The following is a 57,671-nucleotide window of genomic DNA, read 5'->3' on the forward strand; positions in this document are numbered from 1 at the left end:
CACTGTTGCTTGGCCAGATTACTGGCTCTTACAGTTTGCAAGTGATTACTAACTCAGCCGATTTGATTCAGGCGCACCCGCTTTACCCCATCGCCCTGATCCTGATTTTGATTGGCGCCTTTACCAAATCCGCGCAGTTTCCTTTTCACTTTTGGCTGCCCCACGCCATGGCGGCGCCCACGCCGGTATCGGCCTATTTGCATTCGGCGACTATGGTGAAGGCCGGTGTGTTTTTGCTGGCGCGGCTCTACCCGGCGCTGTCCGGTTCGGATTTGTGGTTTTATCTGGTCACTTTTACCGGTTTGGCGACGCTGGTGTTTGGCGCCTACAACGCCCTGTTTAAACATGACCTCAAAGGGCTGCTGGCCTATTCCACTATCAGCCACCTCGGCCTGATCACTATGTTGCTCGGCTTTAGCAGTGAACTGGCGGCGGTGGCGGCGCTGTTCCACATAGTCAATCACGCGACCTTTAAAGCCTCGCTGTTTATGGCGGCGGGCATCATCGACCACGAAACTGGCACCCGCGATATGCGCCGCATCAACGGTATGTGGCAGTACATGCCGATCACCGCGACTGTGGCCATGGTGTCGGCTTCGGCCATGGCCGGGGTGCCGCTGCTCAATGGCTTCCTGAGCAAGGAGATGTTTTTTACCGAGACCCTGCAGGTGGAGCTGATGTGGGGCTTTGATTGGTTGATCCCGCTGCTGGCGACGCTGGCGGGAATTTTTGCGGTGGCCTATTCCTACCGGTTTATCCACGATGTGTTTTTTAACGGCCAGCCCATCGACCTGCCCAAGTTCCCGCCCCACGAGCCGCCGCGCTACATGATTCTGCCCATGGCACTTTTGGGTGTGCTCTGCCTGTTGGTGGGCATAGTGCCCAACTACACCGTTGCGCCCTTTTTGGATGCCGCCAGCTACGCGGTGTTGGGCGGTGGTATTCCGCAGTATCACATTGCCATTTGGCACGGTATTAACCTGCCGCTGGCGATGAGTGTGGCGGCGCTGTTGGGTGGCCTGCTGCTTTACTACCAGCGCAAAGGGCTGTTTGCCTTTTATGAACGCAAATATCGGGTGGATGAAAAAGAGGAATTTGAAAAACGTATCCAGGGGGTAGTGCGTTTTGCCCAGCGCGTTACCGATGCCATTGAAAACGGTTCGCTGCAGCGCTCGGCGGCGCTGTTTATCGCCACTGCACTGCTGCTGGCCACGGTGGAGTTTTGGCCGCTTGGCCAACTTCTGGGCAATGTCGCCCTGACGCCGCTGGACTGGGTGAGTCTACTGCTGGCCGCAGTGCTGATGATTGCTGCGCTGGTGACTGTGTTTATCCACCACAACCGGGTGGCGGCGCTGTTGGTGCTGGGTGTGGTGGGCTTGATTTTGTCCCTCGCTTTTGTGCGTTTTTCCGCGCCGGATCTGGCACTGACACAAATCTCGGTGGAGGTAGTGACCATTATCCTGCTGATGCTGGCGCTCTACTTTTTGCCGCAAATCACCCCCCATGATTCCGACCGCAGCCGGGTAGTGCGCGATGTTCTGCTCGCCGGTGGCGCCGGTTTGGGCGTGGGCTTGTTGTGTCTGGCGATACTCACGCGCCCCTACGATACCAGCCTCGCCGACTTCTTCCTCGCTAACAGCGTCAGCGGTGGCGGTGGCACCAATGTGGTGAATGTGATTCTGGTGGACTTCCGCGGTTTTGATACGCTCGGTGAAATCACCGTGCTGGCGATTGCCGGCCTGGGCGTGTACCTGATGCTGGACGGCCTGCGTCTGCCATTGCCGGGTATGGATGGCGAGGGCCGTCGCTGGGCGCGCGATCCTTACCCACCCATACTCACGGTGCTGTCGCGCATCCTGTTGCCGCTGGCGCTGATGGTCTCGGTGTACATCTTCCTACGCGGCCACAACCAGCCGGGCGGCGGGTTTATCGCCGGGTTGATCACCAGCATCGCGCTGATTCTGCAATACGTGTGCAGTGGCTCGGCCTGGGTACAACAGCGTTTGCCGGTGGATTATGGCCGGGTAGCGGTGTTTGGGGTGTTGATTGCCACCCTCACCGGCATCGGCAGTTGGCTGTTTGGCTACCCCTTCCTCACCACCAGTTTCACCTACGTGGACTGGCCGCTGGTGGGCAAATTTGAACTGGCGACAGCGATGATTTTTGACACCGGCGTCTATGTCACCGTGGTGGGGGCGACCCTGCTAATGCTCGCGCAGCTGGGCAATTTGGCGCAAACCACCTACACCGATACTCATCAGGAGGCTAAATAATGGAAGCACTGATTGCATTGGTCATTGGCGTACTGGTGAGCTGCGGTGTCTACCTGCTGCTGCGCGCCCGTACCTTCCCGGTCATTCTCGGCCTCACCCTGCTGTCCTACGGGGTCAACCTGTTTATTTTTGTGATGGGGCGGCTGCGCACCGGTGCACCGGCGGTTGTCAGTAAAAGCGACAGCCTCAGTTCAACCCTCAGTTACGCCGACCCGCTGCCCCAGGCACTGGTGCTCACCGCCATAGTGATAGGTTTTGCGATGACCGCCTTCCTGTTGGTACTGGCCCTGCGCGCCCGCGCCGAATTGGGTAACGACCATGTGGATGGCACCGCCGGCCTGGGTGAAAAACCGGTCAAACCGGTGCGCCCACTAGAGGAGGACGAGGTGTGAGTCATTTGCTGATTGCCCCCCTGTTGCTGCCGCTGTGCAGCGCGATACTGCTGATTTTCCTCTCCGGCCGCTCGCTGCTATTGATCCGCAGTGTCAGCCTGATCTCTGCCGCACTGCTGGTCGCTGTATCGATTGCGCTGTTGCGAATCGCCAACGACGGCCAGATCCACCTTTACGCCCTGGGCAATTGGCTGCCGCCGTTTGGCATCCTGTTGGTGTTGGATCGCCTAAGTGCACTTATGTTAGTGCTCACCTCGGTGCTGGCGCTGTTCAGCCTCAGCTATGCCGCGCGCGGTAGCGATGGCCCCGGCGACAAGCTGCACGCCATGGTGCAGTTCCTGTTGCTGGGTGTAAACGGCGCCTTCCTGACTGGCGATTTGTTTAACCTGTTTGTGTTTTTTGAGGTGTTGCTGATTGCCTCCTACGCGCTGCTGCTGCACGGGCGCGGTGCCGAGCGCGCACGCGCCGGCTTGCACTACGTGGTGATCAACCTCGCCGGGTCGGCGCTATTTCTGATTGCGGTGTCGGCCCTCTACGGCTTGACCGGCAACCTGAATATGGCGGCACTGGCAGCCGCTATCGCCCAGCTCGACCCCGCCGATGCTCCTATCGCCGCTACCGCCGGTGTACTTTTGCTGGTGGTGTTTGGCCTTAAGGCTGCCATAGCGCCACTCTACTTTTGGCTGCCGCGCGCCTATGCCTCGGCCAGTGCGCCGGTGGCCGCGTTGTTTGCGATCATGACCAAAGTGGGTGTTTACACCATAGTGCGCACTTACACCCTGATTTTTGGCGACAGTGCCGGCGCAGTTGCCAACCTGGCGCTGCCCTGGCTCTGGCCGCTGGCGCTGATTACCCTGGCGCTGGGTTTATTGGGGGCGCTGGCCGCGCGCGAGTTGCGGGTGCAAATCGCCTATTTGGTGGTGGTGTCGGTGGGTACGCTGCTGGCCGGTGTTGCGCTCAATACCCAGGCGGCGCTGGCGGCGAGTTTTTACTATCTGGTTCACTCCACCCTGATTTGCGGTGCGCTGTTTTTACTCGCTGACCTGATTCGCCGCCAGCGCGGTGAGCTGGGTGATCGCATTGCCAAAGGCCCGCGTCTGGCGCAATCGGCGCTGTTGGGTGCGCTGTTTTTTATCGCCGCGGTGAGTGTGATTGGCCTGCCGCCGCTGAGTGGTTTTATCGGCAAATTACTGCTGCTGAGCGCTGCTGTTGATCAACCCAACGCGGTCTGGCTGTGGGTGTTGTTGCTGGCCGGCAGCCTTGCCACCCTCATGGCGCTGAGCCGCAGTGGTTCGACTTTTTTCTGGCGCACCAGCGAGGCCTTGCCCCAGGTTGCGCCAGCAGGTAAAGGCGAACTGCTGGCGATAATCGGGCTGCTCGCCTGCGTAGTGGCAATCACCTTGGGGGCTTCAGTCCTGCTGGATTACACCCAGGCGCTGGCGCAACAGTTACTCGCACCCGAGGCCTATATCCAATCCATGCAAGCCTTCACTGCTGTTGAGGGGAGTTAACCATGAACCCACCGTCATCCACAGTGCCCAAAACACGGCGCTGGTTTCCACACAAGGCGCTCAGCGTTTTTATGTTGCTGCTCTGGCTGCTGCTGGCCAATGAAATCAGCGCCGGTCAGCTGGTCTTGGGCGCCATACTCGCCTGGTTGATTCCCTGGCTGGCACAGGGTTTCTGGCCGGAATCCCTGCAGCTGCACAAACCCTGGTTACTGGTGAAGTTTGTGCTGCTGGTGCTCTGGGACATAGTCATCGCCAACCTGGTGTTGGCGCTGCGTATCCTCGGCCCCATGGGCAAACTGCAGCCGGCGTTTATGCAGGTGCCGCTCGACATAGAACAGGAGTTCACCATCACCCTGTTTGCCAGCACCATCTCACTCACCCCCGGCACAGTCTCGGCGGATTTAAGTTTGGATCGCCGCTACCTACTGGTTCACAGCCTGCATGTCACCGACCCGGAGGCAGCCATCGCCGAGATGAAACAGCGCTACGAAGCCCCTCTCAAGGAGGTATTTGAATGCTCACCACAGCCATAAACATCGCGCTCTTTATGCTGGGCCTCGCCATCGCCCTCAACCTGTGGCGCCTCATCATCGGCCCCTCGCTGCCCGACCGCATACTCGCGCTGGATACCATGTACATCAACACCATCGCCATGTTGGTGTTGTTTGGTATCTACGAGGGCAGCATGTTGTACTTTGAAGCGGCGCTGCTCATTGCCGTCATGGGTTTTGTCGGCACAGTGGCGCTCAGCAAATACCTGCTGCGCGGCGACATTATTGAATAGGGGGAATCTATGTCAGTCCTGACCGAATACCTGATCAGCTTTTTCTTGCTCGCCGGCGCCACCTTCGCCCTGATTGGCTCCATCGGCCTGATGCGCCTGCCGGACTTTTATCTGCGCCTGCACGGCCCCGCCAAAGCCACCACCCTGGGGGTGGGCGGCATCATCCTCGGCTCGGTGATTTTCTTTTCGACCCAAGGCGATGGCTTGAGCCTGCACGAATTATTAATCGCCCTGTTCCTCTTCATCACCGCTCCGGTCAGCTGCCACATAGTCGCCAAAGCCGCGCTGCATTTAAAACTCCCCGCTATTGAACGCACACGCGGCAAGCCCTGGGAAGATGACCTGATCAAGGCAGAACAGGAAGCCAAGGCTGCAATAGCGGAAGGACGTTTTGTCACTGAATCTGTTAATGATCATATTCGAAGAATCACCGACTTATAAAATTCGCGTCACAAATAAAGTGGTCAGCGGAAAATAATCATGAATTCTTTTTGGGGCGAGATTGTGTAATGGCATTAATAAATAAAATTTTAGGAAAACGAACTGCGAATCAATTCCTAATAGGAGTTTCAATTATTACCTTCGGTATTATCGGATTATGTGGAATTGTGTCATTTATTCTAAGTGTTTGTCTTGGAGAAGAAATTGAAACTAAATTCATTAGTTGGGTTTCTACGTTGGCTTCGATTATTGGTTCATGTGCAGCCCTAATGGCTTCAATTGTGGCATTTCTTGGCCTAAGTGCTTGGAAGGAAAATATTTATGTAAATAGATACTTAGAAATGATATGGAAGGCGCAGGAGCAAATAAGATTCCTTAAAAATGTCTTCTACAAACATTACAGTGATTCCATTTTATCCATCGTGAATGATTCGTCCAATCAGGAAGAAGTCAGAAGAAAATTTTATCAAGAAATAGATAAATCCAGAGCATATTTGAATGCAGTTGATGCAGTTGATGCAGTTGATGCATTTGAAAGTTATGAATATTCTGGATTTTTGGAATTAATCAATCAAATAGAAAAGCATGTGAAAGATTTTGAGGCTTATGACATAGAAGAAAGAAGTAGAGGAGCAGAACTTCATTCTGATTTTTTAGAGAAACAAATAACTAGAATTCAGGAATTACTTCATGAACAAGAAAGTAAGGCAGTAAACTATAAACAATGACTACAACTCTCTACGGATTCTCCGACACCTCTTTTAAAACCGCCGGCGGCGAAGCCGGTATTCGTCAACTGGTGGATGATTTTTATCGCTTTATGGATGAATTGCCTGAAGCCGCAATTATCCGTGCGATGCACAAAACAGATTTAACCGAATCGCGCGATAAACTCACGCGCTTTTTATGTGGTTGGATGGGCGGGCCATCGCTCTACGCGGAAAAATACGGCAGCATTAATATCCCGCGCGATCACTCACACTTGCCGATTGGTGCGCACGAACGCGATGCCTGGTTGTTATGTATGGAGCGGGCGATTGCGCTACAGAATTATCCGCAGGATTTTGCGACTTACCTGCTTGCACAATTGCGCGTTCCTGCGGAGCGTATTGTGATGGCGAGCAAACATGTTGCGACACAGCATTCAACTTGATTATTAGCCACAAGATCTGGTGATGATTAGTCTGTTTTTTTGCGCTTGACGCGCCCTTTTTAAGCGCGCAGTATGAGCGCCTCCTAGGGGCAAACAACCATAACAATGCTCCGCTAGTGTTAGTTTTTTCCAATCTGTTTTTCATAAGTGCTGCGTGCTGTTGTCTATCAACATTTCAGCAGCCACTGCGCCTTGGCGTATATCGGCGTTTTTCGGTCTGTATCCCTGCTGCCTGTCAGCCGGTGTTGTTTTATCCAAACATTTCCGAATAACAACGATATAGTTTTCAAGGTAATCCAATGAACATCAAAAAATTTTCCCGTGGCCTTGGCCACTTTTTCGCGTTGGGTGCGGCTGGCGGCCTGTTGGTCTGTGCGGCACAGGCGCAAACTCTTGGCTCCAATCTCTCGCTCACTGGCCCCAGTGCCGGTGCCGATGGTTCGGGTTTTAATGACACTAAACTGGTGCGCGATGGCAGCACGGCGACCTATACCCAAGCCAGTGGTACGTCCAATCAGCGTGTGTCGGTGAAGTGGGGCAGTGCAATTAATTTCAACACGGTGATCCTGCGTGAATCCGGCAGTACCATAACTAATTGGCAGTTGGTGAATAACGATACCGGCGCAGTATTGGCAACCGGCACTGGCATTGGTGCGGCGCGAACGGTGAACCTGGGCAATGTGTCCATGAAAAAACTGAACTTGGTGGTCAGTGGTAGCTCGCCTTTGCGCATGGCGGAAATTGAAGTTTATAACGCAACCGGTGCGGCTTCCTCGGCGCCGTCATCAACTGCGCCCAGCTCCAGCAGTCGTTCATCGATTGCGCCTTCTTCTGCCGCGCTCTCTTCTGTAGCGCTTTCTTCCGCTGCACCTTCGTCAGTAGCTCGCTCTTCAGTAGCACCCAGTAGCATTCCCGCATCGAGTGTTCCGGCGTCCAGCCGTTCGAGCAGCAGTGTGTCGTCAGTAAATAGTTCCAGCGGCGCCATCAGCGCGGCCTGTATCCAATTGGCGACTAACCCTTCAGTAAACTGGCGCGATACAGCATTGCAAACCGATCAGGAAATTGTGGAGTGTTTGTCTAAAACCCTCGGCAAGCCGGTTGGTTATGGTGAAAATGCCAAGGGCGGTTTTGATCCCAACGGCAACAGCAAACTCACTGTGATTACCAAAAATGCCAGCAAATCAGTTGAGCAACAATTACTGGAAGCCATTAGCGGTGAAGCGCACAACTGGATTGTGTTCGACAAAATCCAATTTGCGCAGCCACACGAAATTGGTATGTACCGTTTAGGTTGCAGCAACCCAACAGTGCAATCGATTCTCGGTGCCACTGAAGCTGAGTGTGTGAACTACACGCAATGGTGTGCAAAAAATGGTGTGAGCAGTGCCAATTGTGTAACGCAATTTTTTAATTCAGCGATGAATAAATCCAACAACCCGATTCGCAATCCGGTGATTGGCTCCAACAAAACGATTGATGGTCGCGGCAGCGAAGCCTATTTTTTATTTAGCGGTTTTGCGATAGGTAAAGACTCCACCGGCACGCCAACACAAACGGCCAACAGTGTGATTCTTACGCATCTGAATTTTAAAGGCGCGGGGCACACCGAGGATCACTATTGCGACCCGGATATGATTCGCTCCACCGGCGCCTCCAAAGATATTTGGATTCACAAAAATACCTTTGATACCACTGGTGATTCTGCGTTTGACGTAAAAGTGGGCGCGCATAATGTGACTATGTCGTTTAACCGCGTAGTGAATGTAAAACGCGCAACCCTGCACGGCTCCAGCGACAGTCACACTATCGACAAACAAATCACCACCACCATGCACAACAACGCGTTTGTCACTACCGATGACAGCTATATGTTGCTCGGCAATACCCTGCGCCGTGTGCCTTTATTGCGTCACGGTAAAACCCATATGTTTAACAACGTGTTTGTGAATTATCGCAACCAGATTTTAAGTTTGCGGGTGGGCGCGAGTGCGTTTATGGAAGACAGCGTATTTGTAGTGAATGCAATTCATCAGGAAAAGAGCACCGCGCAATTATCGCTGGCCGAAATCAGTGCGAATCTGTTTAAAGATATTAGCGGCGGTTCGTTCCGCAATGATCGCAACCTGCTGTGGTTTGGCGATGCCGCGTGTAATTTAACCGCATCGACCCAAACGGCGTTGACGGCGACCAGCGGCACAGTTGCCGATCTCTCCGCCAATTACAGCAGCGCTTCGCGCGCTACCATTAACAGCTGGCGTTTTGCCGCTGGTCAGGAGCTGGTGGATTACGTGAGCGCCACGGCCGGCAAATACGGGCAGATTCCTTACAACTCACCACTCGCAGGTGACAAGTATTACGTGTTGGGCCTGGGCAAGGTGCCCTGCCAGATTCGTTAATATTTAACTAACGGCGTTAATAAAAAAGCCCCGGTGTTTTTGAACTGCACCGGGGCTTTTTTATGCCGGTTTTTTTGCGCTATGGAAAAAAATGACAAAAACGATCTAATTAAAACTGGCGCTAAAATTTCCTTTTGCGTAATCGCTGCCTAGACTAAAAGGACTTTTTTATAGGAGTTGAAAAATGGTTTTACGCATTCCAGCGTTCCTCACCAAATTGGCGGCAGCCGGTTTAGTCATGGCGACAAGTCTTTGTGCAATAGCGGGCAGCTTGACGAATGTATCGGTTGTACCGGCTGACAATACGCCGGGAGCGACGACTAGCTATACCTTTACCTATACAACCGAGTTGGATTTAAACGCTGATACAGCGCTTTTGTATGTGATATTTCCGCCAGAATTTACCGTTGCCGATGGTGCCTGTGATCGGATTGTTTCTTTTACCCTGAACCCTGATCCCGGCGGTGTTATTTGTCGAGACTCCTACGGCGGTTTTAATGAAGTGGGTTTTTCGGTCAATACCACCATTGGGGGCGGCGATAGCATCCTGGGTGGTACTCAGGTAACTGTAGTGGTCGGGGGCGTCACTAACCCTATTACTCCGGGTGACTACAATTTTGATCCTTTTGGTGGCATCGGTGTTGATTCAGGCATCTATACCGCTGATATGACCAGTCCTATGATGCCGACCCAAATCGATGTCGCCCCCACACAAACCGTCACCATCGGCACCCCAAGTAGTAGCAGCTCCAGCACCAGCAGTAACGCCTCCAGTAGTGCTGCTAGCAGCAGTGGTGCGCTTGTGGATGGTACCTGCGGTATCGCCCATACGGGCACCTTTGCGATAGATCCGCCACCAGAAACTCTGTGTGATACGGGTACTCCAGCTTCATACAGCGCTAATGCCACCGATTACACCTGGGATTGTGATGGCGAAAATGGTGGTAGCTCCGCCAACTGCTCCGCGAATCTGGGTTTTTTGATTACACCCGCAGTCACTGCAGAGGGCACCTTTGAGTGTGTCCCTGATCTGGTGGCCTATGGTACGGGTACAACCTGTACTGCAATGCCCAGTCCCGGTTATGACTTTGATGTATGGGGTATGGGAGATTGTGACACTGTGACAACGGCGGTTTGTCCCTTGAACAACGTTATTACTGACCCAGTGTTGAACGTAATATTTGTGGCGGGTTCTACTTACAACATTACTACAGCTGTTAGCCCGAACGATAATGCGGGTACAGCAAGCTGTAACCCTGCACAGGTGGCCAGTGGTAGTAATACAACTTGTACTGCCACAGCGGCAGTTGGCTATAACTTTAGCGGTTGGACAGGCGACTGCATGGGCAGCAGTTGTAACTTGACCAACATTACTGCCAACAAATCGGTCACGGCTAATTTTAGCCTCAAGAATTACACCATCAGCGGAAGTGCATCGCCAGAGAATGGTGGCAGCGTTATTTGTAGTGGCAGTGTGAGCCATGGTAGTTCGGGTAGCTGTACCGCAACAGCCGAAACCGGTTATAGCTTCACCAGCTGGAGCAACTGCCCCAGCGCCAGTGCGAATACCTGTAATTTCACTAGTGTGACATCCAACAGAAATGTTACAGCTAACTTCAGTGCGAACTCCAATACGGTCTATGGTTATACAGATACAGGACGCGGCGAAGTGAGCTGTACCAGTCCTGTCCTCACAGGCGGTACCACCACCTGTACGGCTACGCCTGAATTTGGCCACCACCTTGTGAAATGGACGGGTTGCACTTCTTCTGGTCCCAACACTTGTACAGCTATTGTGACCGGAGAAACCGAAATAATTGTCAGCTTTGCGGTCAACATCTACACGCTGACGGGAATCGCCATTCCGGCGGAAGGTGGCAAATTTGAGTGTGGCACTTGGATGCATGGGGACATGGGAATATGCCAAGGTAGCGCGAACCCCGGGTACCATCTGGAAAGTGTGAGTGGTTGTTCTGGTGATCTTGAATGGTGTGTAACCGTCCCGATGACCAGCAACATGGAAGCCACGGCGACGTTTAAACTCAATTCCTACACCCTAACCGGCAGTGCTAACCCTGTTGGCACTGGTAATGTCAGCTGCCCAGAAAAGGCTGAACACGGCTCTGCTGCCGGTTGTACTGCCGAGGCAGTGACGGGCTATCGCCTGAAAAATTGGAGCCTTGTGTGTGAGGATACTGACTGTAGCCTCGAGAATATTACCGCCGACGCAACAGTGACCGCCAATTTCGAAAAAATCCCTACCTATAACGTCAGCACCAGCGTGTCTCCTGTGGATAGCGGCAGAATCAGTTGCACCAAAGATATTCTGGAGGGTAGCTCCGCGACCTGTAGTGCTATCGCCAAAGACGGTTTTGAATTCACCGGCTGGGGTGGCGATTGTGCGGGAACTGAGCTGAGCTGCGTGATCGCCAATGTCACAGCTAACAAGTCGGTCAGCGCGACCTTTGCGCAAACTCAGGCGGCGGGCTTTAACATCACAGTCGGTTTCATCAACGCGGTAGGTAAGCCGGAAGCTACTGCTATTGCCGGCGATCAAATTTGTTCCGCACCCAATCCGGTGGCCGGTGGCACAACTGTGAGGTGCAATGTCGATAATTACCGGTTGCCGGGCGGGAACACATTCAGAGGCTGGGAAGGTGGCTGCACCAAGGTGGAAGGCCGTACCTGTATTATTGAAAATATGGCTAGCGACAAACGCCTCACTATCAAAATGGGCTCGTTAGCAACAGACTCATCTACCAGTCTCATCAAAGTCAAGCCTGCGGGGGCTGGCAGCGTGTGGTGTACTCAGTCCTGGGCAAACTTACCTTTGTTTAGTAATACGATTACCGATTATTGTCAGGCAGAAGCTAATCAGGGCTATGCGTTTGAGGCTTTCGTTAAAACCTGTTCTGCTGCTGGTATCTGTTATGCGACTGATTACTACTTGGAAGCCAGGTTTAAGTCAGTACCAAATATCCCCGTTGTGATCTGTGAGAGCTGTAATACCAGTACCACAGACACATTTACCAGCACCACAAACACCACCAGCACCACCAGTACGCCGGATGCCAATGGCACCAGCACTCAATCTACTGTGGCGACTACAACCAATACCCAAACCGGGCAAACTAATACGCAAATTAGTGTGGCTCTGCAAGACACAAATGGTGGTCTTGTAACGAAACCTACAACTACCAATATCACCGATCCCAATTTGCAAATACAAATAAGCCCTAACGGCCCCGTTAGTTTTACCAGCGACAATTTAAATACGGGTATGTCGACATCGGGATCTATTGCGGGTAGTGGTTTTTCCGCCACAACGGGTGTTGGAGGTGGATTAGGTGGTGGACTAGGCGGCGGCTTAGGTGGCAGTGGACTAGGTGGTGGCTTTAGCAGCACCGTGAATACTGGAAGCGGATCAAGTGTGATACTTGGGCAAAATACTCAAGGTACCAACGTGCAAGTAACCACGCCGGGTGGCCAGACGACCAGCGTGACTACAACCCCTAGCGGCACTACTATCACCACCGGGCAAAACCAGCAGCAGGTGACAGGTACCAGCACCACCACTAATGTCACTAATTCGGGCACCTCTACGACTGCGCCTATCAATAACAATGGGCAAAGCATTACTAGCAATGTGGTTGATGACAGTCCTCAATCGGGTAGTTTCGGTCCGTCAGGTATTACAACCACCGCACCTTTAGTTCCCGGTACGACTGTTACTGTATCGGCCTGCTGTTACAACCCCCCCACCACGGTGACCTTTACTCTGGCGTCAAGTGGTGTCACTGGTAGTAATATCTCCAAACCCGGTAGACACAGCAAAACAGCCAACGCCGAGGAGGAGCGGGTGATCAATATTGATATGGGCACGGGTGAATTGGTGAGTATTGGCCTGGGTTCCGCCAACCAGCCGTTTTTTACCGCCCAACCTAACGACCCATTGGCACCTGTGGCCACAGGTTATGAAACCGATGAGGAATCCTTTGACCTCACCCTGACTTTCCCGGCCGCTAACTAATTAGGAGCAGATGATGAAAATGTCTTTGATTACTAAATTCGTGCTCCTTGCGGCAGTGTCAGGTCTGGTTGCCTGTGGTGGCAGCGATAAAAAGGGTGGCAATAACACCAGTAGCGCGGCGGCGAGTAGCACCCCGGCCAGCAGTTCAGCGGCCAGTAGTTCGGTGATGAGTAATGTGATGGAGGTGGGTAAAGAATATCCCTATACCGCCAATACCAAAATCACCAACACTGGCACTACCGATTTGGTAGTCACCCAAAAATACTATTGGGAGACCCAAGAAACCAAAGTGGTGTTGGTGGAGGGTAGTGCGACTATTGATTGATGATGGATGGCGTTAAATAAAAAGCCCCGGTGTTTTTTGAACTGCACCGGGGCTTTTTATTTTCTGTGAAGCTGTCGGAAGGCGCTGCGCTTTTCCAACCTACGAATCTGCTTTTATTTCAGCGGCGGTACTCGCCACAATTCGTATGCCATCTTTTCTTGCGGGTGGCATTTTGGCAATTTCGCTTTCAATCCAGTTTTTTACATCTTCGGTTAATTGCTTGCGGTCTTTACCTTCAGTGGCAAAAGGTTCGCTGATCACCACGCGAATGGTGCCGGGGTATTTAATTAAATTTTTAGTGGGCCAGCATTCGCCGGCGTTGTGGGCGATGGCGACTATAGGCACACCAGCGCTGATGGCGATGTCGGCGCCGCTGCGCGCGTAGTTACCGACTTGGCCCACCGGGGTGCGAGTACCTTCGGGGAACACTAATAAATTATTGCCCTGCTGCAAACGGCGCAGGCCGATGCGTTTAATATCTTTTAAGGCCTGCATAGGGTTGCTGCGATCGATAGCGATAGGACGCAAACTCGCCAAACCCCAACCAAAAAATGGAATGCGGAATAATTCTTTTTTAAGGATGGTGCTGACCGGGCCAAAATAATATTGCAGGAACATGGTTTCCCAGGTGCTTTGGTGTTTGGCCATAACCACACAGGGAAATAAATCGCGGCGGCGCTCGCCGTGAATTTCAAAACGAATATTGCAGCAGACGCGCAACCAAAACATCACAAAACGGTTCCACAAAGTCACTATGCGCCAGCGCCAGGCGTAGGGAAATATTGGCCAAATAATCACGCCAATAAAACCAATCAATACGCTGCTAACGTTGTAACCAATAGTAAAAAGTAAACTGCGAAGTTTAAGCACGTTAATTCCTGTTAGGAGTTTTGGGTGAGGGCGTCGGCAAGAATAAAATCTGCTGCTGCACTCAGGTTATCAAATACCAATACTTGTTCTTGGGCGATTAGCGGGCTGTCAGTTTGCAAACTCGCATCGGCTAATTGCGCCAGGGTTGTTTCGCCCTTGCCGGTTTTTACCAGCACAGGTTTGCAGCCTTTTTGTACGCCCGCTTGTAAATCGCGCAGGCTGTCGCCAATAAAATAACTGGATTCCACCGAGGTGTTAAATTCGGCTTCAATGGCATCGAGCATGCCCGGTTTGGGTTTGCGGCATTTGCAGCTGTCATCCGGGTGATGGGGGCAATAAAAAATCCCGCCCAATTCGCCGCCTTGTTCTTCCACCAGTGCGGTTAATTTTTCGTGCATGGCTTCCAGGTCTTCCAGCTCAAATTTACCTTTGGCCAAACCCGCTTGGTTGGTGGCAACGACTACCGTAAAACCTGCTTTGCTTAAGCGCGCAATAGCCTCAATGCTGCCGCTAATGGGCAGATATTCGTCAGCCGATTTTACGTAGTCGTCGCGGTCGTGATTTATTACACCATCGCGGTCGAGAATAATTAGTTTCATGGTGTTCTCAGTGATAGAACCCCCTCCCAGCCTCCCCCTTTTCAAGGGGGAGGGGCTTTACTTCCCACTTAATGCGCCGTACCAGTTCCCTCCCTTTATGAAGGGGAGGGCCAGGGTGGGGTAGTAACTCCCTCCCTTTTTTAAGGGGAGGGTTGGGGTGGGGTTAGATTTAGTTTTTCGCCGGCACCAAATAGGAAATATCCGCGACTTCCAAAAACAAACCGCGCAGTTTGGATAACAACGCCAAACGGTTTTGTTGCAGCGCGGCGTCATCACACATCACCATCACGCTATCAAAAAATGCATCCACTGTTGGTTGCAAATCGGCGAGTGCAGCGAGGGCCTTGGTGTATTCACGCGCGGCAAACAAAGGTGCAACTACCGCTTCTTTGGCGCTGATGGCTTGCGCGAGATTTTTCTCTGCATCTTCCTGCAGCAAAGCCGAATTTACGTCGCTATTCACCGCCGCATTTTGCTTGGCGAGAATATTGGATACACGCTTATTTGCGGCAGCGAGTGCCTGCGCTTGCGGCAATTTGCTGAACTCGTTTACGGCGAGCACGCGCTGGTTAATATCCAGTGGTTGCGATAATTGTTTTGCGGTGACGGATTGGAATACTTCCGCTGGAATCTGCGCATCTTCAAACATCGCGCGGAAACGGTCGAGCATATAGCCGAGCACTTGCTCAACCAGCTCATCACCCACAGTCAGATTTTTGTGCTGCGCTTTGGCGAAGGTTAATAACTCGCGCAAATCCAGCGTCAGGTTTTTTTCCACCAATAAACGCAATACGGCGATGCTCGCACGGCGCAAAGCGAATGGATCTTTGGAGCCGGATGGTTGTTGGCCAATACCAAAAATACCGCTGATGGTATCCAAACGATCCGCCAGCGCGATAATGGTGCCGGTGATAGTTTGCGGCAATTGGTCGCCCGCAAAACGCGGCATATATTGTTCGTTCATCGCCGCCGCGACTTCGGCATTTTCGCCGTCGTTCAGCGCGTAGTAGTAACCGGCGATACCTTGCATATCGTCAAACTCGCCCACCATATTGGTGACCAGATCCGACTTACACAATTGCGCGGCGCGTTCTGCTGAAGCAGAGTCTGCATTTAATTTGCCAGCGATCAGCTTTGCCAAACCTGCTACGCGTTCAGTTTTATCGTAGATAGTTCCAAGCTGTGCCTGGAATACGATGGTTTTTAACCGTTCGCGCAGTGAAGCCAGAGTGGTTTTTTTATCGGTTTCAAAAAAGAAAGCCGCATCGGACAAGCGTGGGCGAATCACACGCTCGTTGCCATTGATAATTTGCGCGGCGTCTTTGCTTTCAATATTCGCTACGGTGATGAAATTATTTTTCAACTTGCCGTTGGCATCTACCACGTGGAAATATTTTTGGTGCTCTTTCATGGAAGCGATCAAGGCTTCTGCGGGAACAGCCAGGAAGCGTTCTTCAAATTTTCCGGTGAGTGCGACAGGCCATTCAACCAAAGCGGTTACTTCGTCCAGAAGATCAGCATCAATCACGGCAACGCCGCCAACTTTTTTCGCTTCAGCTTCGACTTGTTGTTGGATGGTTGCGCTGCGCTCAGCAAAATCCGCTACTACATAGCCGGTATTTTTTAAAACACTGGCGTAATCACTGGCGTTGGCTAATTCAATACTGTTGTTGTAGTGGAAGCGATGGCCGCGTGTGGTGCGACCAGCGCTTAAACCCAGCACCGACGCATTAACTACCTCGCTGCCAAACAGCATCACTAACCAGTGTACCGGGCGCACAAATTCTTCGCGGGTTGAACCCCACTTCATGCGTTTGGCGATAGGTAATTTTGCCAGCGCATCGCTTACGATTTTTTCCAACAGCGCGGTGGTTTTTTGGCCTTGTTGTGAAATACGTGCAACCAGTTTTTCCGCTTTGCCATCGCTTTCGGCTTTTAATTCAGAAGCAGCAATGCCATTTTTTTCGGCAAAGGCGAGTGCAGCTTTGGTGGGTTCGCCATCTTTAAAGGCAATCGCCGCTGGTGGCCCCCACACAACCAATTCTTTGGAGGGCGTTTCGCTCGCAAGATTTTCTACCAACACAGCCAAACGGCGCGGGGCGGCATAGGCTTTGACTGAGCTAAACGATAATTCCAGCGCGGTTAAATCCGCTTGAATGCTTTCCACGAAGGCATTCATCAAATTTTTTAAATTTTTTGGGGGCAGTTCTTCGGTGCCCAACTCAACCAGAAAATCAGCAGACATTATTTAATCTCCTCAGCAGAGCTAGCGGCAATCGCTGCAAGCATCTCTGCTCTTAAGGCTTCAGGTGCAAGTGGGAAGCCGAGGGCTTTGCGGCTATCGTAGTAGGCTTGGGCAACGGCGCGTGACAAGGTGCGCACACGCAAAATAAAACGCTGGCGCTCGGTTACGGAAATCGCGTGGCGCGCATCCAGCAAGTTAAACGCGTGGGAGGCTTTCATCACCATTTCATAGGCGGGCAGCGGCAGATTTTTTTCCATCAGGCGCTGGCTTTCTTTTTCGTAGAAATCGAAATTGCTGAATAAAAATGCAGTGTCGGCTTCTTCAAAGTTGTAGGTGGATTGCTCCACTTCGTTTTGATGGAACACATCGCCGTAGGTGACCTTGTCGCCGTTGGGGTTGATCGTCCAGACCAAATCAAAAATCGAATCCACGCCTTGCAGGTACATCGCAATACGCTCAATACCGTAGGTGATTTCGCCAGTGACCGGGAAACACTCCAAGCCGCCCACTTGTTGGAAGTAAGTAAATTGCGTTACTTCCATACCGTTTAACCAGACTTCCCAACCCAGACCCCAGGCGCCCAATGTGGGCGATTCCCAGTTGTCTTCCACAAAGCGGATGTCATGCACGTTGGTGTCGATACCCATTTCGCGCAGCGAGCCGAGATACAAATCCTGAATATTGGCGGGCGAGGGTTTCATCGCCACCTGGAATTGGTAGTAGTGCTGCAGGCGGTTGGGATTTTCGCCGTAGCGGCCGTCTTTGGGGCGACGGCAAGGCTGGACGTAGGCGGTGTTCCAGGTTTCCGGGCCGATAGCGCGCAGGAAGGTGGCGGGGTGGAAGGTGCCGGCGCCGACTTCGAGGTCGAGCGGTTGCAGAATTACGCAGCCTTGGCGCGCCCAATAATCTTGCAGGGCGAGGATCAGCCCCTGGAAAGTGCTTACGTCATAGCGTTTGTCAGACATGGCAGACTCAGTTAAGAAAAGTGATCGAAGAAATTGGAAAATGGCGGCGATTATAGCCATCAAACCTGCACAATGGCAGCGCTTGCCCCCGTTCTGTAAAAATACCGCCGGTCGCCGGCACCAGAGTCGTATCAAGCTTGTCACATCAGCCTTTAAAAGGAGCAACCATGGATACCCCACAAAAATTCAGCCCGCTTACCATCGCCCTGCATTGGCTGATTGCCTTTGCCATGATCGCCATGTTGGCGGTGGGTTTTTACATGTCTATATATGAGGTTTACCCGCTCTACGATTGGCATAAATCCTTCGGTGTGGCGATTTTTGCGGTGATATTGCTGCGCGTGTGGTGGCGGATTAAAAACGGTTGGCCTAAACCCCTGCGTGAATACCCGCAATTCCAACAGCGTTTGGCGCGGGTAACGCACTGGGTATTGATTATTGGCACGCTGCTGATGCCTATCTCCGGCATGCTGTATTCCGGTTTGGGCGGCTGGGGCATCAAGGTATTTGGTTGGGTTATGGTGCCCGGCAATAAAAACCCCGCTACCGGTCAGACTGAACCCATCCACGCCGGCCTTGCGCAGCTGGGCGCCTTTACCCATGAGTGGCTGGGTTATGTGCTGGTGGTGACTGTCTTGCTGCATATGGCGGGCGCGCTCAAACACCATCTGTTCGACAGGGATCGCACCCTGCTGCGCATGCTCGGGCGTTAAGCGGTAGCGCGGGGAACCAAGGCGAAAGGCCAGCAGAGTAAAGCCTGCGTAAACGCCGGGTAAAGCCAGCGTAAACAGAGTAAATAGCGCGTAAAGCGGGAGTAACAGGGGCGTAAAAGCCGGTTTACACGGGTTTAATTTGGCCGGGGAGAGGCCTATCTTGAATTTACGGCGCCAACAAACAGGCGCAGCTTGAACTCCCGGGCCTTTAGGCAGGCCCTTTTTAAGAGCAGGAATAAGCGATGAAAAATTTATCTGTGTTCGCCTTGGCCACTAACGATCACCTGGTTCAACCGGAAGAATTTGAAGATATCAAGGCTGCCACGCCGGCACTGGCGATACTGACCGATTTTCGCAGCCATAAGCCCCACATGGTGGATAGTCACCTGGAGGCGTCCGAGGCGCTGGAATTAATGCGCGGTGAAAATGTGACTATCAAACTGGTGGTGGATGCCCACAAAGAGTTTGTGGGGGTAATTAGCCTGGATGATCTGTCCCATCACCGTATGTTGTTGAAACAAGCGGAACTGCACCTGAAACACGACGAACTGCTGGTGCGCGACTTGATGCACTCACGCACTGAGATTCGCGCCATAGATTACGAGCAATTCAGAAAATGCACGGTGGGCGATATTGTTTCCACCCTGAAAAAATCCCACCGGGAATACCTGCTGGTGGTGGATAAAGAAGCACACCATATTCGCGGCATAGTATCGGCCAGCGAGATCGCCAGCCGTTTACATACGCCGGTGGAGATTGAAAAAGAACTGACCTTTATGGATATCTTCAGCGCCGTTGCCGTTAAGGTGCACTGAGTCAGGTCAAGCCTGGCCCCCCGTTTTTACCAACCCACTGTTTTACTCCTTGATGGGCGCCGAAAGGCGCTCTTTTTTTATCCCAAACCCGGTTCGGACTGTCCTAAAGGCTGCAAACAGCCCTGACGTGCGTTGAGACACGCGCCACAATGCTGGCTGTTGTTACCTGGGGTAACCATCCTATCTTTTTGATTTTTATAGAAATCTTGTGCTGTGGCGCAGGTTTTTATACCACCTTGCGGCAGAACTCAAAACTGGGACGATTCCGGTCGCCGACAGGAGGATTCTGATAGCACAGGGTTATTGAAAAGTGAGTCACTCTTTCTAATAACAACAGGCCGCCAGTTGCTCTTGGCAGCTAGCTCACAGGGCTCGGTAACCCCGGCATCATCCAGTTGAATAATTGATAACAACTCCCTGTCACTGATGAGGTGAACATGAAAGCAATCATTTCCGCTGCAGCGCTATTGCTGACAGCAACCCAGCTGGCGGCCCAGGTTCCCAATCCGCCACCGAGCACTACCCCGACCAACAACCCTATTCCGGTAGGTGCGGGCAGCTATTTGACCAATTGGGACGGCCGTATCGACCTGGCAATTCCCGACAACCGCGATGTGCAGACCACCAAACACATCACCAGCAATCTGGCTAACCAGCCGATGCCCACCAACTCCTGGTGGAGTTCGATCCTGTGGGAAGGCACTAACCAGCCTTGGCAGGACTGGGGCACCCGCGGTTCGCACAATGTGAGTTATGCGCACCCCTTTGCCATCAAACCGGAAATTAACGGTGTACGTTTGTATTCACCGCGCCTTGAGGATTTCTGGGCGATTGATTATGCGTTTGTGGGCACTATGCCGGCACCGGCCACCCAATGGGTGAATGGTATTGAGCAGCCCATGCACGAGACTGTGTACTTCAAAGAATTGGATTTTGTGTTGGGTAACTCGGCGGCCAGCGGCAATTTCACCGCCAAGGTGCACGATTACAGCGACTGGTACGTGACTACCCGTATGGAAGCCGGTGCAGCCGCTATGGATGTGACGTTTGGTCACGGTTCGCCCTATGTGTTTGCGAATTACACCAACGGCAACCCACGCATTATTTTCTCTACCCACTCCACCGCACCCGCAGCCGCTAAAACGCCAGAAATCTGGTCGGGTAACAGCAGTTCCGCGGTGATTGGCTTCTCGGTCCAAGGTCGCAACTATGCGGCGTTTGCCCCTGCCGGCACCACCTGGACAGGTTTGGGCACCTCAAGCATTACCGCTAACCTGCCGGCGGGTAAAAAATACTTCAGCGTAGCCGCACTGCCCAATCGCGCAGCGCTGCCGTTAATGACCAAATACGCCTACAACCACGTGACCGGTTCGCAAGTGAGCTGGAACTATCGCGCCAGTGACAGCAAGTTGCTGAGCACCTACGCGGTTACCACCAACAACTACGCCGAATCTACGGGTACTGGCACCCTGATGGGCCTGTATCCGCACCAGTGGCGCAAGCTGGCTGGCGGTGTGACCCTGACTGGCGATAGCTATTTCACCCCGCGCGGTAACATGAAGTTGGCCGAAGGCTCTTCTTTCACCACCGCCGTTGCCTTCCAGGGTGTGATTCCGGCTATGCCCGCCGTGACTGAGCAAGCGGATAAAACCCGCCTCTCCGGTTTGGTTAACAACGTTCGCTCGGAGGTGTTCAGCAACCGCGATACCTACTACACCGGCAAGCGCCTGGGCAAAATCGCCACCCTTATCCCGCTCGCGCAACAAACCGGCAATACCGCTGCCGAGACTCAATTTAAAGACGAGTTGAAATGGCGTTTGGAAGGCTGGTTAAAAGCCGACGTGATCGATGACCTGGAGCCATCGCCCTTTGCCAAAAACCTGTTCTACTACAACAGCAACTGGGGCACCATGCTGGGTATTGATGGCAGCTTTGGCAGCCTGAAAGAGCTTAATGACCACCACTTCCACTATGGCTATTTTGTGCGTGCGGCGGCTGAATTGGCGCGCAACGACAAAAACTGGGCCCAGCCCCAGCAGTTTGGCGGCATGATCGAGTTGTTGATGCGCGACTACGGCAACTGGGAGCGTCCACGCAACCCGGCCACCAGCACCACCGGCAAAATGTTCCCCTTCCTGCGCAACTTCGACATCTACGCCGGTCACTCCTGGGCGTCTGGCCATGCGCGTTTTGGTGCGGGCAATAACAATGAATCCTCCTCGGAAGCGATGAACGCTTGGACGGCGATGATCCTCTGGGGTGAAGAAACCGGCAATACCGCCGTGCGCGATGCGGGTATCTTCCTCTATACCACCGAGATGACCGCCATCCAGGAATACTGGAACAACGTGCATGAAGAGAACTATCACCCTGCCTACAAACGCCCCATGGCGTCGCTGGTATGGGGTGGCAAAACCGACTATGCCACCTGGTTCAGTGCGCTGCCGGAAGCTATGCACGGCATTATTCTGCTGCCGATCCAGTCAGGTTCGCTCTATTTGGGCCAATACCCTGAGTATGCGCGCAAGAACTTTGAGTACATGGCCAATGGCCGCACCATGTTTACTATGTGGGATGCGATCTTCTATGCCTATCAAGCGGTTTATGACCCGGTAGCTGCGCTGGCTAACTTTGATGCCAACGAAGGTCGTATGCGCAATTCGGTAGCTGGCCCGGCGTCTTTCACGGAAGAGGGTAACTCCCTTGCCAATACCTATGCCTGGATCAAAACCTTCCACCGCTATGGCCGTATTGATAATGAGGTAGTGGCTACCAATCACCCAACCTTCGCGGTCTTCCGCAAGGGTAATGAGCGCACCTACGTTGCCTACAACGCCAGTGCCGTTAACGCCAAAAATGTGACCTTTAACGATGGCACCACGCTGATGGTGAATCCGGGCGAACTCAAGGTGCAGACCGGTGTGGTAGTGCCTGTGTCATCCAGTTCGGTATCCAGCATCAGCAGCTCGGCTCCCAGCAGCTTGTCTTCATCCAGCCAAAGTACCCAGTCCTCTTGCAGTTCAGGCTTCTGTGGCCCGTCCTCTGTCAGCTCTTCATCGCAAAGTTCTTCGTCAGTAAGTTCTTCATCCCTGAGTTCATCGTCGGTATCCAGCTCTTCTTCCTCGGCTGTGACTACCGGTGTGGTGCAAATGGTGGCGGTAGCTAACGGTGGCATGCAGTTCAGTATTCGCCTGCCCGAGCGTAAACAGCAGGTGCACTTGTTTGCCCGTCGCAACGGCAATCAGGATTACGTGGTGATCGACCTGCAAGCACAAGCTGGCGGCGAGACTAACAATGGCGATGGCACCTATACCTACCGCGCAACCCGCTCAGGTATCTATGCCGCTGGCGACCTGGTGGAAGCTCGCTTCTATACCTTCAGCCCGGCGACTGGTCAGGTGTTCTACCCAGGCCCAGTGGAAAACAGCTGGACCTCAGTAACCTATGCCGGCGCTTCCTCTACTTCCAGCTTGTCCAGCAGCTCGGCGCCGTCCAGCGTCTCCAGCTCGTCTGTGCCATCGAGTGTGTCCAGCTCCTCGCTGTCATCCAGCAGCAGCTCCAGTTCGTCCTCAACCGGATCGGGCTACAGCGCTACCGCGGTAATGCCAAATGGTGCACCAGTGGCTTACACCACTACCGCTAGCTACAGCAACGGCGGGGTGAAAATCACCTTTACCACCAACGAAAACCTGAACTGGGCCTGGGTGTTTACCCCCGGCTGGAACAACATGACCCGCGTGGTAGGTAATAGCTTTGAGGTGACTATCCCCAATGTGTCACCGGGTACAGCCCTGAACTACTACTTCACCGTCAGCACCGCTACCCGTGGTGAAGCTAACAACAATAACCAGCAACACCAGTGGATAGTGCAATAACCCATTCCACAGTTTGTATTGATAACCCTCCCAACCTTTACCGGCGCCCAGTGCGCCGGTTTTTTTATGGGCGCTTATTCCGTGGCTACTGTGTCAGTGGCGGATTTCCGGTAAGCTGCGCGCACTTTGTGTGAAACGGGTGTTTACCCTATGAAAGATCATATAGCTCCGCTGCTGATCAAACTTATTGCGCGTTTACCCCTGGGCGTTTTGCGGTTTATGGGTAGCCTGATCGGACGCTGCCTGTGGTTGCTAAATAGCCGTGCGGCCAAAATCACCCGCGAAAATATCAGCCTGTGTTTTCCGGAATTATCGCCTGCACAGCAGCAGGCCCTGGCTAAACAGAGTCTGCAGGAGACGGGTAAAACCGCGATGGAAGCCGGTGCCATTTGGCGTCACTCCTGGCAGTGGTTGGATAACAAAATTGTCGCCAAAGAGGGCGATGATCTGCTGCGTGCCAAATTGGCGGAGGGCAAAGGGGTACTGGTACTCGCGCCCCACCACGGCAATTGGGAAGTTGTCGCCCCTTATTTAGCCAGCGTGGCGCGCCTGACTGCTATGTACCAGCCGGTAGAAAACCCCAAAATGGATGAGCTGGTGCTGGCCGGGCGCAGTAAATTGAATATCTCCATGGCGCCCACCAATCGCAAAGGCGTGATGATGTTATTCAAGGCGCTTCAAGCCGGAACGATTGTGGGCATATTGCCCGACCAGGTTCCGGCGCGTGATGCGGGCGGCGAAATCGCGCCATTTATGGGGCAGCCGGCGCTCACCATGACACTGGTACACGGTTTGATCCAGCGCACCGGTTGTGCCGTGTGCGCCTGTTATGCCGAGCGGGTGCCCGGCGGTTTCAAGATGGTAGTGATAGAGGCGGATAGCGCCATTTACAGCGAAGACCAACCCACTTCAGTGGCGGGTTTGAATGAGAGTGTCGCGGCCTGTGTGCGCCGCGCACCGGCGCAGTACCAGTGGGAATACAAACGTTTCCGCCGCCTGCCGCCGGAATACCAGCGGCGCTATCAACTAAAATGATGCACAACAGGGAAGCGTAAATTGCAAGGCAAGGATGTGTTAACAAATACCAGCGGCTACAATTAGCGCACAACTAATCCTTAATAATGTTTTTCTGAAACTTCCGGTTGTGGTGATGAATAAAAATACCTTGTTATTGGCAGGCCGCCCTGTGCGCAACCTGACCCTTGCGGTGATGGCAGTGATCTCCCTGAGCGCCTGTACCCAGCAAAAGTTAGCCCAAACCCAAACTGAATTAGCGGGTGCGCGCGAGTGTCTGGTTAAACAGCAAGAGCAAAACCAGGTGATTGCCCAACAACAGGCAAGCCTGATCGAGCAGCTGCAAAAGGTGCAAACCCAACTGAGCGTGCAGCAAACCCTGCTGGAAGAACAACCCAAGGTAATTCATGCACCGGCGCAGCCCAAAATGGACTGCCCGCCGCCCCCGCCGCCAGAAAAATTCCTCAGCAGCCAACCGCCGCTGAGCGACAAACAAATTGTTGGCCTGCGCGAACAGGCCTTGATTGCCGGTTTGAATTTTGTGATGCAGGCGCGTATCAGCACCAACGTCGCCAACTCGGTGATAGATGCGCGCAATATCCAGATGTTTGAACGCAACAGCGAAGAGTGGGTGCGTTTCACCATCTACAACCCCGAAACCAAAGAGCCGCATGTACTGGAGCGCAAGCGTTTGCGTTTCCAAACGGTGCAGACCGCCACCAGCACCAACCCCGACCGCCGCCCGGTAGTGGAAATTCGCTTCACCATTGGCAAGCTCAGCCAGCGCGGTGAGTTTGTATTGGCGGATCGCAGCGATTCGGAATTCCCCATGTTGATTGGTCGCAACCTGCTGCGCGATGTGATGTTGGTCGATGTGAGCGGCAATTACCTGGCTCCGCTGCAGCGCGCTGAAGACGCCGCGCCCAAAAACTAACTTTTTAATTCCTGGCCGGTGAACCACACCGGCCCTGCAAGCCCCGCCTGTTAAGGATGTCCCCATGCAAAAACCTTCCCGTGCCCCCTTTTATACCGTGATTGGCCTGCTGATGCTGGTCGGTTTGGTCACTGCCTGGATGCGCCATGTGCAAATGGAAATTCCCTTTGTGCCGGGTGTACAAAAACCAGTGTGGTTGATCGAAGCCCGGATCGACTTTGACGCCACCGGCGAACCGGTAACGGCGCGTTTGGGCTTGCCCGATAACCCACCCGGTTACCGCAGCTTTAGCGAGCAAGCTGCCGCGCCGGGCTATGGCTATTCGGTGGTGAGTGAAAATGGTGTGCGCCGCGGTGAATGGTCCAAACGCGAGGCAGTGGGTGCCCAGACTATTTACTACAAAACCCAGTTTATGGAGGCCGAGGACGCCCAGCCCGCGGAAGTAACGGAACAACCTCTGAGTCGCTTGGTCGACTGGGACGGTTCATCGCAGGAAACTGCGGCGCAGCAAGTACTGGATACCGCCTGGTCCAAATCCAGCAATGCGCGCAGCCTCGCGCGTGAGCTAATCAAATTGCTCAACACAGAAAACCTGGATCAAAACGCCGCCCTCTTGCTTGCCGGCCAGGGCGATAAATCTGTGCTGTTGGAGAAACTACTCAATCAAGCCGGTATTCCCGCGCGCCCGGCACTGGGTTTGTATTTGGAAGATGCCCGTCGCCACCAAAACCTGACCCGTCTGGTACAGGTCTACGACGACAAAGGCTGGGTATTGTTTAACCCCACTACCGGTGAGCAGGGTGTTCCGCAAAATCTGCTGCTCTGGCATACCGGCGGTGAATCCATTCTGGATGTTGCCGGCGGCAATCGCTCGCGGGTGAGCTTCTCCATGATCCACCAAACCGTACCGGCGCTGGATCTGCTCAAGGCGCAAAACAAGGACAGCGCCTTCAGTGTACTGAGCATCCAACACCTGCCGATTGAAGAGCAGAGCATGTTTAAACTGCTGTTACTGCTGCCGATGGGCGCCTTGGTGGTGGTGTTTATGCGCATTATTATCGGCCTGAAAACCTCCGGTACTTTTATGCCGATTTTGATCGCCATGGCGTTTTTGCAGACCTCGCTGGTACTGGGTCTGGTCAGTTTTATCACCGTGGTGGCTATGGGTCTGGTGCTGCGCACTTACCTGTCGCGGCTCAACCTCTTACTGATCTCGCGGATCGCCACGCTTGTGGTGCTGGTGATTTTTATTATCTCGGTGCTGAGCCTGGTGGGTTACCAAATGGGCTTGAATACCGGCATGACCATTACTTTCTTCCCGATGATTATCATCGCCTGGACGATTGAGCGTATGTCCATCCTCTGGGAGGAAGAAGGCCCTAAAGAGGTTATGGTGCAGGGCGGCGGCAGCCTGCTGGTTGCGGTATTGGCCTACGCCTTGATGCAGTTGTCGCTGGTCGGCCACCTTACCTTTAACTTCCCCGAGCTGAATTTGGTTGCGCTCGCGCTGATTATGCTGATGGGTCAATACACCGGTTACAAACTGTCTGAACTGCGCCGTTTCCGCGCCATGGTGGATAACGCCGAGCAGGGCAAATTTATCGACTCAGCCAAAACCAACGACAGCCCAAAAAATGACAGCCCCAAGAATGACAACAATAAAGGAGCCGATGCATGAGTCAGGCACCTGCTGCGCCTAACACGGGCAAGGGCATCAAACGCTGGTGGAATTCCTGGGTCAGCCCTTGGCGCTTAAAGCGCATGGGCATACTTGGCATGAACTGCCGCAACCACGACTTTATCGCCACCTACAACCCGCGCAGTTTGTTTCCTCTGGTGGATAACAAACTCAAAACCAAACTGCTCGCGGAAGAGTACGAAGTCGCCACACCCAAGCTGTTTTTTGTGGTCAATGCCCAGCACGAAATTGCCACCATTGAAAACAAACTCATGGCGCTGGAGGCCTTTGCGGTCAAACCGGCCAAGGGTTCGGGCGGCAAGGGGATTCTGGTGATCATCGGCCGCAAGGGCGATAAGTTCATCAAATCCTCCGGGGTGGAAATCACCATTGAAGATATCCGCCGCCACATGACCAACGCCCTCGCCGGGCTGTATTCCCTGGGTGGCAAGCCGGATGTGGTGATAGTCGAGGACTTGATCCAGTTCGATGACTACTTCAAGGATTACTCCTACGAAGGTGTGCCGGATATCCGCATCATCATCTTCAAAGGCTACCCGGTGATGGCCATGTTGCGCCTCGCGACCCACAAGTCCGATGGCAAAGCCAACCTGCACCAGGGCGCCGTGGGGGTGGGGCTGGATATAGCCACCGGCCGCGCACTCAAAGCCGTGCAGCACTCCAAACCGGTCACCCATCACCCGGATACCAAACGCGCGCTCGATGAAATCCAGATCGCCGACTGGCGCAACTGGCTCTTGCTCGCCTCCAAGTGCTATGAAATGACCGGCCTGGGTTACATAGGCACCGACCTGGTATTGGACAAGGTGCGCGGCGCGCAACTGCTGGAATTAAACGCCCGCCCCGGTCTGGCGATTCAAGTCGCCAATGGTCGCGGCCTGCTGCCACGCCTGCGCCATATCGAATCCCTCAAACCGCGCATGCACCGCACCGCCGAACAGCGGGTGGATTACGTGATGAAAACCTTCACGGCAGACGGTTTGTAAGGCCTGGCAAATTTCCCGGCAAGGATGCCGTCACTGAAAAATCCCATCTAATTGGCGCGCTGTTAAAAACGGCTTTCGGCCCAAGTTTGCGCCACATCAAACTCCGCAAAAAATCCCTTGATTCATATCAAAAACCATCCCCAGCCAAAGGCGCAATCTACTCCCGAGGGCACAGTGTTTAGGTGCATTAACCTGAGATGGAGTGAAAATTATGTTTGTATCTGGCGTAGTAGCAACAGCTTCTTTGGTGGTGGTATTGGTATTGTTGTTTGTGGGTGGATTGGCACTGGCAGCGGTGGATAAACACGTTGATGCAGGGCGCCAACACTAATTGCCAACTCGCCATACTGTGGTGAAAACAACAAAAACCTGATCCCGCCAGTGATAACCTGTGTAGCCACGTTTGGCGTAAACACAGCAGCCGGAGTTTGGCATGGCGGAGTATGTTTAGTTGCTTAAAAGCCTGGGTGCCACGGCTGGTGGCACTCACCGAGCGTTTTCCCTGGGTAATTCCCCTGTTTGGTTTTAGCTCGGGGTTGGCCAGTTTTTTTCTGGTAGAGCGCAAGGAGCAGCTGGCCCAGTTTATTGCGGTCTTTATGCTGGTGAGCTGGGCTTGGCTCACCCTGGAGAAAGTATTGCGCCGCTCGGTGGCGCAGTGGTTTGGTGTGCAATTGCCGGCGCCGCTGCTGGGTTATTTCACCCAGTTGGTACATCAGGAAAGCCTGTTTTTTATTATCCCCTTTTTCTTTATCAGCACCGCCTGGAATACCGGGCAGAGTGTATTTACCAGCCTCTTGTTTATTGCTGCGCTGGTGTCGATTATCGATCCAATTTATTTCCGCTGGTTGTCCCTGCGCCGCTGGTTTTATCTGTGTTTTCACGGCATCACCCTGTTTGCGGTTTTGCTCACCGCCCTGCCGATTATTTTCCAACTGCCCACTGCCAAAACCTATGTGTGGTCACTGGCTATAGCGCTGGCCATCACCCTGCCCAGTGTTGCCGTTGAATTGCCCTGGCGCTGGTGGCAGCGGCTAGTGATTATTGGTGTAGTGGCGCTAATAACCCTGGCCATCGCCCTCAAAGTGCGCCCCTGGATGCCCCCGGCGACCCTCTGGTTAACCCAGGCAGCGGTCAGTTCGCAGATTGATAGCAACACCCGCGCACCGTTAAACCAACTGAAAATAGTCGAGCAGCAACAGCTGCAACGGGGGTTGTATGCCTATACCTCAATCCGTGCCCCGCGCGGTTTAAACGAGCGGATTTATCACGAGTGGCGACTCAATGGCCAACTGGTCGATAAGGTGCCACTGGATATCAGTGGCGGGCGCGCCGCTGGCTATCGCGCCTGGTCGCACAAAATGAATTTTCCGCAACAGCCCCTTGGGCGCTGGCAAGTCAGGGTAGTGACCGAGACTGACCAATTAATCGGCATAGTGCGCTTCCGGGTGGTTGAACAGCGGGTGGGCGATACCGGCCAGCGCCGCGCTGCTAGCTCTGCCAGCTCCTCATTGCCCGCGCTGGCTCCCGATGCGGCGATGAAAGAAAAACTAAAAGCAATAACCGAGTAATTCTGCGGCCACAACTTGCGTGCAATTAGCGTTTGAGACTATGGCTAGAGCACAAGAGTTATTTGGAGCCGGGGGCCTTGCTGCGCCTATAATGCGCGCAACGTTTAAGGTAAACCTATCCATGTCCTATTTGCCGGTTACTCACCAGACTCGCGCTTGCGATCAGGCCCCTGATCACTCGCCTGCCGCCGCCTCAGCCGCGCCATCGCCCCTGCAGCGCAGCACCAGCTTGCGCATTGCCTTGCTGGGTTATCGCAGCCATCCGCATGTGGGCGGGCAGGGGATTTATCTCCAGTATTTGAGCAAAGCATTGGTGGATTTAGGGCATGAGGTGGATGTTATTTCCGGCCCGCCTTACCCCGAATTAGATTCGCGTGTCAGGCTCATCAAGCTGCCGAGTTTGGATTTATACGCGCATCCCAACCCCACGCGTGCACTCAAATTAAAACATTGTTTATCGCTCGCGGATTTTTACGAGTGGTGGAGTAAATTAAGTGGCGCCTTTGGTGAGCCTTATTGTTTTGGCCGTCGCTTGGTGAAATATTTCAAACAACACAATCCGCACTACGACATAGTGCATGACAACCAAAGCCTCTGTTACGGTTTGCTTGCGCTGCAAAAACGCGGCGTAAATATTATCGCCACCGTGCATCACCCCATCACCCAAGACCGCGATCTCGCCCTCGCTGCCGCCACTGAAAAAGGTCAGCGTTGGTTAATTAAACGCTGGTACAGTTTTTTGGGTATGCAAAAAACTGTGGTGCAAAAACTGCAGCATGTCATCACCGTGTCGCAACAATCCCGGCGCGATATTGCGCAGGCATTTGGTCGCCCAGCAGTAGAAATTCACGTGATTCCCAACGGTGTCGATACCAACATTTTTAAACCGCTTGCAGGGATTGCGCGTATTCCGCTTAGGTTAATTACCACCGCGTCTTCTGACCAACCGCTAAAAGGTTTAAGCGTATTGCTGCGCGCCATCGCCGCGCTGCGCAGTGAATTTCCTGAACTGCAATTAGTGGTGATCGGAAAATTAAAAGAAAACGGCGAGACCCAAAAAGAATTACAAGCGTTGAACTTGCAAGAGAGTGTGCAATTTAAATCCGGCATCAGTAACAGTGAATTGGTGGAGCAATATGCTCACGCCAGCATTGCCATAGTGCCATCACTCTATGAAGGTTTTGGTTTGCCTGCAGCAGAGGCAATGGCCTGCGGTGTGCCATTAATTTGTAGCGATGGCGGTGCCTTGCCGGAAGTGGTGGGCGATGCCGCGCGCTTGGTGCGCGCCGGTAATACAGATGATTTGCAACAGGCATTACGCGATTTGTTGCTTGATAATCAAGCGCGTGAGCAATTAAGCGCAAAAGGGCGTGAGCATATCCTGCAACAATTAAGTTGGGATTGCGTAGGGAAAAAAATGGAACGTTTTTATTTCCAAGTTTTGAATCAGCAACAAGACGATCCGATTAGCAATCGTGAACTATCGGGTGAGCAAGTACAAAATGCTTACGATTAATTTTCGCGATTTTCCCTTGGCAGCGGGCGACCGCGTACTGGATCTTGGTTGTGGCGAAGGCCGCCATGTGATTAATGCTTATCTGCATGGTGATGTAGTCGCCATCGGTGTGGATTTAAACCATCGCGATTTGCTTACATCGCGTGAACGATTTGTACCCTTTGATCAAGCATCTGCCAATAAACATTTTTATTTGCAACAGGCAGATGCCACCCGTTTGCCCTTTTCCGATCACAGTTTCGATAAAATTATTTGCAGCGAAGTGCTGGAACATATTCCGGCTTACCAAAGCGTATTAGCTGAAATTCAGCGCATACTCAAACCCGGTGGCTTGCTGGCTATTACCGTGCCGCGTGCATGGCCAGAAAAAATCTGCTGGTGGTTAAGTGAGGAATATCATCAGGTAGAAGGCGGCCATATTCGTATTTTTAACGGCGAGCATTTACGCCGCGAAATTGAACAGCAGTCCTTTCAATTTTATAAACGCCACTGGGCGCACGCACTGCATTCACCCTTTTGGTGGATGAAATGTTTGTGGTGGAAAACGCAGGACACCAATCCGCTGATTAAACTTTATCACCGTTTATTGGTGTGGGATTTAATGGAAAAACCCTGGCTCACCCAAACGCTGGAAAAATTGCTGAATCCAATAATGGGAAAAAGTGTGGTGATGTATTTTAAAAAAATTGACTCCACCCTAAGCCTCCCCTTGGCAGGGGAGGAAATTACTCCTCCTGATGAAGAGAGAGTCCGAGAGAAAATTACTCCTCCCCCTTATGAAGGGGGAGGCAGGGAGGGGGTTATACAGTCAAGGGGCGGTGAGGCATGAAAAATTTATTACTCACCAAAGGCTTTTTTCCCGCGCAGTTGTTGCGCCCGACCATCAATTATATTGTGCAAACCCAATTACCCAACGGCTGCATTCCCTGGTTTGTCAATGGCAAGGCTGATCCTTGGGATCATATTGAAGCGGCCATGGGTTTAACCATTGGCGGTGAATACGCCGCCGCACGGCGCGCTTACCAATGGCTCATGCAAGAACAATTGCCCGATGGCAGTTGGTGGGCAAATTATTTGGGTGATGAAGCGGTGGATAAAAATCATCGCGAAACCAATTTCATTGCTTATATTGCCACCGGCGTTTGGCATTATTTTTTAATCACGCAGGATGTAAAATTTTTGCGCGATTGTTTTCCTGCCGTGCAAAAAGCCATCGATTTTGTATTGCGCTACCAAGCGCCGACTGGCGAAATTTATTGGGCTGTGGCGCAAGATGGCAGCGCTAAAAAAGATGCATTAGTCACAGCCTCCAGCTCCATTTATAAAAGCCTTGAATGCGCTATTTTATGTGCTGAACAATTGGGTGAGCCTGCCGCGCAATGGCGTGCGGCGCACCAAAAACTCGGCAATACCTTACGCCATCATCCAGAATGTTTTGACCGCACCTGGGAACCCAAAACCCGTTTTTCCATGGATTGGTTTTATCCCATTCTTACCGGCGTGGTGGAAGGCAAAGCGGCGCAGCAGCGCATCGATGAAAAATGGAAAACTTTTGTCGAGCCGACTATTGGTTGCCGCTGTGTGAGCGATGAACCCTGGGTGACGGTTGCCGAATCCTGTGAACTCACGCTCGCATTATTAGCGGCTGGCGAACACGCGAAAGCCGTTAATTTATTTAGCTGGCTATTTCAATTTAAAGACGAAGATGGCGGTTATTGGACTGGCTATAATTTTCGCGACGATGTTATCTGGCCGCGCGAAAAAACCACCTGGACCGCCGGTGCGATTTTATTGGCAGCCGATGCCATCACCCAGCATACCGCTGCCGCCAATCTATTTTTGCAGTCGGCCTTATCACCCATCGCTTATGCGGAACCACTCACTACAGAACACTAGTTATGCGTATTCCCCGAATTTTTACTGAACAGAATTTATTAAGCGGCGAGCTCATCCAATTGGAGGAGGCTGCATCCCATCACCTGAGCAAAGTGCTGCGTATGCAACCGGGCCGCGAATTAATTTTATTTAATGGCGCCGGCGGAGAATTTGCAGCGACCATTCACGATGTTACTAAAAAACATGTCACCGTGAGTGTTGCCGAACACAGCGTGGAAAACCGTGAATCGCCGCTGGAGTTAGAATTGGCGATTGGTATTTCACGCGGTGAACGGTTTGAATGGGTACTACAAAAAGCCACCGAGCTGGGCGTGACCAAAATTACACCCCTTATTACCGAGCGCACCGAAGTAAAAATAGGCGGCGACCGCCAGGAAAAACTGCACGACCGCTGGCAGCAAATCCTTATCAGCGCCTGCGAACAGTGCCAGCGCAATTTATTACCCGTTTTACATTCGCCCGTACAAATTTCTGACTGGCTGCCACAAGTGAAATCCGATTTACGTTTTGTACTCCATCACCGCGACAGCAAAACCCTACCGGCAGAGCAACAACCCGAAAGCGTCACACTATTAATCGGCCCCGAAGGCGGCCTAAGCGAACGCGAAATCGCCCATGCACTGGAGCAGGACTTTAACGCGCTGACCTTAGGCCCAAGAGTATTACGCACTGAAACAGCACCAGTTGCTGCGATTAGTTTGGTGCAGTATTTGTGGGGGGATTTTTAATACTTAGAAAATGAAAATATTTTTACTCACCCATGAACGCGAACTATTACGCCCCACAAACACCGGTGTGTTGGCAAAAAATGCTGCGCCGGAGATTGTAGAGCGAATAGTATGGGCGAGAAACGAACCTAACCCATTTTTGTTAGATGCAATCAATCAAGGTAATACGGTATTGCTTTACCCGGTTGATGATGCCGATGTTGCACCGATAGAATCCTTTGAAAATATCATTGTGCTGGATGCCACTTGGCAAGAAGCACGCAAAATATTTAATCGCAGCCCCTATCTAAAAAGTTTGCCCAGAGCACAAATTAACCCGCAGCAAATTTCCCGGTATCAGCTCAGACGCAATCAACCCGAGGGTGGTTTGTGTACCGCTGAGTGCGTAATGGAAATACTCAAAGCAAAAAATCACACCGATATTGCCGCGTGTTTGAATGCAGCGTTCGCGATTTTCAATTCAAAAATCTGCAATTAATGTAGGTTGGGGTGAGGCACGAACCCCAACATAACAGGCTACAACACAAACCAAATATCCAATTTTTCAATCTCTACCCAATTATTTTTAATCGCAAGTCAGTGCCCTTCAAAAATCAACGATCGATGCGTTGCAAACCCTGCTTGTGCGCCATCGCCAATCGCGAAGGTGACGCTGCCCATGGGGCGGGCAAGGTCGCCGCAGGCGAATACGCCGGGGACGGAGGTTTGTTTGAGTTCATCGGTTTTGATGTAAAAACCAATTGGGCTTTCTGCAATTTCACAACCTAAATCCTGCGCGATGCGGTTTGAAGGTTGCGTGAGTGATGCGACAAATAATCCTGTTAATTCCACCAAGCGCCCATTGGCGAGTTTCACAATAATTGATTGCTCGCCCGCTACTTCTGTCACGGTTTCTGTTTGGATAGTCACACCGCGTGCGGCGAGTTGTGCGCATTGTTCTGCGTTGGGCGTGAAGCAATTGTTGGTGAATAAGGTGGTGGGGCCCCAATCGGGAATCAGCATGGCTTGATGGAAAGACGCTTCGCTGATGGCGAGCACGCCGAGTGCGCCCTCGTTTAATTCGTAGCCGTGGCAGTAGGGACAGTGGAATACGGTTTTGCCCCAGCGGTCTTGCAAACCGGTGATGGCGGGCAGGTGGTCGCTCACACCGGTGGCGAGGATCAACCGCTTGGCGGTGAAGGTGTTGTTGCCGATTTTGTTGTCAGCGATAGTGACAGTAAAACGCTCGCCGGTTTTTTCAGCGGAATCGACCAAGCCTTGTAACCATGTCAGGTTGGGGTACTCCAGCAACTGCGCTTTGGCTTCTTCGGCGATGGCGCTGGGCGATTTGCCATCTTGCCCGAGCAAGCCGTGCGAGTGGGATGCAAAACGGTTGCGGCGCACACCGCCATCAATCACCAACACACGGCGGCGGCCGCGCGCGAGTTGCAGTGCCGCGGCCATACCGGCGTAGCTACCGCCAATCACAATCACATCGTAAGTGGTTTGCATGCGGTTACCTCACTCTGCATCTGCCGCGTCATCAGCGGGAAAAAGGGAATGTTCATGGGTGCCGGAAAACCCGCGCGCTTGCATACGCTGGTGGAAATCGGCGCTGAGTTGGGCGAGGGTAACGGTGCGGAAGCGCGCCAGCAGCAGCGCTTCGGCCTCGGCAAAAGCGTTGTTGAGCGCGTTGTTGACGGCCTCTTCCACCAAGCATCCGGGCGATTCGGTGCGGTTGCCCATCGCCAGTAATGTCGGCTCGTCCAGCGCTTGGTAGATGTCGTGCAGGGTGATGGTGTCTAGCTCGCGGCAGAGTTTCCAACCGCCGCCGTGGCCTTTTTCCGAGCAGACCAGTTGATGCTCACGCAGCCCGGCGAGCACCCGGCGGATCACCACCGGGTTGGTCTTCATCATCTTCGCCAGCGCGTCCGAGGTCATGGGCGTACCCACCTCGGCCATATGCAGGAGGACGTGCAGCACGCCCGAGAGTCTGGAATCGCGTTTCATGTATCACCTCTTATTCGCCGGATGTTACGGCGGAATTTCACGTAACTAAATCAGTTACGTGAAAAGGTAATCCATAAAATCGACTTATGCAACTTTTATTGTTACGTGATTGGGGTGTGTGTTTGATGGGGATAGTTAAAGGCTGGTCTTGGTGGTAGTGTGATTTTTATTGTTCAGAACCCTTAGGTTCCCGTGCAACTGTTCCAATTAGGCATTGGGTGATCAAAAAGACCTTTTTTGGGTTCTATATCCCGCTGCATTTTTATCAGTTTTCCATTCTCATCAACTTTGACGCATGCATACAATATTTCTGAGCCATTTTCCTTGTAAGAAAAATACACAGTAGCAAATAAGTTTCCATTCACTTCACTAACCTGTAGTTGACGATAAGGTGAAAGCTCTAATTGACCTAAATCAGAATATTTTAGTTTGATGTGTTGCAGTGAACTAAAAATCACTGCAGTTTTATCAAACGAAAACAACTCACCAGCAAACAATGGTTGAGAGGCTGCAATGATTGCCACTGATAATAGTTTCTTCATATTTTTTCCTTAAAACTGAATTGTATGGTGCTAGCCTTAGTGGGTTTAGATTTTTTTGAGCTAAAAACGCTTAGTTTGTTTGCCAATATAGTAGGCAGCAACTATGCAGAGTACGCCGAGCAAAATTATCGGAAATCCCTCTGCCAGCCCAGCACGAAATAAGCCTTTAATGATAATCACTGTTCCGATTACATAAAGCCATAAAACAAATCCATTTATTTTATTCATAATTCAATTTTGTTGTTTATTTGCAGAAGTGGAAGTTAGTATTTAAGTGGGTTGGGAAGTAATGCAAATATTTTTTAATTGGATGAAATTATTTGGCATGGCCACCCAACCTAAGAGTTAGCCTTAATCAAATTACTTATATAAAGAAGTTCCTCTATTACCGCTCTGTAATCAAGTCTTACAACTCGAATATCATCTTTCCTGCAATTATATTTAACTCGATGAGCAGAAAGGTTGCCAAGCTCTCGAAATTTATCTATATCTTTTTTTACATCATTTGATATTTTTATTTCGACCCTTGATATAGCTGTGTTTATTAATGTCTTTAAATTTTTAAAGTTGCCATCATCATCTTTAACTGAGTCAGAAATTCCTGCTGATTCAAAGCAATGAATTAATAAAACCTCTAACAGTCTTCTCATCATCAATGAACAGGCATCAAATAAATTATTCTCGTAAGATGAATTTATTTGCTGCGCAAGTTTTATCAGGTAAGGCCTCTTAGTTTCTTTTAGGAGAATTTCAGGAAGAACTGAATCATCTGAAACAATTTCCTCTGATTCAGATATATCAGGAATTATAACTCTCAGTTCTGAAAGCTTTTTGGCGGATAGTTTAAAAAAACCTTGCTTGCTGCCCTTAATAAAAGATGATGATTTAGTAATATTGTTTTTTAAACGAGCTTGATTTGGCTTTGCAAAACCCAACGCAAACATAATCGAGGAAATATCACTTACAGTGAATTCCTGTTCGCCATTGTTTTGGTGTAGAAAATACGCAAGAAAAACAACCTTATCTATCTCTGTCTTTTCAACTAATTCATACTTTTGAGAAAAAAGTTCTAATTTCATGATCCGCTAACTGGAAGTTGGTCTGATACAAAAATTTCGCCTGATCTAGTTAAGTTCCACAGATTCTTATCTTCAGCATCCATCTCAAATAAATCACGCTCATTTTTTTCATTAATCATGATTTGTCTTAAGTGACCTGGCCTTTTTAGATTGAGCATCTTATATGCGTATTCTATCTGCCCTAGAGTGAAACCTTTATTGCCAAGAATTTCTGTTATGTAATAGCCAATGACAACAATTAAATTTCCATTTTTAGTGCCGGGCTTCTTTTCATCCATAAAAGCTTGTAGCGATATAGTTGTGTCATTACCATGCACGTCGAATCTCTCAGCAGGAACTTTAGGCGCTATCTTTTTACTGCTTGCTGTCTTTTTAGCAGGTGATTTCTTTTTGTTTTCTGTAGGCTGATGTTCTGATGTATTTTTCGAATCAATATTCATATCAGAATCGGTTGATTTTATATGTGCAGATGACAACAATATTTTAAACTCATCAAGATATTGTCCTACAAATTTCTCAGACCCTTCTAGTTCTATAAGCCCTTCTTTGAGGTTGATTTTTACTCTCGTGGACTCACTCATTTATTACTCCTTTATTTATTGCAAAGTGTACAGCTAACGTTAAGTTCGATGGCAGTTTGTAAACTGTGAGGTTGTGTATTACTTTCATCCTTTCGTTATTCATATGCATTTCATATCCCCACAATACACCAAGTTTCCACTATAGCTAAAGTTTTGCAAAATACATCACATTACAGCGCTACTTAAAGGGATTACTAATCGTGAGGTCGTTGATTGTTTGCGCGTGTTGCATATCTTCTGAAAGCAGCAGATTACAGCCGCTTTCACTCGCGGCGGCGATGATGAGGGAATCGTAAAAGCTGTAACCGTAATTTGCGGCAATTGTGAGTGCGCGGTTGTGTGTGGGTACATCTAATGGGACTATTTCGGCGAGGCTTTGGATGGCGTTGCTGAGTGCGTGAATTTCTTGCCAGTCGAGTTTGGCTTTTTTGCGGGCGACGTTGGTGAATTCGTTTAGCACTTGGGTGCTGATCACGCAGCCGGATTGCAGGAGTTTGAGGGCGGTTTGTTGTTTTTGGCTGTCGTCCAAGAGTGCGTACACCAGAATGTTGGTGTCTACAAAAATCCTATCTTTCATTCGCCTCATCCCGGTTGAATTTAAAATCCTTGTTTAAGCGGCCTTTGAAACTGGCGATGGTTTCCAAGGCTTTGGTTTTGCTGTCGTCTTTGGTTACGGCAAAGCCATCGCTGGAAGGCAGAATTTGTACCTCATCGCCTTCTTTCAGCGCGAGCGCTTTAGCGATGTTGGCGGGTATGCGGATGGCGAGGCTGTTGCCCCATTTGGCGATTTGCATGAGTTACCACCTTTAAACTTCATGTAGATACATTTTTTCAATGTATATCATTGATTGAAATTTGTGCAAGGGGTTTGTGGTGTAGAGGTGATGGATATGTTGGGGTTAGCAGGCTCAGCCTGCGCGACCCGCGCCAACCTAGGGTTAATCATCCCGCGTGAGGACTTCCAGTAATTCGATTTCAAAGATGAGATTGGAATTGGGTTTGATGTGTGCGCCGATCTGGCGGTCGCCGTAGGCGAGGTGGGCGGGGACGTGGAGTTTGCGTTTGCCGCCGACTTGCATGCCCATCAGGCCTTGATCCCAGCCTTTGATCACGCGGCCGGTGCCGATGACGCATTGGAAGGGTTTGCCTTTGCGGTGGGAGGAATCGAATTCGGTGCCGTCTTCTAGCCAGCCGGTGTAGTGGGTGGTGATGAGTGCGCCTTTGACGACGGTTTTGCCGTCGCCAAGATGCAGGTCTTCAATAATCAGGTCGTTCATAACGCGGAGCACCAATAACAAATAAGTGAGAGTGAAATAAGTAGAGAAGAAACATAAGTGGTGAAAGAAACCGGTTCAAATTGCCTTAAGTATTCGATTGCACTGGGTATAAATGACCTTCTGTATCCGTTCCAAAGCCTTGTATTCACCGTATTGGGCTTCGAAGGCTTCACGAACGGGTTGGTGGGAATCCAATAGCTTTGTGGCAGTCTGTTTGATCAAGCCATTTACATAGCGCTTGGCGAGACCACAATCGCTTGCCAAAGAGTCCCAATGCGCACCGGTAATCAGGCTTGGATTGCGCTCACCACCTACCGAAAAGGCAAGATTCTCGTCTATCCGCTCAATAGCGCGGGTGCAAATCAAATCGTAAAAGGGCGCTAGCCTGATCACTCCTCCTGGCAAGTACAACAGCGATAGGTTTTTGGCGTGACCATCAGAGTTCCCCGCCAAAACGTTGAATATCTGCCAGCGGATCAGCCGATCCCTATCTTCTGCAGGGGTCGTCGTTTTATCGGCCAACAACTTCATACACTCAGCAAAGGAGGCTCCTCCATCTTCTTGATATTTTTTTTGGTAGCCATAGCCCAACGCCTGACAGAAATCCTCTTGGTGGTAACGGGTAATTTGACCGCTTGGCTGCAGGGCGCGGTCGTAACGCACTATCTCTGCAAAAGTCGCTTTTTCCACGCGCCGCAAATGTATGTCGGCTACTTCCAAACCGATGGCTGCTGCTAATTGCATTGTGTAGGTTTCGTAGGCTGGCAAGTGCCGGTAATCAGTTACTTCAAACTTGAGTATGTGGCTTGAGGGCGATTCGCTTTTGGGTAGCCAGTAGGTATTGTCTTTGAGCAACACCGGGCATTTGTTTTGCGCGCCCGCTAATGACAAACGTGGGCGGTCGTGCCCTTTCCACGTGGCGGGTTGCCCTTTGCGCTTCACCAGATTGGCAAGTTCGGTAGCGTCTAAAGGAAGGTATTCGGCAGTGGATGAAGGTATATAGACATCGGGTAGTAGCGATAAAGCACCAGCACATTCCCCGCCTATCGCTTTCAGTAAATCAAAATCGTTATCGCCGATTTTCAGGTCACGGGCTAATTGATTGCGTGCGTTACCTTCGGGCAATAAGTTGGCAAAAAAGCGGTGTGCAATCCCGTCTTCCGGTGCATAGTCCTCAGATCTCAATGGCAGGCTTACCGATAGTGCAAAACTCTCCTTGGATGCTAACCATTCCGTATCGTAGTTAAACCCGATTTGCCCAATTGCATTGCGCCACAGGAATCCGACAAAGGCTTGTCCGCACCACACTTTCAGGCTATCAGGGTCGATCATCTTAGCTATCCTTTCTTTCTTGTTTCGGGGCATTCCCTTGTTTTACAGATGCCATGCCAAATGTATGAAGCGCAGTGTTTCGCGGCTGGATGATAACCTCTAAACCCAGCGTTCGCAGGGTTTGCAGCACTTTGCCCAATTCCGCCGTATCCTTGCCGCGCTCAAACTCTGACAGGAATTTAGTGCTCAAATTGCCCACACCTGATATCTGCTCAAGCGTAAGGTCTCTATCTTTCCGATGAGCGCGCACCAGCGCACCAATGTCTGTCGCTGTGCGAACTACGCCATATTGAATTACGTTGTACATTTAGGAATGCCTATTTTTTACCGTTCGGTAAAAAATACGCCGAATATCGATTGTGAGCAATGCTTTTTTACCGAACGGTAAAAAAGAGTGTTTTTTGAGAGTTTTGAAGGTAAATTTTTACCGAGCGGTAAAATTTTTAGGAGCGCCCGCGAGATTTATCGGCTCGCGGGTTGTTTAAAAAAAGCTTAATTATCCAAATGCAAATATTCCAAAAAGGCGCGCTCCATGGCTTCCACATTGGGGATTACCGCTTCTTCGCCGGCCCAGCTGACGTGCATTAGCTCGAAGGGTTTGTTGTCGGCGTCTTCGCGCTCGGTGATTTCCTCTTCAGTGACACGCGCCAAACGCGGCAGGCCTTGGGTGAGTATGGCGATAAAGGGCAGGGATTCATTGACGCCGGTGGTGTTGATTACCGCAAAACGCGAGCGCGGCACTACGCCGGGTTTTTCTTCGCCATTCATCACTTCAAACGAGAGCAGGGGGATGGTTTGCTCGCGCCAGGCGCAGTTGCCCAGATACCAGGCCGGGGCATTTTCCACCGGTACTACCTGGGAGACGGGCACAATTTCGGCGATGGTAACGTTGGGCGCAAGTAGCATACGGCCTTGCAGGGGAATCAGCAGGCTGGCGACTTCTTCGATTTTTTTCTCTATGCGTTGTGGCGCTCTCATGAAAACTGTGTCCTGCAGTCGGTTGTTCTGGGTCGGTTCTGTAATTCGTTACTACTGGTGCACTGGTTGTTAGTGACGTGAATTTACCAGGGCTTTGGCCAGATATTCAGGTGTTCCGATGAGGCTGACACAACCTGTAGCCAAAGCCGCGACCGGCATTGAGTCGCTGGTGCAATCATCGGGGCTCTGCACCCAGACTTTGCCGCCAACCTGTTTGATCAGGCGGCAACTGGCGGCGCCATCGTCACCCATGCCGGTAAAAATAATCATGTTGCAGCGCGCGCGGAAAATACGCGCGGCGTTGGCGGCCACCTGGTCTATCGCGGGCGCATAACTGCCTTTCCAGTGCTGGCCGTAATTCACCATCAGGGTGCCGTTGTCCAATAGCTCGACCGGATCTTTGGCGGTGATCAGCGTCAGGCTATTGGCTGCCAGCACCAAACCTTGTGTTGCTACCATCGCCGGGTAGTGGCCGGCGTTGCTCATCATCCGGTTCAGGGTGACGGCCTGTTGGGCATCAATATGTTGTACGTACAAAAAGGCTACGCCTAAATCGCCGGGCAATTCGGCGAGGAAGCGTTTTACCGCCGCTGGCCCGCCGGTGGAGGCTGCTAGAATCCACAGTTCGCTTGCCGGTGTGCTCTGCTGCAGGTTGATATCACCGCGCAAGCGCTGCAAACGCATGCTGGTGCGGCGCAACCAGTCACTGTGTTCTTGCGAGCCGGCGTTGAATTCGCTGCTGTCGCTGAGAATCACCGGAATCCGGCTCTGGGCAAACAAGCTGTCCAGCAACTGCCCACCCTGGTTCTCTTCGGCTATATCCACCAGCCAGGCATCCAACTCGCTGTCTGTTGCGGGCCGGGTTTCGCCGCCGATCAGCAAGCACAGGCCAACCTTGTGCCCCGCCTGTGCGACCAGTTGCGCCAAGGCTTTTTGTTTGGCGGCGTTGTCCACCACTAACCCCAGGCGCAACATGGCCTTGCTCTGCTACTTGGTGCGAATATGCAGCAGTTCCTGGATATTGCTCAGCAGCAGGTCTTCCTGATACGGCTTACCCAGATACTTGTTTACGCCCAGGCTAAAGGCGCGCTCGCGGTGTTTTTCACCGGTACGCGAGGTGATCATAATGATCGGCAGATCCTTCAAGCGCGAGCTGGTGCGGACGTTTTTAGCGACCTCAAAGCCGTCCATGCGCGGCATTTCAATATCCAGCAACATCACGTCTGGCATATGGTCTTGCAGCACTTGCAGCGCCTCAACACCGTCTTTGGCGGTGATCACGCGGAAGCCTTCGCGCTCCAGGAAGCGGCTGGTTACCTTGCGCACGGTTACCGAGTCATCCACCACCATGATCGTCTTCTCGCTGAGATCTTCTTCTTTGATCGGGGCGAGGCTGAGCGGCTCCAGCTGGATGGCATGTTGCAGGCCCAGCGCCAACTGCTCGCGGATCATGGCGTGTAAGTCCAGAATCACCACTACGCTACCGTCACCCATTACCGTGGCGCCGGATACCCCGCGCACGGCACTGAATTGGGCGCCCAGGGTTTTCACCACAATCTCGCGTGAGCCCAGCAGGCGATCCACCTGCAAAGCAACGGTATGCTCGGTACTGCGCACCAGTACGACTGGCAGTGGCAGCATTTGGCCGTCCAGCTTGGGTTGGGCGCTGGAGTCCAGCAGGCTGCCGAGGTAGCGCACCAGATATTGCTCGCCGGCATAGTCAAAGCGGGCGCTTTCATCCTGATAGTAATGCTCCAGCTCAAAGGGGCTGACGCGCACAATACCTTCAATCGAGTTGAGCGGAATGGCGTAGAGGTCATCGCCAATCTGCACCATCAGTGCGCGGTTTACCGATACGGTAAAGGGCAGGCGAATGGTGAACTCGGTGCCCTGGCCCCAGTTGGAGTCGATAAACATGGCGCCGCCGAGCTGTTTGATCTCGGAGTGCACCACGTCCATGCCCACACCGCGGCCGGAGATTTGTGTCACCTTGTCGGCGGTACTGAAGCCGGCGTGCAGGATAAATTGGATGACATCCTGATCGTTGAGTTGGGCATCTGCCGCCATCAAACCGCGTTCAATGGCTTTTTCACGCACGCGCTTGAGGTTGATGCCGCGGCCATCGTCGATCAGGCGCAAAATCACATCGCCACCTTCACGGCCAAGGCTCAGCAGTATGCGGCCATTGGGGTTTTTACCGGCGGCGATACGCTCGTCCGGCATTTCGATACCGTGGTCAACCGCATTGCGCAGCATGTGTTCCAGCGGCGCTACCATGCGCTCCAGAACGCTACGGTCCAGTTCGCCTTCCACGTTATCCAGCTCAAAATCCACCTCTTTGCCCAGCTCGGTGGCGGCCTGGCGCACGATCCGGCGCAAGCGCGGCACCAGCCGTGAGAAGGGCACCATGCGCGAGCGCATCAGGCCTTCCTGCAGGTCGGTGTTAATGCGCGACTGTTGCAGCAGCAGGGTTTCGGTATCGCGGGTTTTATCCGCGAGGGTGAATTTCAAGTCCATCAAGTCCGAGGCGGATTCGATCAGCGAGCGCGACAGCTGCTGCAGTTGCGAGTAGCGGTCCATCTCCAGTGGATCGAATTCTTCGTGTTGCGCCATCTGCTCCTGGCGGAACAGCACCTGGGCTTCAGTTTCAATATCCAGGCGGCGTAGCTGCTCTTGCAGACGCTGGATGGTGGCATCCATCTCCTCGATAGATCCGCTCAGGTCGCTGACCTGCTGTTCCATACGGCCGCGGCTGATGGAGGTTTCACCGGCGAGGTTAACCAATTCTTCCAGCAGTTCCGCCGAGACCTTGACCACTTCTTGCGGGCCGGTGCGGCGCGCTGCCAAGTGTTGCACCTGCGCCGGGCCAGTATTACCCGAGCGCAAGCCACCGCCATATTCGGTACCGGGAATAGCACCGGGCACTGGCGCGACGGGTTTGGCCTTGGGTGCAAAGGTCAGCACATTGGGCTTTTCGCTCGGGGTGCCATGGGTTTCAAAAGCGCGAATTTGTTCGGCGCGGGTGTTGTCCACCACCACGGTTGGTTTGCTGTACAGCGCAGGGCTGTTGTCAGTGGCTTCTTCGTCCTGCGCCAGCAGTTCGGCATCGACCAATTCCACGCTATTGTCGAGCAGGGGAATATCCTGCTCGGCAGTATCAAGGCTTTCTGCAACAGGTTGCGGGTTGCTGTTGGCAGTGACAGCGGCGGCTATGGGCGCACCGTTGAGGCGTTTGTTGGCCAGTTCAACGCCGCTGTGTAAACGATCCTGGAAGTCATGCAGGCGCGCAAAAAAGGCTTGGTCAAGCTCGGCGTCCTGATCCATATCGATCAGCAGGGTTTCAAAGTCGTGCGACAGGTCGCCCAAATCCGTCAAGCCCGCCAAACGCGCGCCGCCCTTGAAGGTGTGCAATGAACGTTTGAGCTGTTCGACACAATCACTGTTGTTCCAGTCGTCTTGCCACTCGTTCAGGGCGCTATCGATTTCCTCAAGGATTTCTCCGGCTTCCTCAATAAAGATCTCGACAATTTCCGGATCAAAATCTTCATCCACCATGGCTTCGGCGGGTGTTTCTTCATAGCTTGCGTCGGCTACCGCCAATTCAACCATCGGCTCGTCTACGAGGTCGATATCGTCTACAACATCAACAGAAGGCAATGCTTCGTTCAGGTCGATAACTTCATCAAGTTCCGCAGCCTCGCTCACCAGTTCAGCAGCGGGTTGATAGGCTGGTTCAGGCGCCACAGGCAAATAATCAATCGCTTCAAGCTCGACTAGCTCGTCGTCGCTGATACTTTCTTCGTCAACCAGTTCCAGCTCCAGTGGTGAGCTGTAGTCGTCGGTTTCGGCATAAAGGGTTTCGGCATAAAGATCTACCGCATCGCTGTCGATTAAATCCTCTTCGACGGCGTCCATCAGCGGGATTGTTTCATCCTCGCCCGCCAGTTCGTGGCTGCTCAGGGCAGTCAGGGTGACGACTTCAGTGCTGAGCAGGTCATCCAGTGCTTCATTGACCGGTTCGGGGATGGCGCCCAGATTTTGGCCGGCGGCAATGGCGTCTACCATATCCAGCAGCGCAACGTGGGCGCTTTTCAAGGCGGTGCACAGCGGCGCGGAACAATCCAGTTGCGCGGCAATAATGGCCTCATAGACGCTGTGGATTTTTTCACTCAGCTCCGCCATGGCAGGCAGGTAAGCATGGGCGGCGGCCTGGGTCAGCTTGGCCAGCTCGTCCATCACCGGAATAAGTTCAACGGTTTCTTCAGGGTTGGCTTGCCACTGGTCGATGATCTTGTCGGCATCCAGCAGCAGGTTCATTTCCTCGGCCATAAAAATGGCGAGCAATTCGGGATCGACCGGGCGCTTGCCCATCTCATCCAGTTCTTGCTGGCGCACCAGCGGTGCTACATGGATATCGCGCAGCTCATTCACCCGGGCGATAAATTGTTGCAAACGCGGAATATTAACCAGCTCGCCCGCTTCTATCTGGTGCAGGGCAATTTGGGTGTAACTGACGGCATCACGCAGCAACTGGAGGATATCGTCGTTGATATTGACGTGATAGGAGCGCAACTCCTTGGCGAAGCGTTCCAGTGGTGTGGCCAGCTCGGCGACCTGGGTGATCTCCGCCATATGCGCACTGCCTTTGAGGGTATGCAAGGCGCGCTGCATCTCTTCACTGGGCGGCTCATAAATCGGCGCTTCGGCTTCCATCCGCGCAATAAATTCTTCTACTACCTGCAGGTGACTGATGGCTTCCGCACCAAAAATATCCCACAGCTGGGCATCGGTGTCCTCGCTATCGAGCAAATCTTCGGCCGACATTCCAACATCGTCTGCGCTGCTCTCCTCCACAAGCGCCACCGGTGGCATCGCGTAGTCGGCAAGGTCATCTGCATCCGCGTTGACTGATGGTTCAAAGTGCAGCTCGTCGATAACGGCATCAACCAAATCTTCCTGCTCACCAGCGGTTTGGCCCAGATCCAAGGTGTAGGCTTCGTCGTGGATTTGCGTGTAGGCCTCACCGAGTAAATGTGCTTCATCGGCCACTAGGTTGGCTGGAGCGAGTTCCTCCAACGACTCAGGCATGTCATCTTCGGCAAACTCCACGGCTTCGGTGGCTAAATCACCGCTGTCAACCGGGTCTGTTAGCTCCAGTGTTTCAATACCGGTCTCAGCCTGCGAATCTGCGGTTGCCAAGTCATCAGTTGCCGTATCCGCAGCTGCGGTATTTGTGGGGGCTACTTCATTTGTGGGTGCTAGATCAGCATCTACCGGTACTATGCCCTGAGACAGGGAGTGGGCTTGCAGGCGATAGGTTTCCGCCAATTCAGACTGATTGTAGGGTTGATTGTCGCGGAAAGCGGCAATCATGCCGGGCAAGAGCGCACATACTTTGTCGATTAGCTGCGCGTGTATCGCCTGTGGAGTAATGGTGTGGTCGAGCACACGATTGAGCATATTTTCAATCGACCAGGCCAGCTCGCCAATTTCATTGGCGCCAACCATGCGACCACTGCCTTTGAGGGTGTGGAAGGCGCGACGGAATTCAATCAGCGCGTCTTGATCGTCAAAGTTGTTGGCCCAACGCGGGAAATATTCGTTGATGGTTTCGGTAACTTCGGTGGCTTCTTCGATAAAGATCTCGATGATTTCATCGTCTATATCTTCGTTGTCGCGCTCGATAACCGGCGCCTGATTAGTTGCGATCAGGTTGGGTTCGTGATCTTCCTCCACGTCAGCACTCAAGTAAGAAGATTCGTCGGCTGATTCAACAACCGATTCTTCTAGCTCGATTACCGGCAGGGAGTAATCCGAATCATCAGGCTGATTGTTGTTCGCATCCAGGTCTTGGGCTGGGCTGCTGTAGGCCTCAGTTTCCGGCAGTTCGCCATGCGCGCTGGTGTCCTGCGGTACATCGCTGGTGGCGCTGGCATAGACGGCTTCCAGATAGATAGATTCATCTTCCGGCGCGCGCGTAGCGGATAGATCCTCGCCGCTTTCGGCCTGTTCATAGGCGGCGGCCAATTCAGCTTCAGCGCTGCTGGGTTGCGGCGCCGTTTCGGGTGATTCAACTTGTCCGTAGGTTTCAGTTTCGCTGCGCTCCGGGTTGCTGACTTTGGCAACCGCATAACCCAGATTGGCAACGCTTTCTTCGGCTACGGTGAGCAGCAGGTCGATTTCTTCTTTGCGCCCGCCACTGCTCAAGCGCTCCAGGTAATACTCAACACTGGTGATGGCATCGGCCAGGGTGTCCAGCGTTGACCATTGGGGAGTGGTTTCCTGTGCCAGCAATTGCTCTTCAATGAAGCGGGCGCAGGCTCCGAGGATTCTGGCCGGGCGCGGCAGCGGCATAATTTCCAGACCGCCGCGAATTTCGCGCAGGGTAGTGGGCACCGCTTGCAAATGTTGGCGATTCCACTGGGATGCTATGTATTCAATGATGGCGTCTTTGGCGTGTTCCAAGCCATTGCGCGATTCGCGCAGTACTGACTCTTTGGCGCGGCTGAGTGTTATATCGCCCTCATCGCTGCTGCTTTCAACGCCGCCGTGTTCCGACAGGCTATCCAGCGAGTTTTCGATAGAAATGATTTGGCTGGCAACTGCTAACAACTGGTCATCGGAGAGTTCGCTATCCGAATCAACCACCAATTCCAACGCTGCACCTTGTTCCAGCAAACGTTTGCGCAGGTCGCCCAAACCCAGCACCGCCAGGGTATCGGCAACACGTTTGACAATGGGCAGCGCTTCACTGAGGGTAGTTTGGGTATTACCACCGGCCAGACAAACATCCAAACCGTTCTTTATTAAGCCCAGTTCTTCTTTGATGGCACTAATGACCGAGCGCATGGCATCCGCGTCGGGCACCGAGAGCATGTCCTGGGTATCCTCGCCACCTTCTTTACCTTCCAGCAGCGCTTCTTCCAGTTGGTAGGTGTCGTAAATACGCTGCAGGTTGGAGTTGGGCGCAAACCCCGGTGCGTGTTTACCGGCGCGGGCGACGTAATACAGCAGGTTTTTGATCAATTCATCGTTGGTGAAACTATTCAGCGCTTTGGTGCCATGCACCGCGAGCACTTTGATTTCTTTATCCAACTGGCGCAGCAGGTTTTTGACCGCCACGCTCATTTCGATGGCATCTATCTCTATGGCTTCAACCAATGCCAGGCAAATATCCCAGAGCGCAAAACGCGCGGTGCCGTGGGTGAGTTTTTGCAGGCGGGAAAAAGCCTTTTGCAGGTAGCCCAGGTTTTCTTCGGGGTTAACCCCGCGGATAAACCCCGAGGCGGCGTACTGGTACATCTGGCGCAGCTTCAGCACCATGGCCTGGAACTGCACATTGTCGTTAGTGACCGGCAGGCGCGCGCCGCTGACTTTTTTGGCGGGAGTCAGATTGGGTACAAAGAGTTTGGTATCGGTGAGCAGGCTTTCACCGCGCACCGCGCGCAAATCATTGAGCAGCGGTAATACCACCAGCGGGTTATCTTTGCGTGTTGCTTTTACCTGATCCAAATACAGCGGAAACTGCAGGATAGCGCGCATGAGCACTTCTTGCGCTTCGCTGCTATTGCCCACAGTGCCTGCGATCATCGCCTGGGTGAGCTGTTCCATTTCGCTGGCGAGCATGGCGGCGCCATAGAACTCCACCATCTGCAGGCTGCCGTGCACCTGATGAATATGGGTCAAACAAAAGCGGATACGTGCAGCATCTTTCGGATTTTCAACATAGCTTTCGAGGGCCTGGCGCGCTTCTTTGAGCGTCTCGCTGATCTCGTGGATCAACCAGTCCAAGGCGGCAAAATTGCGATTATCTGCCATGCAGAGCTTTCCTCTCATTATTCTCGCTGGGTGCGACTTTTAACGTTCCAGGCGAACGTAGGCCTGCACTTGATCATCGTCAGTGCGCTGCATTTCGGGGTGTTCCCAGTCCATCACTTCACCCAGGCCAACTATTAACAAGCCGCCGGGTTTTAACCGCTCTACCAGGGCATTCAACACATCGCGGCGCAGCCAGCGACGGAAATACACCAATAAGTTTTGGCAAAAAATTACATCCACACTCACTTGAGGCAACTGGCGTGCATGGATGATATTGCTTTGGGTGAAACAGACGCGGTCGCGCAGTTTGTTAACCACTTGGTAATTGCCATCACCAGAAGCTTGCAGGTAGCGCATGGCTTCATCAGGTTTTACCTGCCCAATGCGGCGTTTGCTATAGCGACCGGCGCGGCCGGCAGCCAGGGCCGACGAGCTGATATCCATTGCGGTGATGCCGTAAAACGGGCTGATTGCGGCCAGTTCAAAACAATCGTTAACCACCATCGCCAGCGAATAGGCTTCTTCGCCAGTGGCGCAACCCAGGCTCCAGACATCAAAACTGCCTTCCAGCGCCTGATTGTTGATTTTTTGCTGGAGGTAAGTGCGCACGTATTCGATGGATTCACGGTGGCGGAAAAAGCTGGTTTCCTTTACCGCAATCCGATCAATCAGTCGCGCCCACTCCAGTTTCGAATCAATAGTTTCCTGGGCTACAAAGTGATAGTAGTTGTCGTAATCGTCGTATCCCAAATCGCGCAGGCGAGCATATATCTGCGATTCCAGCCAGGCTTTTTGTTGGAAAACCAGCTGGATACCGGTGCGCTCTTCCAGCAGTTTGCCCCATTGAACAAACTGTTCCTGGCTAAGTGTGGGTAGTGTGCGTAATGACCAAGCCATAAATTTACCCGGGCCGCCAGCAAGACTGGCGGCAACTGCTTATCAGGCTTTTGATGCGTTGGCGAAGATATCCTCATCGGGCAGGAGCTCTTCATCCAAATCAATTACATCGCTGTTTTGGTCGAAGTCCATCGCCGGTGCGTTAGCCATGGCTTTGCGCGCGGCATTGGCACGGCTTTCAGACATGTCTTCTTCCGGCAGTTTGAAACCGGCTACTGATTCACGCAGGTCGAGTGCCATCTCGGCGAGGTTACCAATCGACTGGGCGGTAGCTGAGGTACCGGCAGAGGTTTGGGTAGTAATCTCTTGAATAACATTCATCGTGTTGGAGATATGACCCGCCGACGATGCCTGCTGGCGCGCGGCGTTGGAAATGTTCTGGATCAATTCCGCGAGGCTTGAGGATACGTTTTCAATTTCTTCCAGTGCCACACCCGCATCCTGTGCGAGGCGCGCACCGCGCACCACTTCAGAGGTGGTTTGTTCCATCGAGATTACCGCTTCGTTGGTATCGTTCTGAATGGTTTTTACCAGCGCTTCGATCTGCTTGGTTGCTGCGGCGGAACGTTCCGCAAGGCGTTGAACTTCGTCCGCTACCACCGCGAACCCGCGGCCCGCGTCACCGGCCATCGATGCCTGAATTGCCGCGTTAAGTGCGAGGATGTTGGTTTGGTCAGCAATGTCGTTAATCAAACTTACGATGTCACCGATCTCTTGTGACGATTCACCGAGGCGTTTAATACGTTTGGAGGTGTCCTGGATCTGCTCGCGGATGGTATCCATCCCGTGGATGGTGTTCTGTACCACTTTGGCGCCGTTGCCCGCGATGGATACCGCACGCTCCGCTACCGCGGCCGATTCGGCGGCGTTTGCCGATACCTGGTCAATGGTGACCGCCATTTCGTTTACCGCGGCCGATGCACCGGCGATTTCTTGCGCCTGGTGTTCAGAAGCTTCGGCGAGATGCAGTGCAGTTTGCTGGGTCTCTTGCGCAGCGGCCGATACGTTTACCGCGGTTTCGTTGATGCGCGCTACCAGGATACGCAGCTGGTCGATGGTGAAGTTGATAGAGTCAGCAATCGCACCGGTGAAGTCCTCGGTTACGGTCGCGGTAGTGGTCAGGTCACCATCCGCAAGGTCGGCCAGTTCGTCGAGCAGACGCAAAATCGCAGTTTGGTTACGTTCGTTGGTTTCGGTAGTTTCGTCGGCGCGTTTACGGGCGCTGCGATACTGGTTGAAGCCAAGGTAAAACAGAGAAATCAGCGTAATTGCAGCCAGTACAATGACCGTGGTGTTATTCACAAAGGGACGGTCGTCTGCCTGGGTGGAGATTTTGTCCGAAATAGCGGCGAGGCTCTGCAGCAATTGTGGGGTGTCCACCAGGAGTGCATCGGCGGCTTGACGGGCGCGGGTCAGGGTGGCTGAACCATCGACCATTTCCTGAATTGACTTGCTTACACCATCAAACAACTGGGTAATTTGATCCAGACTGGCACGCGCTTGTGGATCGGATACACGGGTGATACGCAGTGCAGGGTCACCGTCTTTCATGGCACTCAAAACACGCGCGTAGAAGTTGGCGTCGCGGTTAAATTGGTCAGCAGCGTTGCCGGCATCGGCGTCACCGCGCAACATTTTATCCACGTTACGACCGATACGCTCGGCGCGCCAGGAGAGTAGCTGCGCCTGGATCGCCTGATCAGCAGGTGCGCCGGATTCCAGCAAAATATCCACAATGTTATTGTGTTCGGTCTGCAGGGTGGGCAGGTTGTCGTTCAGGGTATTGCCCACATTGTTGAGCGATACAATCAGGTCTTTGTTGGTGGCAATATCCTGGGCGTTGTTCTGTACACCCTTCCACACAGCGCCAAATTTATCGAATTCCGTGCTCAGCGCTTTACGGGTGCGTTCGTCGCTGTTGCGCAGCATTTCCCAGGTGCTGGTCATGCTCGCCATCACGCTGGAGAGTTCACCAAACGCTTGTTCATCACCGGAAGTGGCGTCGCGCGCCAAAGAGGTCAAACGATAGGCTTGTGCGCGCAGGTCGCTCGCCTGTTGCAGGTAGCGCTGGTCGTTGGTTTTACCCTGGTTGATCAACACCAGAAGCACAACCGCCGCCACAAAGGAGCCAATCAAGAAGACCGACGCGACTATAGTCGCGGGTTTCGCCTTGAATGCGGCAATTTTTGAATCAGTTTTCATCTAAGTACTCCTACACCAACATTCGGTTTTATTTTTTCTGTCCACTTTGCTTTTTGCTTCGCACAAAAAGCCTGATATTGCCTTGCGATTGTGAATCTACTACGACTTGGCCGCATTGGTAAAACGCGGATCCTCGGCCAATAATGCCGGTCTGAACAACGACCAGCGCTCGCCTCCTTGGGGATAACTACCGGTGACAAAAGGCAGGATAGCGCTGGCTACGGCACCAGCCTGTTCACTGTATTCGTCCATCGGGAAATGCTGCATACCAAACACCTGATCAACGATCAGGCCGGAATAAAGTGTCTCGGTTTCAAGAATAAGCACGCGCCGGTGTTTACGTGAACTGCCCAGGCGATCCCCAAAAAACATGGCCAGATCGAACAGGGGCAATAAGCGACCGCGCACGTTGGCGACGCCTTTTACCCAGGGTTGTACCCCCGGCAAATGGGTGTGGTTGGGCACTTCGAGCATTTCCGACACTTCGCCAATCGGCGCTACAAAGTAACTGCCCATTAACGAAAAACCGATGCCGCTCCAATGCGGGCGAATATCGGCCTGTGCCGGCAAACCGCGAGCAGCGGCGCGGCTGCGCTGGGCTAGTGTAAGCAGGGCCTGAAATGCGGCCTGGGGTTCTGACATATCTCTGTCCATAACTGTCGTGCATCACACAGAGATTTTGGGCGCAAGGCCGGGGTCGGTGAATGATGCTTGTTGTTATTGTCTATTCATCATCCCGGATGGTGACAAGTATTTCCTTTATCAGGCGAGGACTTCGGCCATGGCCGCCATAAGTACTTCCTGGGTAATCGGTTTGGATAAATAGGCCTTGGCGCCCTGGCGCATGCCCCAAACACGGTCAGTTTGCTGATCTTTGGTGGTCACAATAATTACCGGAATATGGGCTGTCTCCGGTGTTTTGGACAATTGGCGAGTCGCTTGGAAGCCATTGAGGCCGGGCATAACCACATCCATTAACACCACATCAGGCAGCTCTTTTTGCGCCATGGCGATACCGGCTTCGCCATTATCTGCAGTCATAACTACGTGGCCGTTTTTTTCCAGCATGCTGGTGAGCTTGTAAGTTTCGGTAGGTGAGTCGTCAATAATCAATACTCTGGCCATAAATGCTCCAAAATCATTATTAGGTAGCCGCAACTTGCGGTAGGTATTGGGTCGTTATTGGATACTGGTTCCGGTTGTGCCTACTGCACCCCCGACAACAGCGGTGCAGGTCAAACATGCATCTTACTGCAGAGCAATCAGGATGCTTTTAAATGTTTGACGTGGGCTTCTATGGCACCCAGCAATTCACTTTTGCTAAAAGGTTTGGTGAGGTATTGGTCGGAGCCGACAATACGCCCTTTGGCTTTATCGAACAGGCCGTCTTTGCTGGACAACATGATCACCGGGGTGGTTTTGAATTCGCTATTATTTTTGATTAGTGCGCAAGTTTGATAGCCATCGAGGCGTGGCATCATTATGTCGACAAAAATGATATCCGGGCGGGTGTCGGCAATCTTTGCCAGGGCGTCAAAGCCATCGGTGGCGGTGATTACCATACATCCTGCTTTTTTAAGCAGTGTTTCAGCCGTGCGACGGATGGTTTTACTGTCGTCAATTACCATCACTTTGAGGCTTTCGTAAGTTACTTCCATACTCTGACCTTGCCTGTTGTTATTGCCATAGTTGCCAGATTGCGCGCGAGTTGATTGGGAATCGGTGGGCGCGTCAGGTAATCTCCTGCCAGTTAGCGTCAAAATAACGCCACAGAGGGAGGTAAACTTTTAACACAGTTTTTAACCTTGTGCCATAACTAGTTGAATATATGAGTAATCCGTAGTGTTTTTATAATCATTTGAATGGTGAAAACACGCGGCAATAACCTTGCTTTAATTTGACCTTGCCTTTAACTTTAGGCCTTATCCGGTTCTGTGCCGGGCCTTGTGTCGGGTATTAGCCCGCTTTCTAGAATCTTCAGTCGAGCTTCATTTATATGGCTATCTCTCTCGGCGTAGTAATGGATCCCATTGCTGATATTACCTTTTACAAGGACACTACCCTGGCGTTGTTGTTGGCAGCTCAGGAGCGAGGCTGGGATTTGTACTACATGGAGCAAAAAGATCTTTATCTTTTGCAGGGCGAAGCCCGTGCCAGTACACGCAACTTATTTGTAGCGGATAATGCCGAAAGTTGGTTTGAATTGGGCTTGCAGGAGGATAAAAAACTCGGGGATCTGGATGTGATCCTGATGCGCAAGGATCCGCCCTTTGACAATGAATATATCTACAGCACTTATATTCTGGAGGCCGCACAACAGCAGGGCGCATTGGTCGTTAATGACCCCCGCAGCCTGCGCGATTGCAACGAAAAAATCTTTGCTACCCAATTTCCCCAGTGCTGTCCGCCAGTGCTGGTCAGCCGCGATATGCCGCGCCTGCGCGATTTCCACAAACAACATGGCGATGTGATTTTTAAGCCTTTGGATGGTATGGGCGGCAGCCGTATCTTCCGCTGCCGTGAGAATGACCCCAATCTGGGTGTGATTCTGGAGACGCTCACCGAATTTGGCCAACAGCTGATCATGGCGCAGCGTTACATCCCGGAAATCACCCAGGGCGACAAGCGTATTTTGGTGGTGGACGGAGAACCGGTTCCCTACTGCCTGGCGCGTATTCCGGCGCAGGGCGAAACCCGGGGCAATCTGGCTGCCGGTGGCAGCGGTGTTCCCCAACCCCTAACTGAAAAAGATTTGTGGATAGTCTCGCAAGTGGCGCCTTCACTCAAAGCCAGAGGCTTGATGTTTGTGGGGTTGGATGTGATTGGCGAATACCTCACCGAAATTAATGTCACTTCTCCTACCTGTGCGCGGGAAATTGACAAGGCTTACAACACCGGAATTGGTTCACTGCTTGTTGATGCCATAGCGCGTAAATTAGCGGCCCGTTAACCCGGAGTCAGCCCCTATGAATCAGGCCATCACCCTTGAACAACAAAGCCTAACTGCCGCAGCGGTAGATAGTGGTGATCGCCTGAGTTTTACCTTTTTTCTGGCGATAGTCTTACACGCGCTGCTGATTCTGGGCATCAGTTTTAAATTGCCCGACCACAGCAATACCTCACAAACCATTGAAATTACTCTGGCGACACATAAATCGCTGCGTGCCCCCGAGCAAGCTGACTTTTTGGCTCAGCATAATCAGGAGGCCAGCGGCACCCTCGACGAAGCAAAACAGCTAACCACCGAACGACAAGCTGAATTCGCCGATACCCAGGTGCGCGAGGTAAACCCTGTGCCGCAACAATCCGCTGCGACCCAGAAGCTGAAAGAGCAGCAATTAGTAGCAACCCGCTCGGCCAGTACCCACACCACCCAGGTAACCCTCAACCCGGATGAGCGCCGTGAACTGGAGCAGCGCGAAGGCCTGATGGAAGATCAGCTCACGGTGTCGGCGGAAATCGCCAGTTTACAGGCCAAGCTTGATAAACAGCGGCAGGAATACGCCAAGCGTCCACGCGTGCGTACACTCACTTCCGTGTCCACCAAGGAATCCTTCGATGCCAAATACCTGCACGATTGGAGTACCAAGGTGGAGCAGGTAGGCAATCGCAACTACCCCAAAGAGGCGCTCAGCCGGAAAATTACCGGTCATCTACGCCTCTCTGTAGTTATTAATCCTGATGGCACCATCTATGAAATCAAGGTGTTACAGTCTTCCGGTCAGCGCATACTGGATGATGCCGCGCGGCAGATAGTGCGGCTCTCTGCTCCCTTTGCCCAATTTCCGGCGGAGATTCGCAAACACGCCGACCGCTTGCAGATCATTCGCACCTGGAACTTTGAGATCACTGGTAAACAGTCGGTGATCACCACCTCTGCCAACTAGCGGCGAATAAATTTTTTCCCTCGCGCTTGTTTTAGCCTTTATTAGCCTCATACTGGTTTCATGAACGACAAACCTGACTTTCTTACCGATATTGAAGAGCTCACGCCCGGCAGTTTGTGTAATCACTTTCTGATTGCTATGCCCGGGCTGAATGATTCCTCTTTTGCCCACACTGTGACTTATATCTGTGAGCACAGCGAACAGGGTGCCATGGGGGTGGTGATTAACATGGCCACTCCCATGCTGCTGCGCGAAATCTTTGAGCAAATGGGGCTGGATGATCAATCCCATCTCGGCGACCAAATAGTCATGAGCGGTGGCCCGGTGCAGCCGGAGCGCGGTTTTGTATTGCACTCGACAGATAGCCGCTGGCAGTCAACCCTGCAGATTTCACCAGACATAAGCCTCACCGCCTCGCGCGACATAATTGCTGCCCTCGCCGAGGGGCGCGGCCCCAAGCAGTCTCTGATTGCACTGGGTTACGCCGGCTGGGGCGAGGGGCAGTTAGAAGCAGAAATCGCCGCTAATTCCTGGCTGACGGTGCCGGCGGATAAAAATATTATTTTCTCCACCCCGCTAGAGCAGCGCTGGACTGCTGCCGCTCAAGCCTTGGGTATAGACGTTACTCTGATTACCAGCACCGCTGGCCACGCCTAGGCTGCCGGGGTTCTAATGACAGTTAAATCCCTGCTTGCCTTTGACTACGGCACCAAAAATATTGGGGTTGCCACCGGTCAAACCCTGACTCGTTCTGCCAACGCCCAAGCCCAACTCAAAGCCAAAGATGGCATTCCCGATTGGAGCCAGATAGAAAAGTTGCTCAAAGATTGGCAACCGGATTTGGTGCTGGTTGGCTTGCCACTGAATATGGATGGCAGTGAGAGTGAGCTGAGCGCACGCGCGCGCAAATTTGCCAATCGTTTGCACGGCCGCTTCGGTGTGAAAGTGGAATTGGTGGATGAGCGTTTGAGCAGTTTTGAAGCCAAAGGCGAAGTGATGGCGCAGGGCGGTTCGCGTCATTACAAATCCAACCCGGTGGATTCGATTGCCGCGCGTTTGATTCTGGAAAGTTGGTTTGAACGTAATTAGCCGACTGACTTAAACCTACATAAAAAAACGCCGGAATTTTTAAAAATTCCGGCGTTTTTATTTTGGCTTACTCGACAGCATTAAAACATTTTGCCGCGATTGTTGTGCTCATCGCCCTGGATCGACAGGCTATCGGCAGCGTGCGACAAATAATTGGAATCAGTTTCCGAGGCGAGTTTGATCATCAAGCGTAAATCGTTGGGTGAGTCGGCGTGCAGCAGGGCATCTTCATAGGTAATTTCGCCGGCATCGTAAAGTGCATAAAGCGCCTG

At 52.4% G+C, this 57,671-nt stretch carries 52 protein-coding genes (2 of these 52 running past the window's edge); 29 read left to right on the forward strand and 23 right to left on the reverse strand.

Features of this window, described 5'->3' with window-relative positions:
• The 11 genes from ACFODX_RS04580 to ACFODX_RS04630 form a co-directional block, all read left to right on the forward strand.
• Window positions 1-2,273, forward strand: partial view of a monovalent cation/H+ antiporter subunit A gene (locus ACFODX_RS04580; protein ID WP_378116515.1) — the 3' portion only. Its footprint begins 532 nt before the window's first position; 2,273 of the gene's 2,805 nt are visible here — the last part of the coding sequence; its start codon lies beyond the left edge, outside the window; its stop codon occupies window positions 2,271-2,273.
• Complete coding sequence (locus ACFODX_RS04585) at window positions 2,273-2,665, forward strand: Na+/H+ antiporter subunit C (RefSeq protein WP_378116516.1); 393 nt, start codon at window positions 2,273-2,275, stop codon at window positions 2,663-2,665. Before ACFODX_RS04580 ends, ACFODX_RS04585 begins: the two co-directional genes overlap by 1 nt.
• Window positions 2,662-4,176: a monovalent cation/H+ antiporter subunit D gene (locus tag ACFODX_RS04590; RefSeq protein ID WP_378116518.1), complete on the forward strand. Its 1,515-nt coding sequence runs from the start codon at window positions 2,662-2,664 to the stop codon at window positions 4,174-4,176. Before ACFODX_RS04585 ends, ACFODX_RS04590 begins: the two co-directional genes overlap by 4 nt.
• Window positions 4,177-4,178: 2 nt before the next feature.
• Complete coding sequence (locus ACFODX_RS04595) at window positions 4,179-4,709, forward strand: Na+/H+ antiporter subunit E (protein WP_378116520.1); 531 nt, start codon at window positions 4,179-4,181, stop codon at window positions 4,707-4,709.
• Window positions 4,691-4,960 (forward strand): K+/H+ antiporter subunit F, encoded by a 270-nt coding sequence (locus ACFODX_RS04600; RefSeq protein WP_378116522.1) that lies wholly within the window; start codon window positions 4,691-4,693, stop codon window positions 4,958-4,960. The genes ACFODX_RS04595 and ACFODX_RS04600 overlap by 19 nt, the downstream gene beginning before the upstream one ends.
• A 9-nt stretch (window positions 4,961-4,969) precedes the next feature.
• Window positions 4,970-5,401 carry a Na+/H+ antiporter subunit G gene (locus ACFODX_RS04605; RefSeq protein ID WP_378116524.1) on the forward strand — a complete coding sequence of 144 codons (432 nt, stop codon included), beginning with the start codon at window positions 4,970-4,972 and terminating at the stop codon, window positions 5,399-5,401.
• 68 nt (window positions 5,402-5,469) lie between these two features.
• Window positions 5,470-6,129, forward strand: a complete 660-nt coding sequence (locus tag ACFODX_RS04610) for a hypothetical protein (protein WP_378116526.1) — start codon at window positions 5,470-5,472, stop codon at window positions 6,127-6,129.
• Window positions 6,126-6,554 carry a group II truncated hemoglobin gene (locus ACFODX_RS04615; RefSeq protein ID WP_378116528.1) on the forward strand — a complete coding sequence of 143 codons (429 nt, stop codon included), beginning with the start codon at window positions 6,126-6,128 and terminating at the stop codon, window positions 6,552-6,554. The genes ACFODX_RS04610 and ACFODX_RS04615 overlap by 4 nt, the downstream gene beginning before the upstream one ends.
• Window positions 6,555-6,853: 299 nt before the next feature.
• A complete protein-coding gene (locus ACFODX_RS04620; RefSeq protein ID WP_378116530.1) occupies window positions 6,854-8,950 on the forward strand; it encodes a pectate lyase family protein in 2,097 nt (698 codons plus the stop codon).
• A gap of 184 nt (window positions 8,951-9,134) precedes the next feature.
• A complete protein-coding gene (locus ACFODX_RS04625) occupies window positions 9,135-12,980 on the forward strand; it encodes an InlB B-repeat-containing protein (protein WP_378116532.1) in 3,846 nt (1,281 codons plus the stop codon).
• 10 nt (window positions 12,981-12,990) lie between these two features.
• Window positions 12,991-13,305: a hypothetical protein gene (locus ACFODX_RS04630; protein ID WP_378116534.1), complete on the forward strand. Its 315-nt coding sequence runs from the start codon at window positions 12,991-12,993 to the stop codon at window positions 13,303-13,305.
• 99 nt (window positions 13,306-13,404) lie between these two features.
• Here the strand turns inward: ACFODX_RS04630 and ACFODX_RS04635 are convergent, their stop codons facing one another.
• From ACFODX_RS04635 to glyQ, 4 genes are all read right to left on the reverse strand, one after another.
• Entirely contained in the window at window positions 13,405-14,175 is a 771-nt protein-coding gene (locus ACFODX_RS04635) for a lysophospholipid acyltransferase family protein (protein WP_378116536.1), read from the reverse strand.
• Between the two features lie 11 nt (window positions 14,176-14,186).
• Window positions 14,187-14,774: a D-glycero-beta-D-manno-heptose 1,7-bisphosphate 7-phosphatase gene (gene gmhB / locus ACFODX_RS04640; RefSeq protein ID WP_378116538.1), complete on the reverse strand. Its 588-nt coding sequence runs from the start codon at window positions 14,772-14,774 to the stop codon at window positions 14,187-14,189.
• A 169-nt stretch (window positions 14,775-14,943) separates the two neighbouring features.
• Complete coding sequence (gene glyS / locus ACFODX_RS04645; protein ID WP_378116540.1) at window positions 14,944-17,019, reverse strand: glycine--tRNA ligase subunit beta; 2,076 nt, start codon at window positions 17,017-17,019, stop codon at window positions 14,944-14,946.
• On the reverse strand, window positions 17,019-17,984 hold the full coding sequence (gene glyQ, locus ACFODX_RS04650) for a glycine--tRNA ligase subunit alpha (protein ID WP_378116542.1): 966 nt from the start codon (window positions 17,982-17,984) through the stop codon (window positions 17,019-17,021). Before glyQ ends, glyS begins: the two co-directional genes overlap by 1 nt.
• Before the next feature lie 167 nt (window positions 17,985-18,151).
• On the opposite strand from glyQ, the gene ACFODX_RS04655 reads away from it, so the two are divergent.
• The 14 genes from ACFODX_RS04655 to ACFODX_RS04720 all read left to right on the forward strand — a co-directional run bounded on the left by ACFODX_RS04655 (window position 18,152) and on the right by ACFODX_RS04720 (window position 34,206).
• Complete coding sequence (locus tag ACFODX_RS04655; RefSeq protein ID WP_378116544.1) at window positions 18,152-18,697, forward strand: cytochrome b; 546 nt, start codon at window positions 18,152-18,154, stop codon at window positions 18,695-18,697.
• A 242-nt stretch (window positions 18,698-18,939) separates the two neighbouring features.
• Window positions 18,940-19,512: a CBS domain-containing protein gene (locus tag ACFODX_RS04660; protein ID WP_378116546.1), complete on the forward strand. Its 573-nt coding sequence runs from the start codon at window positions 18,940-18,942 to the stop codon at window positions 19,510-19,512.
• Between the two features lie 437 nt (window positions 19,513-19,949).
• A complete protein-coding gene (locus ACFODX_RS04665; RefSeq protein WP_378116549.1) occupies window positions 19,950-23,387 on the forward strand; it encodes a glycosyl hydrolase in 3,438 nt (1,145 codons plus the stop codon).
• 150 nt (window positions 23,388-23,537) lie between these two features.
• Window positions 23,538-24,422 carry a lysophospholipid acyltransferase family protein gene (locus tag ACFODX_RS04670; RefSeq protein WP_378116551.1) on the forward strand — a complete coding sequence of 295 codons (885 nt, stop codon included), beginning with the start codon at window positions 23,538-23,540 and terminating at the stop codon, window positions 24,420-24,422.
• Between the two features lie 115 nt (window positions 24,423-24,537).
• Complete coding sequence (locus ACFODX_RS04675; protein WP_378116553.1) at window positions 24,538-25,335, forward strand: ATP-dependent zinc protease family protein; 798 nt, start codon at window positions 24,538-24,540, stop codon at window positions 25,333-25,335.
• A 64-nt stretch (window positions 25,336-25,399) separates the two neighbouring features.
• Entirely contained in the window at window positions 25,400-27,013 is a 1,614-nt protein-coding gene (locus ACFODX_RS04680) for a UUP1 family membrane protein (protein ID WP_378116555.1), read from the forward strand.
• Window positions 27,010-28,020 carry an alpha-L-glutamate ligase-like protein gene (locus ACFODX_RS04685; protein ID WP_378116557.1) on the forward strand — a complete coding sequence of 337 codons (1,011 nt, stop codon included), beginning with the start codon at window positions 27,010-27,012 and terminating at the stop codon, window positions 28,018-28,020. Before ACFODX_RS04680 ends, ACFODX_RS04685 begins: the two co-directional genes overlap by 4 nt.
• Window positions 28,021-28,222: 202 nt before the next feature.
• A complete protein-coding gene (locus ACFODX_RS04690) occupies window positions 28,223-28,351 on the forward strand; it encodes a hypothetical protein (protein WP_378116559.1) in 129 nt (42 codons plus the stop codon).
• A 112-nt stretch (window positions 28,352-28,463) separates the two neighbouring features.
• A complete protein-coding gene (locus ACFODX_RS04695) occupies window positions 28,464-29,588 on the forward strand; it encodes a DUF5924 family protein (protein WP_378116560.1) in 1,125 nt (374 codons plus the stop codon).
• Window positions 29,589-29,709: 121 nt separating this feature from the next.
• The gene (locus ACFODX_RS04700; protein WP_378116563.1) at window positions 29,710-31,104 is read left to right on the forward strand and encodes a glycosyltransferase family 4 protein; all 1,395 of its coding nucleotides are present in this window, start codon (window positions 29,710-29,712) and stop codon (window positions 31,102-31,104) included.
• Window positions 31,091-31,933, forward strand: a complete 843-nt coding sequence (locus ACFODX_RS04705; RefSeq protein ID WP_378116565.1) for a class I SAM-dependent methyltransferase — start codon at window positions 31,091-31,093, stop codon at window positions 31,931-31,933. The genes ACFODX_RS04700 and ACFODX_RS04705 overlap by 14 nt, the downstream gene beginning before the upstream one ends.
• Entirely contained in the window at window positions 31,930-33,000 is a 1,071-nt protein-coding gene (locus ACFODX_RS04710; protein WP_378116567.1) for a prenyltransferase, read from the forward strand. Before ACFODX_RS04705 ends, ACFODX_RS04710 begins: the two co-directional genes overlap by 4 nt.
• Window positions 33,001-33,002: 2 nt before the next feature.
• Window positions 33,003-33,728: a 16S rRNA (uracil(1498)-N(3))-methyltransferase gene (locus ACFODX_RS04715; RefSeq protein ID WP_378116569.1), complete on the forward strand. Its 726-nt coding sequence runs from the start codon at window positions 33,003-33,005 to the stop codon at window positions 33,726-33,728.
• Window positions 33,729-33,738: 10 nt separating this feature from the next.
• On the forward strand, window positions 33,739-34,206 hold the full coding sequence (locus tag ACFODX_RS04720; protein ID WP_378116571.1) for a DTW domain-containing protein: 468 nt from the start codon (window positions 33,739-33,741) through the stop codon (window positions 34,204-34,206).
• 98 nt (window positions 34,207-34,304) lie between these two features.
• Here ACFODX_RS04720 and ACFODX_RS04725 read toward each other — a convergent pair whose 3' ends face one another.
• The 18 genes from ACFODX_RS04725 to pilG all read right to left on the reverse strand — a co-directional run bounded on the left by ACFODX_RS04725 (window position 34,305) and on the right by pilG (window position 54,081).
• A complete protein-coding gene (locus tag ACFODX_RS04725) occupies window positions 34,305-35,219 on the reverse strand; it encodes an NAD(P)/FAD-dependent oxidoreductase (protein WP_378116573.1) in 915 nt (304 codons plus the stop codon).
• Between the two features lie 9 nt (window positions 35,220-35,228).
• The gene (locus ACFODX_RS04730; RefSeq protein ID WP_331345021.1) at window positions 35,229-35,717 is read right to left on the reverse strand and encodes an Rrf2 family transcriptional regulator; all 489 of its coding nucleotides are present in this window, start codon (window positions 35,715-35,717) and stop codon (window positions 35,229-35,231) included.
• 182 nt (window positions 35,718-35,899) lie between these two features.
• The gene (locus ACFODX_RS04735; protein WP_378116575.1) at window positions 35,900-36,259 is read right to left on the reverse strand and encodes a hypothetical protein; all 360 of its coding nucleotides are present in this window, start codon (window positions 36,257-36,259) and stop codon (window positions 35,900-35,902) included.
• A 338-nt stretch (window positions 36,260-36,597) separates the two neighbouring features.
• Complete coding sequence (locus ACFODX_RS04740; protein WP_378116577.1) at window positions 36,598-37,338, reverse strand: hypothetical protein; 741 nt, start codon at window positions 37,336-37,338, stop codon at window positions 36,598-36,600.
• Window positions 37,335-37,919, reverse strand: coding sequence for a hypothetical protein (locus ACFODX_RS04745; protein ID WP_378116579.1), 585 nt, complete (start codon window positions 37,917-37,919; stop codon window positions 37,335-37,337). The genes ACFODX_RS04740 and ACFODX_RS04745 overlap by 4 nt, the downstream gene beginning before the upstream one ends.
• Before the next feature lie 178 nt (window positions 37,920-38,097).
• Window positions 38,098-38,496 (reverse strand): PIN domain-containing protein, encoded by a 399-nt coding sequence (locus ACFODX_RS04750; protein WP_378116581.1) that lies wholly within the window; start codon window positions 38,494-38,496, stop codon window positions 38,098-38,100.
• The gene (locus ACFODX_RS04755) at window positions 38,486-38,713 is read right to left on the reverse strand and encodes an AbrB/MazE/SpoVT family DNA-binding domain-containing protein (protein ID WP_378116583.1); all 228 of its coding nucleotides are present in this window, start codon (window positions 38,711-38,713) and stop codon (window positions 38,486-38,488) included. The genes ACFODX_RS04750 and ACFODX_RS04755 overlap by 11 nt, the downstream gene beginning before the upstream one ends.
• A 144-nt stretch (window positions 38,714-38,857) precedes the next feature.
• The gene (locus ACFODX_RS04760) at window positions 38,858-39,196 is read right to left on the reverse strand and encodes an FKBP-type peptidyl-prolyl cis-trans isomerase (protein WP_378116585.1); all 339 of its coding nucleotides are present in this window, start codon (window positions 39,194-39,196) and stop codon (window positions 38,858-38,860) included.
• 75 nt (window positions 39,197-39,271) lie between these two features.
• On the reverse strand, window positions 39,272-40,528 hold the full coding sequence (locus ACFODX_RS04765) for a type II toxin-antitoxin system HipA family toxin (RefSeq protein WP_378116587.1): 1,257 nt from the start codon (window positions 40,526-40,528) through the stop codon (window positions 39,272-39,274).
• Between the two features lies 1 nt (window position 40,529).
• Window positions 40,530-40,835 carry a hypothetical protein gene (locus ACFODX_RS04770; protein ID WP_378116589.1) on the reverse strand — a complete coding sequence of 102 codons (306 nt, stop codon included), beginning with the start codon at window positions 40,833-40,835 and terminating at the stop codon, window positions 40,530-40,532.
• A 185-nt stretch (window positions 40,836-41,020) separates the two neighbouring features.
• On the reverse strand, window positions 41,021-41,506 hold the full coding sequence (locus tag ACFODX_RS04775; RefSeq protein ID WP_378116591.1) for a chemotaxis protein CheW: 486 nt from the start codon (window positions 41,504-41,506) through the stop codon (window positions 41,021-41,023).
• Between the two features lie 69 nt (window positions 41,507-41,575).
• Complete coding sequence (locus tag ACFODX_RS04780; RefSeq protein WP_378116593.1) at window positions 41,576-42,481, reverse strand: chemotaxis protein CheB; 906 nt, start codon at window positions 42,479-42,481, stop codon at window positions 41,576-41,578.
• A gap of 12 nt (window positions 42,482-42,493) precedes the next feature.
• Window positions 42,494-49,324 carry a hybrid sensor histidine kinase/response regulator gene (locus ACFODX_RS04785; RefSeq protein ID WP_378116595.1) on the reverse strand — a complete coding sequence of 2,277 codons (6,831 nt, stop codon included), beginning with the start codon at window positions 49,322-49,324 and terminating at the stop codon, window positions 42,494-42,496.
• A 39-nt stretch (window positions 49,325-49,363) separates the two neighbouring features.
• Window positions 49,364-50,221, reverse strand: coding sequence for a CheR family methyltransferase (locus ACFODX_RS04790; RefSeq protein WP_378116597.1), 858 nt, complete (start codon window positions 50,219-50,221; stop codon window positions 49,364-49,366).
• 42 nt (window positions 50,222-50,263) lie between these two features.
• A complete protein-coding gene (locus tag ACFODX_RS04795) occupies window positions 50,264-52,423 on the reverse strand; it encodes a methyl-accepting chemotaxis protein (RefSeq protein WP_378116599.1) in 2,160 nt (719 codons plus the stop codon).
• A gap of 99 nt (window positions 52,424-52,522) precedes the next feature.
• Window positions 52,523-53,065 (reverse strand): chemotaxis protein CheW, encoded by a 543-nt coding sequence (locus ACFODX_RS04800; RefSeq protein ID WP_324257370.1) that lies wholly within the window; start codon window positions 53,063-53,065, stop codon window positions 52,523-52,525.
• Between the two features lie 120 nt (window positions 53,066-53,185).
• A complete protein-coding gene (pilH, locus tag ACFODX_RS04805) occupies window positions 53,186-53,548 on the reverse strand; it encodes a twitching motility response regulator PilH (protein WP_007639222.1) in 363 nt (120 codons plus the stop codon).
• Window positions 53,549-53,685: 137 nt separating this feature from the next.
• Window positions 53,686-54,081, reverse strand: a complete 396-nt coding sequence (gene pilG, locus ACFODX_RS04810; RefSeq protein ID WP_007639219.1) for a twitching motility response regulator PilG — start codon at window positions 54,079-54,081, stop codon at window positions 53,686-53,688.
• Window positions 54,082-54,419: 338 nt separating this feature from the next.
• On the opposite strand from pilG, the gene gshB reads away from it, so the two are divergent.
• From gshB to ruvX, 4 genes are read left to right on the forward strand one after another with little or no spacing between them, the layout of a single operon-like run.
• Window positions 54,420-55,373, forward strand: a complete 954-nt coding sequence (gshB, locus tag ACFODX_RS04815; RefSeq protein ID WP_378116603.1) for a glutathione synthase — start codon at window positions 54,420-54,422, stop codon at window positions 55,371-55,373.
• A gap of 16 nt (window positions 55,374-55,389) precedes the next feature.
• Window positions 55,390-56,310 carry an energy transducer TonB gene (locus ACFODX_RS04820; protein ID WP_378116605.1) on the forward strand — a complete coding sequence of 307 codons (921 nt, stop codon included), beginning with the start codon at window positions 55,390-55,392 and terminating at the stop codon, window positions 56,308-56,310.
• A 60-nt stretch (window positions 56,311-56,370) separates the two neighbouring features.
• Window positions 56,371-56,967, forward strand: a complete 597-nt coding sequence (locus ACFODX_RS04825) for a YqgE/AlgH family protein (RefSeq protein ID WP_378116607.1) — start codon at window positions 56,371-56,373, stop codon at window positions 56,965-56,967.
• Window positions 56,968-56,982: 15 nt separating this feature from the next.
• Complete coding sequence (gene ruvX, locus ACFODX_RS04830) at window positions 56,983-57,399, forward strand: Holliday junction resolvase RuvX (RefSeq protein WP_378116609.1); 417 nt, start codon at window positions 56,983-56,985, stop codon at window positions 57,397-57,399.
• 80 nt (window positions 57,400-57,479) lie between these two features.
• Here the strand turns inward: ruvX and ACFODX_RS04835 are convergent, their stop codons facing one another.
• Window positions 57,480-57,671, reverse strand: the 3' end of a protein-coding gene (locus ACFODX_RS04835; RefSeq protein WP_378116611.1) for a PilT/PilU family type 4a pilus ATPase. It continues 954 nt past the right edge of the window; the window shows 192 of its 1,146 coding nt (coding positions 955-1,146); its start codon lies off the right edge, out of view; its stop codon occupies window positions 57,480-57,482.

The sequence above is a fragment of the Cellvibrio fontiphilus genome (assembly GCF_042646205.1).
Taxonomy (GTDB): Bacteria; Pseudomonadota; Gammaproteobacteria; order Pseudomonadales; family Cellvibrionaceae; genus Cellvibrio; species Cellvibrio fontiphilus_A.

Coding starts and splice junctions, on each gene's coding strand:
- ACFODX_RS04680 (WP_378116555.1), top strand. CDS start 25,400: ATGCAAAAACCTTCCCGTGCCCCCTTTTATACCGTGATTGGCCTGCTG.
- ACFODX_RS04795 (WP_378116599.1), bottom strand. CDS start 52,423: ATGAAAACTGATTCAAAAATTGCCGCATTCAAGGCGAAACCCGCGACT.
- ACFODX_RS04630 (WP_378116534.1), top strand. CDS start 12,991: ATGATGAAAATGTCTTTGATTACTAAATTCGTGCTCCTTGCGGCAGTG.
- ACFODX_RS04750 (WP_378116581.1), bottom strand. CDS start 38,496: ATGAAAGATAGGATTTTTGTAGACACCAACATTCTGGTGTACGCACTC.
- ACFODX_RS04755 (WP_378116583.1), bottom strand. CDS start 38,713: ATGCAAATCGCCAAATGGGGCAACAGCCTCGCCATCCGCATACCCGCC.
- ACFODX_RS04730 (WP_331345021.1), bottom strand. CDS start 35,717: ATGAAACGCGATTCCAGACTCTCGGGCGTGCTGCACGTCCTCCTGCAT.
- glyS (WP_378116540.1), bottom strand. CDS start 17,019: ATGTCTGCTGATTTTCTGGTTGAGTTGGGCACCGAAGAACTGCCCCCA.
- ACFODX_RS04670 (WP_378116551.1), top strand. CDS start 23,538: ATGAAAGATCATATAGCTCCGCTGCTGATCAAACTTATTGCGCGTTTA.
- ACFODX_RS04820 (WP_378116605.1), top strand. CDS start 55,390: ATGAATCAGGCCATCACCCTTGAACAACAAAGCCTAACTGCCGCAGCG.
- ACFODX_RS04655 (WP_378116544.1), top strand. CDS start 18,152: ATGGATACCCCACAAAAATTCAGCCCGCTTACCATCGCCCTGCATTGG.
- ACFODX_RS04740 (WP_378116577.1), bottom strand. CDS start 37,338: ATGAAATTAGAACTTTTTTCTCAAAAGTATGAATTAGTTGAAAAGACA.
- ACFODX_RS04685 (WP_378116557.1), top strand. CDS start 27,010: ATGAGTCAGGCACCTGCTGCGCCTAACACGGGCAAGGGCATCAAACGC.
- ACFODX_RS04775 (WP_378116591.1), bottom strand. CDS start 41,506: ATGAGAGCGCCACAACGCATAGAGAAAAAAATCGAAGAAGTCGCCAGC.
- ACFODX_RS04785 (WP_378116595.1), bottom strand. CDS start 49,324: ATGGCAGATAATCGCAATTTTGCCGCCTTGGACTGGTTGATCCACGAG.
- ACFODX_RS04615 (WP_378116528.1), top strand. CDS start 6,126: ATGACTACAACTCTCTACGGATTCTCCGACACCTCTTTTAAAACCGCC.
- ACFODX_RS04780 (WP_378116593.1), bottom strand. CDS start 42,481: ATGTTGCGCCTGGGGTTAGTGGTGGACAACGCCGCCAAACAAAAAGCC.
- ACFODX_RS04770 (WP_378116589.1), bottom strand. CDS start 40,835: ATGTACAACGTAATTCAATATGGCGTAGTTCGCACAGCGACAGACATT.
- ACFODX_RS04585 (WP_378116516.1), top strand. CDS start 2,273: ATGGAAGCACTGATTGCATTGGTCATTGGCGTACTGGTGAGCTGCGGT.
- ACFODX_RS04605 (WP_378116524.1), top strand. CDS start 4,970: ATGTCAGTCCTGACCGAATACCTGATCAGCTTTTTCTTGCTCGCCGGC.
- gmhB (WP_378116538.1), bottom strand. CDS start 14,774: ATGAAACTAATTATTCTCGACCGCGATGGTGTAATAAATCACGACCGC.
- ACFODX_RS04760 (WP_378116585.1), bottom strand. CDS start 39,196: ATGAACGACCTGATTATTGAAGACCTGCATCTTGGCGACGGCAAAACC.
- ACFODX_RS04675 (WP_378116553.1), top strand. CDS start 24,538: ATGAATAAAAATACCTTGTTATTGGCAGGCCGCCCTGTGCGCAACCTG.
- glyQ (WP_378116542.1), bottom strand. CDS start 17,984: ATGTCTGACAAACGCTATGACGTAAGCACTTTCCAGGGGCTGATCCTC.
- ACFODX_RS04725 (WP_378116573.1), bottom strand. CDS start 35,219: ATGCAAACCACTTACGATGTGATTGTGATTGGCGGTAGCTACGCCGGT.
- ACFODX_RS04600 (WP_378116522.1), top strand. CDS start 4,691: ATGCTCACCACAGCCATAAACATCGCGCTCTTTATGCTGGGCCTCGCC.
- ACFODX_RS04695 (WP_378116560.1), top strand. CDS start 28,464: ATGTTTAGTTGCTTAAAAGCCTGGGTGCCACGGCTGGTGGCACTCACC.
- ACFODX_RS04705 (WP_378116565.1), top strand. CDS start 31,091: ATGCTTACGATTAATTTTCGCGATTTTCCCTTGGCAGCGGGCGACCGC.
- ACFODX_RS04715 (WP_378116569.1), top strand. CDS start 33,003: ATGCGTATTCCCCGAATTTTTACTGAACAGAATTTATTAAGCGGCGAG.
- pilG (WP_007639219.1), bottom strand. CDS start 54,081: ATGGAAGTAACTTACGAAAGCCTCAAAGTGATGGTAATTGACGACAGT.
- ACFODX_RS04620 (WP_378116530.1), top strand. CDS start 6,854: ATGAACATCAAAAAATTTTCCCGTGGCCTTGGCCACTTTTTCGCGTTG.
- ACFODX_RS04765 (WP_378116587.1), bottom strand. CDS start 40,528: ATGATCGACCCTGATAGCCTGAAAGTGTGGTGCGGACAAGCCTTTGTC.
- ACFODX_RS04800 (WP_324257370.1), bottom strand. CDS start 53,065: ATGTCAGAACCCCAGGCCGCATTTCAGGCCCTGCTTACACTAGCCCAG.
- pilH (WP_007639222.1), bottom strand. CDS start 53,548: ATGGCCAGAGTATTGATTATTGACGACTCACCTACCGAAACTTACAAG.
- ACFODX_RS04720 (WP_378116571.1), top strand. CDS start 33,739: ATGAAAATATTTTTACTCACCCATGAACGCGAACTATTACGCCCCACA.
- ACFODX_RS04610 (WP_378116526.1), top strand. CDS start 5,470: ATGGCATTAATAAATAAAATTTTAGGAAAACGAACTGCGAATCAATTC.
- gshB (WP_378116603.1), top strand. CDS start 54,420: ATGGCTATCTCTCTCGGCGTAGTAATGGATCCCATTGCTGATATTACC.
- ACFODX_RS04735 (WP_378116575.1), bottom strand. CDS start 36,259: ATGAAGAAACTATTATCAGTGGCAATCATTGCAGCCTCTCAACCATTG.
- ACFODX_RS04595 (WP_378116520.1), top strand. CDS start 4,179: ATGAACCCACCGTCATCCACAGTGCCCAAAACACGGCGCTGGTTTCCA.
- ACFODX_RS04710 (WP_378116567.1), top strand. CDS start 31,930: ATGAAAAATTTATTACTCACCAAAGGCTTTTTTCCCGCGCAGTTGTTG.
- ACFODX_RS04665 (WP_378116549.1), top strand. CDS start 19,950: ATGAAAGCAATCATTTCCGCTGCAGCGCTATTGCTGACAGCAACCCAG.
- ruvX (WP_378116609.1), top strand. CDS start 56,983: ATGACAGTTAAATCCCTGCTTGCCTTTGACTACGGCACCAAAAATATT.
- ACFODX_RS04625 (WP_378116532.1), top strand. CDS start 9,135: ATGGTTTTACGCATTCCAGCGTTCCTCACCAAATTGGCGGCAGCCGGT.
- ACFODX_RS04660 (WP_378116546.1), top strand. CDS start 18,940: ATGAAAAATTTATCTGTGTTCGCCTTGGCCACTAACGATCACCTGGTT.
- ACFODX_RS04790 (WP_378116597.1), bottom strand. CDS start 50,221: ATGGCTTGGTCATTACGCACACTACCCACACTTAGCCAGGAACAGTTT.
- ACFODX_RS04700 (WP_378116563.1), top strand. CDS start 29,710: ATGTCCTATTTGCCGGTTACTCACCAGACTCGCGCTTGCGATCAGGCC.
- ACFODX_RS04825 (WP_378116607.1), top strand. CDS start 56,371: ATGAACGACAAACCTGACTTTCTTACCGATATTGAAGAGCTCACGCCC.
- ACFODX_RS04745 (WP_378116579.1), bottom strand. CDS start 37,919: ATGAGTGAGTCCACGAGAGTAAAAATCAACCTCAAAGAAGGGCTTATA.